General features: G+C 52.9%; 42 protein-coding genes and 1 other RNA gene (1 of these 43 cut by a window edge). 6 read left to right on the plus strand and 37 right to left on the minus strand.

Annotation, left to right across the window (positions count from 1 at the left end):
• The 6 genes from KXG62_RS04260 to KXG62_RS04285 form a co-directional block, all read right to left on the minus strand.
• Positions 1-1,022, minus strand: the 5' portion of a protein-coding gene (locus KXG62_RS04260) for a cysteine desulfurase family protein (protein ID WP_218090666.1). It extends 151 nt beyond the left edge of the window; only the first 1,022 of its 1,173 coding nucleotides appear in the window; it begins with the start codon at positions 1,020-1,022; its stop codon lies beyond the left edge, outside the window.
• A gap of 81 nt (positions 1,023-1,103) precedes the next feature.
• The gene (locus KXG62_RS04265; RefSeq protein WP_218090667.1) at positions 1,104-1,808 is read right to left on the minus strand and encodes a lytic transglycosylase domain-containing protein; all 705 of its coding nucleotides are present in this window, start codon (positions 1,806-1,808) and stop codon (positions 1,104-1,106) included.
• 141 nt (positions 1,809-1,949) lie between these two features.
• Positions 1,950-2,375 carry a hypothetical protein gene (locus KXG62_RS04270; protein ID WP_218090668.1) on the minus strand — a complete coding sequence of 142 codons (426 nt, stop codon included), beginning with the start codon at positions 2,373-2,375 and terminating at the stop codon, positions 1,950-1,952.
• 36 nt (positions 2,376-2,411) lie between these two features.
• Positions 2,412-2,624: a DUF1540 domain-containing protein gene (locus KXG62_RS04275; protein WP_218090669.1), complete on the minus strand. Its 213-nt coding sequence runs from the start codon at positions 2,622-2,624 to the stop codon at positions 2,412-2,414.
• Positions 2,625-2,674: 50 nt separating this feature from the next.
• Positions 2,675-3,817 carry a glycoside hydrolase family 15 protein gene (locus KXG62_RS04280; protein WP_218090670.1) on the minus strand — a complete coding sequence of 381 codons (1,143 nt, stop codon included), beginning with the start codon at positions 3,815-3,817 and terminating at the stop codon, positions 2,675-2,677.
• 76 nt (positions 3,818-3,893) lie between these two features.
• Complete coding sequence (locus KXG62_RS04285) at positions 3,894-4,394, minus strand: YpuI family protein (RefSeq protein WP_218090671.1); 501 nt, start codon at positions 4,392-4,394, stop codon at positions 3,894-3,896.
• 232 nt (positions 4,395-4,626) lie between these two features.
• On the opposite strand from KXG62_RS04285, the gene KXG62_RS04290 reads away from it, so the two are divergent.
• Entirely contained in the window at positions 4,627-6,513 is a 1,887-nt protein-coding gene (locus tag KXG62_RS04290) for a S8 family peptidase (RefSeq protein ID WP_218090672.1), read from the plus strand.
• Between the two features lie 175 nt (positions 6,514-6,688).
• On the opposite strand, the gene rnpB is transcribed toward KXG62_RS04290, so the two are convergent.
• The 24 genes from rnpB to KXG62_RS04410 all read right to left on the minus strand — a co-directional run bounded on the left by rnpB (position 6,689) and on the right by KXG62_RS04410 (position 27,843).
• Positions 6,689-7,106: RNase P RNA component class A (gene rnpB / locus KXG62_RS04295), an RNA gene on the minus strand.
• A 61-nt stretch (positions 7,107-7,167) separates the two neighbouring features.
• Positions 7,168-8,283 carry a Nif3-like dinuclear metal center hexameric protein gene (locus tag KXG62_RS04300; protein ID WP_218090673.1) on the minus strand — a complete coding sequence of 372 codons (1,116 nt, stop codon included), beginning with the start codon at positions 8,281-8,283 and terminating at the stop codon, positions 7,168-7,170.
• Complete coding sequence (locus tag KXG62_RS04305) at positions 8,250-9,020, minus strand: tRNA (adenine(22)-N(1))-methyltransferase (RefSeq protein ID WP_218090674.1); 771 nt, start codon at positions 9,018-9,020, stop codon at positions 8,250-8,252. Before KXG62_RS04305 ends, KXG62_RS04300 begins: the two co-directional genes overlap by 34 nt.
• Positions 9,020-9,547 (minus strand): hypothetical protein, encoded by a 528-nt coding sequence (locus tag KXG62_RS33995; RefSeq protein ID WP_246627281.1) that lies wholly within the window; start codon positions 9,545-9,547, stop codon positions 9,020-9,022. The genes KXG62_RS04305 and KXG62_RS33995 overlap by 1 nt, the downstream gene beginning before the upstream one ends.
• Positions 9,548-9,967: 420 nt before the next feature.
• Entirely contained in the window at positions 9,968-11,086 is a 1,119-nt protein-coding gene (gene rpoD, locus KXG62_RS04315) for an RNA polymerase sigma factor RpoD (protein WP_218090676.1), read from the minus strand.
• A gap of 55 nt (positions 11,087-11,141) precedes the next feature.
• Positions 11,142-12,980: a DNA primase gene (gene dnaG, locus KXG62_RS04320; RefSeq protein WP_218090677.1), complete on the minus strand. Its 1,839-nt coding sequence runs from the start codon at positions 12,978-12,980 to the stop codon at positions 11,142-11,144.
• A gap of 40 nt (positions 12,981-13,020) precedes the next feature.
• Positions 13,021-13,482, minus strand: coding sequence for a YaiI/YqxD family protein (locus KXG62_RS04325; protein ID WP_218090678.1), 462 nt, complete (start codon positions 13,480-13,482; stop codon positions 13,021-13,023).
• Positions 13,483-13,583: 101 nt separating this feature from the next.
• Positions 13,584-14,393, minus strand: a complete 810-nt coding sequence (locus KXG62_RS04330; RefSeq protein WP_218090679.1) for a pyruvate, water dikinase regulatory protein — start codon at positions 14,391-14,393, stop codon at positions 13,584-13,586.
• A gap of 296 nt (positions 14,394-14,689) precedes the next feature.
• The gene (gene recO / locus KXG62_RS04335) at positions 14,690-15,436 is read right to left on the minus strand and encodes a DNA repair protein RecO (RefSeq protein ID WP_218090680.1); all 747 of its coding nucleotides are present in this window, start codon (positions 15,434-15,436) and stop codon (positions 14,690-14,692) included.
• Positions 15,437-15,496: 60 nt separating this feature from the next.
• Complete coding sequence (locus KXG62_RS04340; RefSeq protein WP_218090681.1) at positions 15,497-15,640, minus strand: YqzL family protein; 144 nt, start codon at positions 15,638-15,640, stop codon at positions 15,497-15,499.
• Between the two features lie 377 nt (positions 15,641-16,017).
• The gene (gene era / locus KXG62_RS04345) at positions 16,018-16,935 is read right to left on the minus strand and encodes a GTPase Era (protein ID WP_218090730.1); all 918 of its coding nucleotides are present in this window, start codon (positions 16,933-16,935) and stop codon (positions 16,018-16,020) included.
• Positions 16,936-16,940: 5 nt separating this feature from the next.
• A complete protein-coding gene (locus KXG62_RS04350) occupies positions 16,941-17,351 on the minus strand; it encodes a cytidine deaminase (protein ID WP_218090682.1) in 411 nt (136 codons plus the stop codon).
• Between the two features lie 25 nt (positions 17,352-17,376).
• On the minus strand, positions 17,377-18,084 hold the full coding sequence (locus KXG62_RS04355) for a diacylglycerol kinase (protein WP_218090683.1): 708 nt from the start codon (positions 18,082-18,084) through the stop codon (positions 17,377-17,379).
• Positions 18,081-18,602 carry an rRNA maturation RNase YbeY gene (gene ybeY, locus KXG62_RS04360; RefSeq protein WP_218090684.1) on the minus strand — a complete coding sequence of 174 codons (522 nt, stop codon included), beginning with the start codon at positions 18,600-18,602 and terminating at the stop codon, positions 18,081-18,083. The genes KXG62_RS04355 and ybeY overlap by 4 nt, the downstream gene beginning before the upstream one ends.
• Positions 18,599-20,842, minus strand: a complete 2,244-nt coding sequence (locus KXG62_RS04365; RefSeq protein ID WP_218090685.1) for an HD family phosphohydrolase — start codon at positions 20,840-20,842, stop codon at positions 18,599-18,601. Before KXG62_RS04365 ends, ybeY begins: the two co-directional genes overlap by 4 nt.
• 96 nt (positions 20,843-20,938) lie before the next feature.
• Entirely contained in the window at positions 20,939-21,907 is a 969-nt protein-coding gene (locus KXG62_RS04370) for a PhoH family protein (RefSeq protein WP_218090731.1), read from the minus strand.
• A 72-nt stretch (positions 21,908-21,979) separates the two neighbouring features.
• Positions 21,980-23,161, minus strand: a complete 1,182-nt coding sequence (yqfD, locus tag KXG62_RS04375; RefSeq protein WP_218090686.1) for a sporulation protein YqfD — start codon at positions 23,159-23,161, stop codon at positions 21,980-21,982.
• 19 nt (positions 23,162-23,180) lie between these two features.
• On the minus strand, positions 23,181-23,459 hold the full coding sequence (yqfC, locus tag KXG62_RS04380; protein ID WP_218090687.1) for a sporulation protein YqfC: 279 nt from the start codon (positions 23,457-23,459) through the stop codon (positions 23,181-23,183).
• A gap of 192 nt (positions 23,460-23,651) precedes the next feature.
• Entirely contained in the window at positions 23,652-24,134 is a 483-nt protein-coding gene (locus tag KXG62_RS04385; RefSeq protein ID WP_218090688.1) for a hypothetical protein, read from the minus strand.
• A 33-nt stretch (positions 24,135-24,167) separates the two neighbouring features.
• Complete coding sequence (floA, locus tag KXG62_RS04390) at positions 24,168-25,157, minus strand: flotillin-like protein FloA (protein ID WP_218090689.1); 990 nt, start codon at positions 25,155-25,157, stop codon at positions 24,168-24,170.
• Between the two features lie 45 nt (positions 25,158-25,202).
• Positions 25,203-26,600: an NfeD family protein gene (locus tag KXG62_RS04395; RefSeq protein ID WP_218090732.1), complete on the minus strand. Its 1,398-nt coding sequence runs from the start codon at positions 26,598-26,600 to the stop codon at positions 25,203-25,205.
• A gap of 138 nt (positions 26,601-26,738) precedes the next feature.
• Positions 26,739-27,182, minus strand: coding sequence for a GatB/YqeY domain-containing protein (locus KXG62_RS04400; RefSeq protein WP_218090690.1), 444 nt, complete (start codon positions 27,180-27,182; stop codon positions 26,739-26,741).
• A 12-nt stretch (positions 27,183-27,194) separates the two neighbouring features.
• Positions 27,195-27,368, minus strand: coding sequence for a 30S ribosomal protein S21 (gene rpsU / locus KXG62_RS04405; RefSeq protein WP_010491812.1), 174 nt, complete (start codon positions 27,366-27,368; stop codon positions 27,195-27,197).
• Positions 27,369-27,498: 130 nt separating this feature from the next.
• Positions 27,499-27,843: a histidine triad nucleotide-binding protein gene (locus KXG62_RS04410; protein ID WP_218090691.1), complete on the minus strand. Its 345-nt coding sequence runs from the start codon at positions 27,841-27,843 to the stop codon at positions 27,499-27,501.
• 176 nt (positions 27,844-28,019) lie between these two features.
• Between KXG62_RS04410 and KXG62_RS04415 the strand changes: the two genes are divergently transcribed.
• Positions 28,020-29,939: an FAD-dependent oxidoreductase gene (locus tag KXG62_RS04415; RefSeq protein ID WP_218090692.1), complete on the plus strand. Its 1,920-nt coding sequence runs from the start codon at positions 28,020-28,022 to the stop codon at positions 29,937-29,939.
• 162 nt (positions 29,940-30,101) lie between these two features.
• Here the strand turns inward: KXG62_RS04415 and KXG62_RS04420 are convergent, their stop codons facing one another.
• From KXG62_RS04420 to KXG62_RS04430, 3 genes are all read right to left on the minus strand, one after another.
• A complete protein-coding gene (locus tag KXG62_RS04420) occupies positions 30,102-32,282 on the minus strand; it encodes a stalk domain-containing protein (protein ID WP_246627284.1) in 2,181 nt (726 codons plus the stop codon).
• A gap of 118 nt (positions 32,283-32,400) precedes the next feature.
• Positions 32,401-33,036 (minus strand): pyridoxamine 5'-phosphate oxidase family protein, encoded by a 636-nt coding sequence (locus tag KXG62_RS04425; protein ID WP_218090693.1) that lies wholly within the window; start codon positions 33,034-33,036, stop codon positions 32,401-32,403.
• 81 nt (positions 33,037-33,117) lie between these two features.
• Positions 33,118-33,597, minus strand: a complete 480-nt coding sequence (locus KXG62_RS04430; protein ID WP_218090694.1) for an NUDIX hydrolase — start codon at positions 33,595-33,597, stop codon at positions 33,118-33,120.
• Between the two features lie 143 nt (positions 33,598-33,740).
• Here KXG62_RS04430 and KXG62_RS04435 point away from each other — a divergent pair, with 143 nt between their 5' ends.
• Positions 33,741-34,217: an N-acetyltransferase gene (locus KXG62_RS04435; RefSeq protein WP_281426634.1), complete on the plus strand. Its 477-nt coding sequence runs from the start codon at positions 33,741-33,743 to the stop codon at positions 34,215-34,217.
• Position 34,218: 1 nt separating this feature from the next.
• Here KXG62_RS04435 and KXG62_RS04440 read toward each other — a convergent pair whose 3' ends face one another.
• The 4 genes from KXG62_RS04440 to KXG62_RS04455 form a co-directional block, all read right to left on the minus strand.
• Positions 34,219-34,647 carry an NUDIX domain-containing protein gene (locus tag KXG62_RS04440; protein ID WP_218090696.1) on the minus strand — a complete coding sequence of 143 codons (429 nt, stop codon included), beginning with the start codon at positions 34,645-34,647 and terminating at the stop codon, positions 34,219-34,221.
• Between the two features lie 109 nt (positions 34,648-34,756).
• Complete coding sequence (locus tag KXG62_RS04445) at positions 34,757-35,233, minus strand: VanZ family protein (RefSeq protein WP_218090697.1); 477 nt, start codon at positions 35,231-35,233, stop codon at positions 34,757-34,759.
• Between the two features lie 359 nt (positions 35,234-35,592).
• Positions 35,593-35,979, minus strand: a complete 387-nt coding sequence (locus KXG62_RS04450) for a DUF6933 domain-containing protein (protein ID WP_425517330.1) — start codon at positions 35,977-35,979, stop codon at positions 35,593-35,595.
• 181 nt (positions 35,980-36,160) lie between these two features.
• A complete protein-coding gene (locus KXG62_RS04455) occupies positions 36,161-37,048 on the minus strand; it encodes an AraC family transcriptional regulator (RefSeq protein WP_218090698.1) in 888 nt (295 codons plus the stop codon).
• A gap of 232 nt (positions 37,049-37,280) precedes the next feature.
• Here KXG62_RS04455 and KXG62_RS04460 point away from each other — a divergent pair, with 232 nt between their 5' ends.
• Genes KXG62_RS04460 through KXG62_RS04470 form a run of 3 tightly spaced genes read left to right on the plus strand, consistent with a single transcriptional unit; the run spans position 37,281 to position 42,034 of the window.
• Entirely contained in the window at positions 37,281-38,648 is a 1,368-nt protein-coding gene (locus tag KXG62_RS04460; RefSeq protein WP_218090699.1) for a sulfatase-like hydrolase/transferase, read from the plus strand.
• A gap of 49 nt (positions 38,649-38,697) precedes the next feature.
• Complete coding sequence (locus tag KXG62_RS04465) at positions 38,698-40,707, plus strand: glycosyl hydrolase 115 family protein (RefSeq protein WP_218090700.1); 2,010 nt, start codon at positions 38,698-38,700, stop codon at positions 40,705-40,707.
• Positions 40,708-40,726: 19 nt separating this feature from the next.
• Entirely contained in the window at positions 40,727-42,034 is a 1,308-nt protein-coding gene (locus KXG62_RS04470) for an ABC transporter substrate-binding protein (protein ID WP_218090701.1), read from the plus strand.
• The last annotated feature ends 286 nt before the right edge of the window (positions 42,035-42,320 follow it).

Below are 42,320 nucleotides of genomic sequence, written 5' to 3' on the forward strand. Positions count from 1 at the left end.
GCCGTCAATACCCGGCTGGGCTTCTCGGCGCCGGAAGAACAGGCGGATCGCGTAGACACATAAATGCCATGCTGTTCTAAAGCATGCACGAGAACCTCAGACTTCATACCCGGGAACGAAAAATGGACAATGTGCGGCGCCATCGCTGCCGGATCGGAGGAACCGTTCAATACCAGCTCCGGTATTTGCCCGATGCAATCGGTCAGTTTGCCGCGCAGCGCCGCCGTATGCTCGGCAAAGGCCGGCTGCTCTTCCAGCGCAAGGCGAACCGCCTTGGCCATCCCTACAATCGCGGGCACGTTCTCCGTTCCCGAGCGCAAGCCGCTCTCCTGTCCTCCGCCGAGCAGCAGCGGCGACAATTCGACGCCGGCGCGGCAGTACAGGAAACCGATCCCTTTCGGACCGCGAAGCTTGTGCGCCGCGCAGGTCAACAGATCGATCCCGAGCGTTCCGGGCGTCACCGGAAGCTTGCCGATGGCCTGTACCGCATCGACATGTAGCAATGCTGCCGGACTGTGCTCCCGCAGCATGCGAGCGATGTCGGCGATCGGCTGAATTCGCCCGGTTTCGTTGTTCACTTGCATAATGCTGACCAGCGTCGTATCGTCGGTCAATGCTTCCTTGAGCGCGCCGAGCACAATCTGTCCGGTCGCATCAACAGGAAGATACGTGACCTGAAATCCTTCCTTCTCGAGCTGCCGGAACGTTTCATACACGGAGGCATGCTCAATGGAAGACGTAATCAGACGCATGCCTCTGCTGCGGTAGCGGTAAGCGGCGCCGCGAATGGCCAGATTGTTGCTCTCGGTGCCCCCGGAAGTAAACCTGATTTCTTCCGGTTTGCAGCGCAACCCGGAAGCGATCGTCTCTCTGGCGCGGCGAACCAGCCGCTCGGCCTGTACGCCCAGCTTATGCAAAGACGATGGATTGCCGAAATACGTTCTCATCACTTCGGCCATCGTATCGATCACTTCTTCATACATCGGCGTTGTCGCCGCGTTATCCATATAATGTACTTGCATGCTGCCTCCGTCCCCGACAAAAACAAGACCAATCCCTCTGATGCTCCGCGGAGCGTTCAAGGGTTGGTCTCGCGTTCGTCATCATGCCTCATAGTGATGCTTAAGCTGCATTACTTTACGAACATATTGCTGCGTCTCTTCCGGAAGCAGGTGCAGCTTCGCTTCCAGATCGCGGTCGTCCTTAATCCCAAGCTTGTCCAAGCGGCCCGGTCCGGCATTGTATGCCGCGAGGGCAGCGCCAGGATTCCCGTTGTACTTTCTCAGCAGGCCGGACAAATATTTTGTCCCGCCTTCGATATTTTGCAGCGGATCGAACGGATCGGCAACGCCCATCGCCTGCCCGGTCCCATCCATCAGCTGCATCAGTCCCTTGGCCCCGGCACGCGATACGGCGTTCGGGTTAAAGGAGGATTCCGCGTTGATTACCGCCTTGACAAGGGCTGAGTCAACGCCGAACTTGCGGCTGGCCGCCTGAATGGTGCTATCGTAAGCCGGCGGCTGGTCTGCGTTATCGCCGCTTTGGAAGTAATGACTCCAGGAAGAAGTCGCTGCGCGGCCTGCCAGCATCGCAGCCGCAAGCATACTTTTGCCTGTACGCTGTTCGTTCCGGACGTTTCCTTCCTCCGTCTGTCCGTCCTGCTGGCGTGCAAGCAAGCTGTTCAGCAGCCCGGAAAACTCGCTATCATCATCCGATTTCGCCGCTGCTCCGCCGGAAGCAAGCAAGCTCGACCGATTCCATATTTGCAGTTGCAGCAGCTCTTTGATCGTGTGCGGATCCATTCCCATCTTGAAGCCGGCTCTCCTTCAAATGTGCACAAATTTTTCTTATCTGCTTATTGTACACTGTTTTCCTTCGATCAGCTAGACCAAAATAGCAAATATCGACAAAAAAAAGCAGACCGCAAAAGGCCTGCTCAATCAAGACAGCTACGCATACAGCGGAACAAGAAACAAATACCCTGCCAGCGAGATGAGCCCAATGGCCATCGACCAGGCGCCCAGCGCGCGGAAACCGAGCATATAGGCAAAGAAACCAAACAGCGCCGAAGTCGTGCCCAGCAGCGCCGGGTATACGAACAGCGATGCGATGGAGAGCAGCAGCGCGGTATAACCGAGCCAGCGAAACGATTGCGCGCCCTCCACATGTCCGGTATCGCCGTCTGTTTCCTGCAAGTGATCCGCAGCTTGTCTTATATCCGGACGGTAAGCTGCAGGAGGCGCGATTTCCGCCGCGTACTCCTCCTTGTATCCCGACCCGCCGGATTCTTTCTCTATCTGATCTTTCTTGAACCGTTCTTCTGCCATGGCGTCCAATGAATGCGTCTCGCGATGCTTCTTCGGGTTGTCGTTCATTTGGCCACCTTCTCTCCTGAAATTCGCGAGCTGTCGTCAGCTTTGCGATTTTCTAGGCTCGAAGGTGTGACAACAGGTACTTCTGATGTCGGCCGCCTTATCTTGATGCGCATCAAAATCTTGAGCAAATTCGGTCTTGTAATCCACATCGGCATGCTTGTCGACATCGATCCTAATCGTGTCGGCATTGCAGTTGTTGCCCTGCGCCCAATATTCACAGTTGGCTACGCTGCATTTAACTAATGGCATCCTCATCACCCCCATCTCAGCTTGCCCGTTCTGAAATAGGGATATACCCGTTAGCGGTCTTCTTTGAGCATGCTATATAACACCAGATACATGGCATGCGACCATAGAAGCGGCAGCGCCGGCGTGCCCCATCGGCTGACCCATGCATCGTATCCTTCACGGGAAGCCAGCGCATCCGGGACTTGCTCGGGCAGCCTGAGCAGCGCATCCGCTTTGGAGACGATCCACGATAACGATCGTTCCGCTTTCTCTCTGCTGCCGAGGCGCAGCTGAATCCAGCCGTACCATGCGGTCAGCAGCAGCCACTCGCCTCCGCCATAATATGTATCCTCCGCATAGCGGCGTACCCCGCCTTGATCTGTGCGCAGCTCCTGCTCGATTCGGCCGAGCGTCGCCCGGAACGCCGGATGATCCGCAGATACGATGCCAAACGGCTCGCACAGCCAGAGCAAGCTTGCATCGACACCCGGATGACCGATGTCGAATGTCACGGCCTCATCCCGGTAAACCGGCGTGATATATTTCACGAAATGGCCTTCCGGATGAACCATGCGCTCCATTATAAAAGCCATTATTTCGCGGCAGCACGCTTCGAGCGCATCGCTATGGTCGAGCTTTGCGATCCGTTTCAGCCCACCGTAAACGCACGCCAGCGTAGAGGTGTGGACCTGGTCGGGATGCTCTTCCCAGCAATCGAAATTCGGCATGAGCCAAAATGTTCGCAAATAATCGCATGTCGCCTCTACGCTCATTCGATACTTCGCCGGCAAGCTGTTGTGACCCGTCCATTCCAGATGCTCCGCCAGTCCCCAGAGCCAAGCCCCGTATCCGTCCAGCTGAAAATGGCCCCATTCCGAGTTTGTATCGTCTCTTCCATCCACATAATATCGGGTATGCAGCATTTCATGCCGCTGCGGCGCCTCGCCGCGCTTCTTCTTTTCAACCAGTTCGCGAATGTAACCGGTCTTCCCTTCGATGATGCGGCGCACCCAATCGTAAAACAGCTCCGCGCTGCCTGTCTCACCCGCACAGTCCATTGCATAAGCAATGAAGCTGCCGTCACGCAGCCAGCTAAACCCGTACTGTGAAAATAACGGGGAGGCGATGTATCCCCCGCTTGGATGCTGGTTCCAAGCGATCAATCGTTTGCTTGCGACCGCCAAGTCATCGGCGGCGCTCGAAAGATGATTCATCCGATTCCCCCTTAAACAAAAAGAGATGCTTGTCAGCAGCACCTCTTTCCTACATATTATTTCAAACGGGCTGACGTTATACTCGTTCGCCCTGCATTCTTTTTTGCGTAATATAATCGGTTTCGTAGTAAGCCAAATCTTCGCGCAGCGTTTCAAACACTTTCGACAGCTCGATCGTCAGATCGCGCACGACCCGAACCGGCTTTTTGCGGAAACGGATAGCATCTTGTCCTGTGTAAGCGTAGCGCCCGTCTTCGGAATAGCACTCGTTTTTCGGATAAAAGAAGCTGTTAACGCAGTTGTGATACACCTCGTAAAGTACTTTTTCGGAATAATCGACATTGAAATTCGGGCGGCGAAGCGCCACACCCAGCTTTTCGTAAGCCACTTCGCAAAAAACTAGCAAATGTCTGGTATCGGTCAAGAAGCCCTTATAAAATTCTTCCATTGCTTCGTCATTATCCGTGTTAAGCTGCTGCAAAGCATGACCGTTCAGGAACGTTTCCATTTTCTCGATGGCTTCGCTCAACTTTGTTCTTGTCGTTTCGCAAACATTTTTCACATTAAATACTGCCATTTGGGCTAGACCTCCTTAAACTTTGAAACCAAAACGTAGTTATAATCATTGAATACAGTGCCTATCAACATCGTACCACAAATCCAACATAAAAGTAATATACAAAAACCTATCGCTTCCAGTTTCCCGATTGTCATCCGTATGCAAATCGTGTAATTATTCCCCTGCCGCTAAAAAATGCGGATACGTGGGAAATCTAACGATACATTGATGATCTTAGGAGGCAGCAGTCATGTGGAAATACGTGCTTTCGTTTGTATTCCTGATCGTCGGCGCAGCATTGCTCTTCCCTCATGGCGAAGAGCGCATGAAACCGGAATCGATCAGCCCCGCCGCCGAGCTGCAATTGAAACAATCGGCGCTGGAGCAGGATGTCGCAAGAACCGATGAATTGTGCCGAACGCAATGCAGCTACGAGATTGGCCGCGCCGCCAATGATATGAAGTCGAAGCCCGCCGATAAAATCAGCCAGCGGCTGCAGACGCTGCAGAGCGAGCATCCGCACATGGAACGGCTTACCTGGACCAAGCCCGGCGAACCGCTCGACAGAGGTGTCTCGGCAGGCACACTGAAGCCGGCGGTGCAAAGCGCGTTATCCGCTTCATTGGACGAAGCCAAACGTTCGGCGGATCAAGGAAAACCGTATCAATCCCAGCCGCTGCAAACCGGCGAGGGAACCTACTTCGTCATTGGCGTTCCTTCCGACGATGGGTCGACCGCCATTATCGGGGCGGTACGTCAGCAAATTTTGCAGCAGGTGACCGATCATCAGCGAAAAAATTTGCGCATCGTCACTTACCCGAGCGAAGGCCGGTACAAGATCGAATCGGTCGATTCGCGGACGCTGAAGGACGTGCACGTCGACCATCCGGAAGACAACGAAGGCACAAGCCATTATCATATGAACCAAGTCGTCGTCAAATTCAAAAACGAACCGTCGGCGAGCGACCTGGCCCGTATCCAAAAGGAAATCGGCGGCGCTCATATGCAAAAGCTCGGCTATACGTATGTTTTCGAATCCAGCGGCATGGAAGCGAAGCAGTTGATGGACTACTTCAAGAAATGGAACATCGAGTATGCCGAGCCCCATTTCTTGTATTTGACCAACCAAACGGACGAAGCCGCACCTTCCAATCCGCCGAATTCCCAATCGGTGTTCACTCCAAACGATTCGCTCTACCGGCGATATCAATGGAACCTGCCGCTCATCGAGACGGAAGCCGGCTGGAACGTGACGAAAGGATCGGAAGATGTGATCGTCGCCGTCGTCGATACGGGCGTAGATTTGAATCATGTCGATCTGAAGGATCAGCTCGTCAGCGGCTATAACGTCGTCAACCCTGGATCGGAACCGCTGGACGATGTCGGTCACGGCACGCATGTAGCCGGCGTCATCGGCGCGCTGGTCAACAATAACCTCGGGGTCGCGGGCATGAGCTGGTACAATCGCGTCATGCCGATCAAGGTGCTCGACCAGAGCGGCGCGGGAAGCACATACGCCGTCGCACAGGGCATCATCTGGGCGACGGACCACGGGGCCAAAGTGATTAACATGAGCCTCGGCAACTACGCGGACGCACAATTTTTGCATGATGCGATCAAATATGCTTACGATCACGACGTTGTGCTCATTGCGGCAAGCGGCAACGACAATACGGAAAGACCGGGATACCCGGCCGCTTATCCGGAAGTATTCGCTGTCGCTGCGACGGACTCGAACAAGTCGAAGGCGTCCTTTTCCAATTACGGCGACTACATCGATGTTGCAGCGCCAGGCGTAAGCATCGCGAGCACGTATCCGCACAACCAATTCGCTGCGCTATCCGGCACTTCGATGGCCAGCCCGCATGTAACGGCGCTCGCGGCGCTGATCCGTTCGGCGAATCCGAGCCTGAAAAATACCGAAGTGATGCAGCTCATGCGCGATACCGCCATGGACATCGGTCCGGCCGGCAAAGACAAATATTTCGGCTACGGCCTGATCGATGTTGTGGCCGCGCTGAAAGCGGCGGGCGGCAAAGCCGGGACTGCCACGCAGGAAGGCCACACTTCGCGCGACCAACCGCTTGATGAATGGTCCGGCTGGAGCCGCTTCTGGAATCAGCTGTTCGGACGATAAAGCCAATATCAGCGCACAGCAAAAAACCGCCCACTGAGGCGGTTTTTCACATGTTCATCGAGTGCAGCTATTGCGGATACTGTAGTTAACGTCGGCATAGCCTGACGTAACCGTTGCGATTTGATTGACAACTTCCATTGGCTGAAACGCTCAATGTAAGTTGCAGTATGGCTCAAAAGAAAGTTTGCCGTAAGCCGGGTTCTGTGCTTCCAGTGGTCGTAACGGGTGCCACCCTCCCACCGTTGAAGCGACAATCATCTATCTAGGCCAGACATTGCTGCCTGGCTCAAGCGACCAACCCGAACGCCCCTCGGGCAAAGGGTGTCTCCTCTCGAAAGAAAAGACGTGCGTTCCTCTAGGTCTTGCTCCAAATGGGGTTTACCAGGAACAATGTCACCATTGCTCCTCGTGGTCTCTTACACCACGGTTCCACCCTTACCTGATCCGCGCAATTGCTTGCGCGGCCATCGGCGGTCCATTTCTGTGGCACTAGCCTTCAGCTCGCGCTGACTGGACGTTATCCAGCATCCTGCCCTGTGGAGCCCGGACTTTCCTCTCGTGGACAAGCCACCAGCGATTGTCTGTCAAACTTTCTTTTGCAATAGATGCATTTGCTAGTATACAAGGTATGCGGCAAAAAAACAACTGGTGCTTTTACACAAACCGGAACGGTTCCGTATTCAGCTCCGAAGGCACGACGGCCGTCGCCCATTTCCGCTCGGCGAGCTTGCGCTGCAAATACTCGGCGACGCCCTGTTTCATGATTTTCTCCACGTTATGCCCCGGGTCAATCAGAGCGATACCTGCGGCTAACGCGTCATGCGCCGTATGATAGTCGATGTCGCCCGTAATCAGCACATCGGCTCCTTTGAACATCGCATGCTTCATATAGCGACTGCCTGAACCTCCCAATACCGCGGCTTTGCGCATCATTTGGTCGGGATCGCCCACCACCCGCAGCATTGGCACATCGAACGCCTGCTTCACCTGCTCGCACAGCTCAGCCAGCGTAAGCGGCTTCGGCAGCTTGCCGGCACGCCCAAGCCCGAACGTTCTTGTCTTCAGATCGAGCAGATACAGATCATATGCGACCTCTTCGTAAGGATGTGCCTTGAGCATCGCTTGCACGACACGCCGTTCCACACTTTGCGGCACGATCGTTTCAATCCGGATTTCCTTCGCCGTCTCCAGCTTGCCCTGTTTGCCGATAAAAGGCTCCGTGCCTTCCCGCGGCATAAACGTTCCGCTGCCCTCGATGTTGAAGCTGCAATGGCTGTAGTCGCCGATCCAGCCGGCGCCCGCATCGAACATCGCCTGCCTTACTTTATCCGCATAATCAACAGGAACAAAGACGACCAGCTTCTTCAATTTATCCGTATGTACTTCATCGAGCGGCTCGGTGTCGGTCAAGCCGATCGCCTCGGCCATCATATCGTTGATGCCGCCGTCGGCCGTATCCAAATTCGTATGCGCAATGTATACGGCAATGTCATGCTTGATCAGCTTTTCATAAAGGCGTCCTGCCGGCGTATCCGTCTGAATATGCGGCAAAGGACGGTAGATGACGGCATGATGCGCAATAATCAAATCGGCCTGCTCGCGGATTGCCTCCGCTACCACCTCTTCCGTAACGTCCAGCGCAACCAGCACTTTGCGGATATCTTTTTGCAGCGTCCCGATTTGCAGACCGATTTTATCGTCCGGTACGGCATACGCTTTCGGAGCGAGCTCCTCCATCAATTGAATGACGGCCTGGCCTTTTGCGTACATGCAAGCACCTCCTCAATCCTGTTCATCTCGCGGCGAAACTCGCGTTCCTTTTGCTTGGACGCTTCCAAGTCCGACTGAGACAAAGCGGCGCATATTTTCTCCAGCTTCTCCAGCTCGCTGCGCCACTTTTTCACCCAAACCGGAGAAGCTTCTCTCGTCAAATAAGGTCCCATCTTGAGCAGCACATCCCGATCGGCTGTCGTTTCCTCCGAAAAAAGCAGCGGCTCATAGACTCGGGTATACGCCGTATCGCCCGGCTCCGGGGCAACGGCGGTTAATATTTCGTATATTTTATCGTCTTCCTCGACGATGCGCTCTCCAATGAGCGTCCAGCCATGCTCCAGCAGCCATGCACGCACCAGCGATTCGCCGACGTTCGGCTGCAGCACGAGCCTGGATACGCCGTCCAGCTTGGCTTGACCCGCTTCCAGAATCGATGCGATCAGCGCGCCTCCCATCCCGGCAATCGTAATGACGTCGACTTCCCCCGGAGCAATCACTTCCAGACCGTCCCCGCGTCTTACGTCGATGATATGATCAAGACCGGAGGAGCGAACTTGTTTGCCAGCCGCCTCGAACGGTCCGGGATTCACTTCGCCCGCAACTGCGCGAACGATCGTCCCCCGCTCCGCCAAATAGGAAGGAAGCAGTGCATGATCCGAGCCGATATCGGCCAGCCGGCTGCCTGCAGGCACTTGCTCCGCAATCATTTCCAAACGCTTCGATAATCGCAACATTAAAAAACAACCCATTCCGTCCATTTTTTTCGAAAAAAGAAGAGCAGCGCCGCTTCGACCATGATTTTGCCTAACAGCAACCACTGCACAGTCATCTCGCCATATTGCTCCGAATAAAGCATACCATACAATTCCGGCATATACCAAACGATCAGCCCGACGATAAAAAAGACAAAACCGCTCTGGCGGCTTTTCTCATGAACCATCCAGGACATCCAGCAAAATACGATGGCGAGCGGCACCCAGCTCAGTTCCAGCGTTATCCATTGAATCGAAGCAAGCTGATGATGCAGCAGCCATCCATAGCAAAACACCAGACCAACCCACCCGCACAGATGATACAGGGCAAATCGTGAGATCAATCCCGTTATAATCCATATCATGCTGACAAGCACGACATAAGCAACGATCAGGACAGGATCCTCGACGCCATGGATCTTCATCAAATAAACGCCGATAAACAGCCAAAACAATGAAGCCAATCCAAGCAGCACAAGCGCCGCAGGCGGCTCCTTCTCTCGCTTCACCGCACTCCATCCATACAAGCATGCCAAAAAAAGGATCGAAGCTCCGATTTGCATTGGTAAATCAAAAGCGTTAAAATTAAGAGCAATCATACATAAAAGGCATAGCGCGCCGAATACAAGCAACCAAATTTTCCAATTACTGTTACGAACATTCGTGTGATTTAAGCCGAACAACGCCGCTTCCCCCGGCTTTTCTCGGCTGTCTTCCAAATACAGATTGAGCAAAAAATCGCAGTACTGTTCCGGCAGAAGCTTGCTTCTGCGCCAGTGCTCGATTTCACGGATTAACGTTTTTTTCTTTTCGTCCATGACCGGCGTTCCCCCGACTGATCGTATCGTCACTCTTCATTGTTTATCGGCGGATGCCGCATAAAAAATTAGACCTCGCTGCGAAAGGGCAGCAAGGTCTGGAAACAAAGCTTATTCAAGAAAATCTTTAAGCCGTTTGCTTCGGCTCGGATGGCGCAGTTTCCGCAGTGCTTTCGCTTCAATCTGACGAATCCGTTCGCGGGTAACGCCGAATACTTTACCGACTTCTTCCAACGTTCTCGTACGACCGTCATCCAGACCGAAGCGCAAGCGAAGCACGTTCTCTTCGCGTTCGGTCAATGTATCGAGCACGTCCTCCAGCTGTTCTTTCAGCAATTCGTACGCCGCCGCATCGGCCGGCGCAAGCGCCTCCTGATCCTCGATGAAGTCGCCCAGATGAGAGTCGTCCTCTTCCCCGATCGGCGTTTCCAGAGAAACCGGCTCCTGCGCGATCTTCATGATTTCCCTTACCTTGTCGGTGCTGAGATCCATCTCTTTCGCGATTTCTTCCGGTGTCGGTTCGCGCCCCAATTCTTGCAGCAGCTGGCGGGATACCCGAATCAATTTATTGATCGTTTCGACCATATGTACCGGAATCCGGATCGTCCGCGCCTGATCGGCAATAGCCCGCGTAATCGCCTGACGAATCCACCATGTCGCATAGGTACTGAACTTGAAGCCTTTGTCATGGTCAAACTTCTCGACCGCTTTAATCAGGCCCATATTGCCTTCCTGAATCAAATCGAGAAACAGCATGCCGCGGCCAACATAGCGCTTCGCGATGCTGACGACAAGCCGCAAGTTCGCTTCCGCCAGACGGCGCTTCGCTTCTTCGTCGCCCTGCTCGATACGTTTGGCAAGCTGAATCTCGTCCTCTGCCGACAGCAACGGCACGCGTCCGATTTCTTTCAAATACATGCGCACCGGATCGTTGATTTTAATGCCTGGCGGGAGCGACAGATCGTCGTCAAAATGAAATTCGTCATGTTCATGCTCCATCGGGCTCATGCCATGTTCTTCATCCGTTTCGTTGCCAACGTCGATCCCCATTTCCTGCAGCTGCTCGAAAAACTCGTCGATCTGCTCCGGGTCTTGATCGAAGGGGGCCAACTTTTCCATAATATCTTTGTACGTTAAGGAAGAGCGCTTTTTCCCTTGTTCAATCAATTGATCTTTCACTTGTTCCAACGTAAGTTCTGTCTCTATCTCTGTACGTTGATCGTTCGCCATAGTCGGGCTCCCTCCTCCCTAGAATTTCATCCTGACGCGTGGCGCTGACGAAAGATCAGGATGATTTCAACTTCTTTTCTAGGGCTATAATCTCACTGCCTAATTGCAGAGCCGTTGATAGATCCCCTGAACGCTCTGCCTGTTTGATTTCTTTTCTTTTTTGTTCAAGCATCTGCAGCAAAGGAAATTTTCGGATTTCCCGGATGTAATCGTCGATGACGGCATCGTTGATCCCATTCCGGTTATCTATTAACGTCAGCGAGCTCGCTAGGCTCTCCAACTTGTCATCCTGCAATGTACCGATGAACGTGCTGGCATTCGGCTCGCTTCCTTGCGCGTAATACGCATACAAGTACGCAGCCAGCGCCGCATGAGCTTCCACATTGAAATGTTCGCCGAGCTGCTTCTGAACATAACCGGAAATATCCCGGTCCGCCATCATGACGGATAGCAGCTGACGCTCCGCAAATTGATAAGCGGGATAAATCGCCGGGGCTTGTTCACGGGGTTTCCCGTCATTCATAACATTATTCCACGGTTTATCTTTATTATCCCCAAATCTTTCGTTTTTTTCCGACTGGAGCCTGATTTCGTTCAGCTCCTGCATTGCGGTTTCAAACTTGAGTTGAAACTCATTCGTCAGCTCTTTGACGTAATGCTCCCGTTCGATCGGCGATGCGATGGTTGCAATCAGCTTGAAAGCTTGCCTTATATAACGGAGCTTCTCTCCATCCTCCTGCAGCCTGAAATTTTTGCGGTAATACAAAAGCTTATATTTGATCGACGGTACGGCGGATGTAATCACCTCGCGTACGTATCGTTCAGAACCATGCTTTCGAATATACTCGTCTGGATCAAGATTGCCCGGCAGCAGCGCGACGCGAACCGCCAAGCCCGCATTTTCCAGAATCGGGATGCTCTTGTACGCCGCAGTTTGTCCTGCACCATCACCGTCATAAGCAACGACGACGCGATCGGCAAGCCTTCGAATCGCTTCGGCATGCTCCGCCGTCAAGGCCGTGCCCATCGTAGCGACGCCGTTCGTCACGCCGGATTCCCACGACTTGATCACATCCATGTAGCCCTCGAACAACACGAGCTCCTGTGACTTGCGTATATGCGGTCTTGCCAGATGCAGATTGTATAAGGTACGGCTCTTGTGAAACAGCATCGATTCCGGACTGTTCAAATATTTGGGCTGCGCATCGCCCATGGCCCGTGCGGCGAAGGCGATCGTCTGTCCCTTCCAGTCCAGAATAGGGAACATGACGCGATCGCGGAATTTATCGAAATAACCGCTCCCGTCCTGTCTTGCCGAAATTAAACCGCCTTGCTCGAGCAAGGGAAGCGGAAATTGCCTGCCCTCCAAAAACTTGGATAGCGTCTCCCAACCTGCTGGAGCATAGCCAATACCGAAAAGCTCGATCAACGCGTCGGTCATCCCTCTGGAACGCAAATAGTCAAGTGCAGGCTTGCCTTCCGCGGTATTCATCAGCAAATACCGGTACAGTTTCCCAGCCAGTTCGTACGCTTCCAGCAGCTTCGCCCGGTCGGCATTCTCTTTCGTTTCCGCGGCGGTATGCTGCTGCGGCTGCAGTCCGAGATCCAAATGCGCTTCGGCCGCCAGTTTGCGCAGTGCTTGACCGAAAGTAAGCCCCTCGACTTCCGAAATGAACCGGACGGCGTTCCCTCCCGCTCCGCAACCGAAGCAGTGGTATATTTGCTTTTCCGGCGTGACGGTGAAGGAAGGTGTTTTCTCCGAATGAAAAGGACAGAGCCCCTTCAGGTAATGTCCTTGCTTCGTCAGATGAACATGCCGGCCGACGACTTCCACGATGTCATGAGCTTTCAGGACCGCTTCAATCACTTGTTCAGGAATGCGTCCGTTACTCATATTCTCCACCTTCATTCAAATTAACACGTAATACTATTCGCTATTTGGTTTCATTCTCCTGCAAACTTCGCAAAAGTTTTGTCAAACATTGTAGAAAAAAAACACGATCTTCATCCGTCATCGCCCGCGGGCCTTTCGAATGCTTGCCGCCGCGCCGCTGTTTGGCCTGCTCGTGCCGCCGTTCAAGCAAAAAATCGATGGTCCGGTCGCTGTACAACTGTCCGCGATTCGACACGGCCCATGCCTTCTTGCCGAGCGCCAGCGCCGCGAGTCCGAAATCTTGCGTCACCAGCACGTCTCCCGCCTTGATATGGTTGGCGATATACAAATCGACCGACTGGTCCGAACGGTCGACCTGAACGATTTGTATGCCCTCGGCCGGCTGCAGCCGGTGATCGAACGACGCCACCATCAGCACCTGTACGCCAAACTGTGCCGCCGCGCGTATGATCTCCGATTTGACCGGACAAGCGTCGGCATCCACGATAATCTTCATTGTCATGATTTTGTACCGCCGCAAAAAATGTGACTTCAGCCCTACTTATAAATATTATATACGGCAAAATTGCAAAAAATCCTTCTTCACTTCAGGGAAAAAACCGATTAACGCGACCGGTACATGTCAATGATGATGCTTGCCGTTTCTTCAACGGCTTTATTGGATACGTCGATGACCGTGCAGCCGATGCGTTTCATAATCGAATCGGCGTATGCCAGTTCCGTGTCGATGCGTTCCACGTTGGCGTAAGATGCGGTTCCGGGGAGCCCCAGCGTCTTGAGCCGCTCCGTGCGAATGACGTTCAGTTTCACCGGATCGATGCGCAAGCCGACGATTTTTTTGCTCGAAACGGTAAACAGCTGATCCGGCGGAGCAATTTCGGGAACGAGCGGAACGTTCGCCACCTTGAACATTTTATGGGCCAAATACATCGAAAGCGGCGTCTTCGACGTTCTCGATACGCCCACCAGCACGATGTCCGCCTGCAAGACCCCATTAAAATCCCTTCCGTCATCGTACTTCACCGCAAATTCGACCGCTTCAACCTTCTTGAAGTAATCTTCGTCCAGCTTATGGATCATGCCCGGCTGATGGCGCGCTTCCTGATGAAGCGATGCTTCAAGCTTCTCGATAATCGGTCCGAGCAAATCGATGTGGTGAATTCGGTATCTTATGGACTGCTCGATCAAATAATCCCTCAATTCCGGTATGACCAGCGTAAAGACGATAATGCCGTTACGCTCGAGCACCGTACGGATCATCCGGTCGATATCGGAGTTATCCTGCAAAAAAGGAATGCGGCGAATTTCGACCTGTTGCGGATAAAATTGTACGGCTGCGGCGCGAACGACGGCTTCTCCCGTTTCGCCCGCCGAATCGGATGCGACGAATATGACTGGCTTCGTTTGCTGCATGATGCCCCGCCTTTCCGCTATTCTTGCTCTAATCGTCGCGATTAGAGCCGCTGAATCACTCCTTGAAGCGTTCTTATCTAGCTATTACGGCAGGTCTGATCAAATGTTTCACATCTCGTTTTCACAGGCTGAAACAAAAAAACCTCGCCACTATAGCCTGTAGGCAGACCTAGAACGAGAGTTCCTCAAAGGATGTATCATTTCATAATATCATTATGCCCAAATCATGTCAAATATTCTAGTTCACCATCAATTCTGTAACCTGGGCGCCGCAGGCGTTACCTTCTCATACGCCCTCATACGCCGTATTTCTCCATTTGATCCAGAAAATCTCGCGATTTCAACCGAAGCGCCACATGCGTATCCATGTACGACCGCATCAAATGCTTAAGCAGCTGCTTCGTCTGCGGTTTGACATCGATTTGACCGATTCGCCGAACATCCGCTTGAATGAAAAGCTTCAGCATTTTCCCTATTCCCGCTGATATTCGGATCGCCTGAGGATCGCGCAATATGCAGCGTTCGCACAGCATGCCGCCCAGTCCGATGCTGAAGGCCGCCGCTTCTCTGCTCTCCCGGCAAACGACGCACTGCGACAGCTCCGGGGTATACCCTGCAAACATCAGCATTTTCATTTCGTACAAGTGATCGACAATCTCATAATCCTTATCTTCCTGAATCGCCGTCAAACTGCCCTTGAGCTGGTCAAACAGTATAGGCTGCCCCTCCTGATCCCCCAGCATGCGGTCCGTGAGCTCGGCCAAATAGGAGGCGTGCGCAGCCCGGTGCAAATCTTCCCTGATTTTATGGTACGGTTCGATTATTTCCGCATGATTCAGCGTTCCGAGCTGACCGGATTTAAAAAATAAATAATCGCCGAAGGTAAAGAGCTGTGCAGAGGAGCCGAAGCGGCTTTTTACTTTTTTGGCGCCGCGCGCCACAACGCTGAGCTTCCCGTGTTCTCTTGTAAGCAATGTAATGATTTTGTTGCCTTCCCCGTAATCCATACTGCGAATGACAATCCCCTGCACTCTGTACTGCACGCTCAGCCTCTCCCGGTCCCCGTACTATACTTGATTCGTTTGTTTCCCCGAGGGACGAAGCTACTGAACCCAGTCGCCCGGTTCCGCTTCCGGCTCCTCGTCCTCGTCCAACTGATCCACGTCCTTAATCATCATTTCCTTATAAAGCAGGTAGGCATCCACATCTCCGGTCATCGAAAAATACTTCCATGAAAAATCTCTCATGCTTCATCCTCCCTTTGACCAACAACCGATAGGTTCCGTATTCGCTGTCAAAGCGCCGCCGCACTTCGCTGCTTGCCAGATCCCGGCGCTGCCGCCGGATCGGCTGTGAAGCTTCGGCAACGGCTATGTCCCGTTCGCCCGGCACAGCGGCCGACGACGAATCGACGGCTGCCGCTTCGACAGGTGCAACCTTGCTAGCATGACTACAATACCTGCTGCAAGCTTAGGATGATACGATTCGATTAGAAGTATGCTGCGTAAAAACTGGCATGTATGGAGTGATTAAACGCAAAGTCCGGATTTGAATCAGCGAATGCACTTTTTGCTTGCATGATGCGAGCACATTCGGACGAGCCTGCTAATCACAGAAGCCCAGCTTAATCGTGACGAAAGCCGAGATCGCGCAATACCCGATCTTGATTGCGCCAGTCTTTCTTCACTTTCACCCACAGCTCGAGGAACGTTTTCGAGCCGAGCAGCGCTTCGATATCAGCCCGCGCCTTCTGGCCGACTTCTTTGAGCAGCGCCCCTTTTTTGCCGATGATGATACCCTTTTGCGAGTCCCGCTCGACGTAAATGACGGCAGAGATGTGAACGACACCGTTGTCCTCCACCTTCATATCTTCAATCGATACGGCGATGGAATGCGGAATTTCCTCGCGGGTCAAATGCAAAATTTTCTCGCGGATCAGCTCGGCGCAGACAAACTGCTCCGGGTGGTCGGTCACCTGATCGGCAGGATAATACTGCGGGCCTTCCTGCAAGTACTTCATCACTTGCTCCAGCAGCGTATTGACATTGCTGCCGTGCATCGCCGAGATCGGCACGATTTCCGCAAACGGGTACAAATCCTTGTATGTCGTAATGATCGACAGCAGCGCTTCCGGATGCACCTGATCGATCTTGTTCATAACGAGGACCACAGGCGTGTTGACCTTCTTCAAGTTTTCGATAATATAACGGTCCCCGCCGCCGAGCCCTTCGACGACGTCGATCAGCAGCAGAATCGCATCCACTTCGCTCAGCGCGTTTTGCGCCGTCTTCATCATATAATCGCCGAGCTTCGATTGCGGCTTGTGGATGCCGGGCGTATCCAGGAATACGATCTGCCCTTCCTCCGTCGTATAGACGCCATGAATTTTGTTTCTTGTTGTTTGCGGCTTATCGGACATGATAGCGATTTTTTGTCCTATAATTTGGTTCATCAAGGTTGATTTGCCCACGTTCGGACGGCCAATAATGGCGACGAACCCCGATTTGAATTTTTTTCCATCCGCTTGCGTTTTCGATGACATCAAGTCTAGTTTCCTCCGTTTAAATCATGTGATGTGAATGCGCCAGGCAGCAGTGCGCCAACGTTCGTGACAGCAACTTCCCCGCGCAAATTGGATAAGTAAACCGGCATTTCCGGGGTGCACAGCTCGATCAGCACCTGCCGGCATACGCCGCACGGCGAAATCGGCTGATCGGTGTCGCCGACGACCGCGATCGCCTGGAATGACCTCGCCGGCTCTCCGTCCGCAATCGCCCGGAACAGCGCGGTACGCTCGGCGCAATTCGTCGGACCGTAGGCGGCGTTCTCCACGTTGCAGCCCAAGTGGACATGGCCCCCGCCGTCGAGGAGCGCGGCGCCCACCTTGAAGTTGGAATAAGGCGTATATGCTTTATCGCGCGCTTCCAGTGCCTTGGCAATCAGTTCTTCTTTGGTCATCGGGAACCATCGCCCCTTTCCCCGGCTATACATAGATATGGTACAAATAATACGCGAGCGCCGTAATAAAACTGCCGAGCAAAGCGCCCAGCCAAAGCGAACCGAACGTTCGCGTCCTTCTGTCGTACAGTACGATCAGCAGCATGCATGCCAGAAAAAATCCGAGCATGGACGGCAGCGTCTGCTGCGTCTGGCATGTCAGCAAAGTGGCGACGGCAAAAGCGACCGCAGTGAGCAGGCTCGGCTTGATCCAATTGCCTTTGCTTGCAAAGCGCGTTTCCACCACGATGACCGTCAGGATGATCAGCGAAAGCAGCACCCATACGGTACCTGCGCTGAACGACTGTCCTTGGCTGCTGCGAGCGAGGCGGAACAAGTTGTCGACCGGCTCGTAGAACACGATCATGCCCGTAACAGCGGCAAAAGCTGCAGACACCAGAACGGAGGCTGCAGCGGTATCTTTGGCGATCTTGGCGAGCGGGTGAATGTCCGGCATCGCCAGATCGACCGCTTTTTCAACGGCTGTATTGATCAGCTCCGTAACAATCATGAGCGTAACGGCAAGCAAAATGAACAATACATCGAACTTCGATAAGTTAAAAAAGAAAGCCATTGCCAAAACGACCAGCGCCGCAAAAAAGTGAAACTTCATATTCCGCTGGGTCGCCAGAGCATATTTGACTCCTTCATACGCGTAACGGAAGCTGCGCTGCCATTTGGTCGGCTGAATCAACGGGTAAGACCCGCTTTCTGAAGAATTTGTTCCTGCTTGCCGAACATCGCTTTCTCTTCTTCCTCGGTCTGATGATCGTAACCGATCAAGTGAAGGAAGCCGTGGACGAACAGGAACCCGAGCTCGCGGTCGACGGAATGCCCGTATTCTTCCGCTTGCGCGATGGCCCGCGGGACCGAAATGACGATATCTCCGAGCGGCTCTTCGAAACCGTCCTCCTCTTCGCCATCCGCGTCGTCCGAATCTTCGAAATCGTCTTCGCCGTAAATGATCTCAAGCTCCTCGTCGCCTATTTCCTGCATGGCGAACGACAGTACGTCCGTCGGTTTGTCCAACCCCCGGTACTGCTTGTTCAGCTCCCGGATCGCCTCATCATCGACGAACGTCAGCGCCACTTCCCCGTCGCTGACATTCTCCTGCTCGCCGCAAAGCCGCAGCAGCTGCTCCAACCGATCGATCAATTCGGGAGAAATATCAAACTGTTCTTGTTCCGTATTCCATGAAAGCTGCAAACTCATGGCTGCACCTCTTTCGTTTGTTCTGGCTTGTGCGATATCGTATCGGCCGGATATTCGATTCGCGAATGGAATATGCCGAGCAGCGTCTCATTGAGCGCTTTGGCGATCCGGTCCAGCTCTTTGATCGTCAAGTCGCATTCGTTGAACTGCCCGTCGTCCAGCCGTCCCTTGATGATTTTGCGCACCATGGAATCGATTTGCTCCACGGTCGGGTTGCGCAGCGACCTGACCGCCGCTTCCACGCAATCGGCAATGCCGACGATCGCCGCTTCTTTCGTCTGAGCGTTCGGCCCCGGGTACCGGTATTCGCTCTCCTCCGGCGGCTTCTCGCCCTTCTCCTCGGCCTGCTTCTTCGCTTTGTGGTAAAAATATTGCAGCAGCGTCGTGCCGTGATGCTGCTCCGCAATGTCGCGAATCGGCTTCGGAATGTTGTATTCCTTCAGCATTTCCACCCCGTCGCGGGCGTGGGCGATAATGATCGATTTGCTGAGCGCCGGATCGATTTTGTCATGCGGGTTTTCCATATTCGATTGATTTTCGATAAAATAACTCGGCCGCTTCGTCTTCCCGATATCATGGTAGTACGCGCCGACCCGGCACAACAGTCCGTCCGCGCCGATCGCTTCCGCCGCGGTGTCCGCGAGATTGCCGACCATCACGCTGTGATGGTATGTGCCCGGCGTTTCCGTGAGCAGCTTCCGAAGCAGCGGATGGTTCATGTTGGACAGCTCGACTAGCTTGAGCGGCGACAAGATGCCGAAGGCGACTTCAAGGAACGGCAGCAGGCCGATGACGAAGACCGCGGTCAGCAATCCGCCGCCAAGCGCGAACGAAGCGGCGAAGAGCGCCTCCTTGTTCGTCCCGTGGTCTTCAAACAGCAGCAGCGAAGCGACCAGTACGACGCCGAAGATCGAACCCATCAGTCCCGCCTTCAAGATCGAGGCACGCTGACTGGCACGCTGGATCGAGAACGTTGCCGCAAACGAGCTGGTCAGCGTCAGCAGACCGTACTTGTAATCGAACGTCTGCACATGGTCGGCATTGAACACGATGCTGGCCATGACGGCGAAAACGACAGCGGCCACGAAGGCAAGCTGCGCATCGAGCAATATGGCCAGCAGCATCGCGCCCATCGCCGTCGGCGCCAGAAAGGCGATGTAAGGATAATCCAAGTTCTGCAGCATGGAAAATACTTTCATGCCGGCAATCGTCATAATAACAATAAGAACGAACATCAGCAGCGGAATGTTATAATAGCTGATCGAAAGCGCGCTTTGCCGGATATACATATAAAGCACAAGGCACAGCAGTAAAGTAAACAATAAAAGCCCCAGATGCGGCCAATAACTCGTATCGTCTCTCAGCAGATCCAGACTGCTCAAATGATCGTATATCTCTTTGGTAATTTCTTCGCCTTTGGCGACCAGCACGTCGTTCTTGTTGATCAGCACCGGCTTCACGCTGTCCCGCGCATGTCCCTTCGCCTCGTCGGTTCCCTTCTGGTCGAAAAACTTGTTGGGCGTCAGCGCCGCGCGGACGAGCTCCTGCACGAGCTCTCTCGTGATGCTCTTGCTGAGCGTCGATGCGTTGACCAGCTCGGGCACTTTGACGCGCACGGTTTGCGCATCGAGAATCTGATCGTTCATCAGCTTCAGTACGATTTCTTTGGCTACCGGCTCCATCGCCGCCAAGTCGTCCTTGGTCAACCGCGGAATTTTGTAGAACGATTCCTCGGGAATGCGGTACTGCTGCTCGCGAAAATTTTTGCGCATTTCGACGAGCAGCAGCTCGCTTGTTTGTCCGCTGTCGGCGTACGTTTTGAGTACCCGGTCCAAATGATCCTCGATTAGCGTCGGGATCACCGTTTTGTAAATATTGACTTTATCGGCCAGCGATACGTCCTGATCGCTGTTGATTTGCAGCAGCTTCTCGAAAATCGTCTCGACGGCAATTTCATTTTTAAGCGAAACGATTTTGTACACAGATTGAACCCGCCCGGCGGCTTCTTCCTTTGCCTTTTCCGTAGCGACTTCATTCGGGATTGATCGAGGCGCCAAAATATCCTTTTCGGCAATGGAGCCTAGCTGAATGTCATAGGTTTGGGGAACAACCCGGTGATAGAGGGCAAAGTAAATCACGACCGCCAGTACAAAAAATAGAAGAAAGCGCACAAGGGCGCTATATCTCCAACCGGCCAGCCGGTATTGAAATTTGCCTTGAATCGAACCCTTGGGTTTCATCGGAAAGGTTCACCCTTTCTCTGGTTCTCAGGAAGTATGTGCCACGGCGATGCCGGATTTCCGATCATACGACGCATGCGGGCGCCGCAGGGGCGATCATCCCTGGCTATCCTTCTCCTCGTTGTAGGCCATAATGATTTTTTGCACGAGCGAGTGCCGGACGACATCCGCTTCCGCAAACATAATGAAACCGATCTCTTCGATCTGGCTCAATATGCGCCGTGCTTCGACAAGCCCGGAAGACTTCCCGCGCGGCAGGTCGATCTGCGTCACGTCGCCGGTAATGACCATCTTGGAACCGAAGCCAAGGCGCGTTAAAAACATCTTCATCTGCTCGGGCGTCGTATTTTGCGCTTCGTCCAGTATGATAAAGGAATCGTCAAGCGTACGGCCGCGCATATAAGCGAGCGGCGCGATCTCGATCAGCCCGCGCTCCAGCGATTTGAGCACCTGCTCCGGTCCGAGCACGTCGTTAAGTGCATCATACAATGGCCGCAAATAAGGGTCAACCTTTTCCTGTAAATCGCCCGGCAGAAATCCGAGGCTTTCGCCCGCTTCGACCGCCGGCCGCGTCAGCACGATCCGCTTGACCTTGCCTTCCTTGAGCGCGGTGACGGCGAGAACGACGGCAATGTACGTTTTGCCCGTACCGGCCGGTCCGATGCCGAAGACAATGTCCTTCTTCTTGATCTCGCTCACGTACTGCTTCTGTCCGATCGTCTTAATGCGAATCGGCTTCCCCTTGTGCGTAACGGCGATCTCGCCTTTAAACAAGTCAAGGAGCTGATCCGCCATCATCTGCCTGGACAAGTCCAGCGCATACAGCACATCGCGCTCCGTTAGCACATACTGATTGCGGATCAGCTGAAGCAGGACGGAAAACAACTGCTCCAGACGCGCCGCATCCTGCGCCGACCCTTGAATGACGATTTCTTCTTCGCGCGTGAAGATGGTCGCGTCCGTCTCCTGCTCGATCAAGCGAAGGAACTTGTCCTGCGGGCCGAATAAAGCTAATCCTTCATTGGTGTTTTTTAATGCTACCTTGGCAGTTGTCGCTTGTTCAATCAACAGGCTGTCTCTCCTCCGGCGTTTTGGGCGAAGCGCGGGTCCCTGCCCAAAATCATGCGTGATAAAGTTTTATGGTACGATCGGCTGTTCGACCGCAATCTGTTCCTCGACTTCCAAAAGCACTTCCATATAAACTTTACCATTCTCCGCCTTCTCATGCAAAATTTTTTGGGAAACGACGCGCGAATCTTTGCCGGCTGCTGTCAAAATTTCAGAGGCGGCCTGTTCCATTCCGATGGCCGACGCTTCCTTCGGATCGACCGGCTGGTCGACGATGCTCACTTCCATCACCTTTTCGTTAATCCAGCCGAAAGGCAGCACGAAGTTCCGCCATTGCAGCGTCTTGCGCTCCGGTATCGTCTCGTAATGCTCGTATGTAATGCCGCCGTATCCCGTAAGCTGAACCGCCCGGGTACCGAACACCAAGTAAAACCGTTTGCGCGACTCGCCGGTATACGTTTTATATTGAAGCGACAACGGCACCTCGACCGTCGGCTTGTACCATACAAGACCTTTCACGCGCCCCGAAGCGACGACCGTCTGCTTATTCACCTCATCACCCAAAATGCCGGAGATCAAGATGTCGCCCTTACGCACGTAAGCATTCGTCTTGACCAGCGGGCGGCCTTTTTCCGCGAAAATCTCGGTGACCAAGGCGCTTTTGGACGCGACCAGGTGACGCGGATTCATCAGCGGCGGCTTATCGGGCACCGTCGCCTCGACGACTTTGATGATTACGTTCGTGCCGCGTACCTGTACGCCGACCCAGGCAGTTGTCGGCAGGCGGCTCTGCAGCTGCCTGGACAGCTCGTCCGGATCTTTCAGACGAAACTTCCACTGCAGCTTGTATACCCCCTCCTGCTTCGCCGCCTGCAAGATTTGTTCGGTCGCGAGCAGCTCGTTCCCTTCGACCCGCACCTGCCAGACGACGGAGGACAACAAATACATGCCGACGATGAAACCGACGATGCCGACGGCAAAAAATTTGCGCTTGCCCATTTGACCAAGCCAGAACGGAAGTCCGTGGCGGGCTTTGATCCGCGTTCGGGAGCCTGTCTGCTTCAAGAGCGGACGAAGCGCGAAAAAATCGCGAATCGAAATGCACAGCTCCGCCTTCTGCTCGCCGCTGTACCGAATGTCCCATACGGACATTCGTTTCTCCGTCATCAGATTGAGCAGCGTTTCCAGCCGAGCTCCTTTCACTTCAATAGCTACAAAGCCGCGCAAGCGATCCAGGTAGGATGATTTCACGGATAATTCCCCTTTCCGGCTACGGGATATATTTGATATCTTGGATGACGCCCTCGATGAATACTTCCTCAGTCATGATGGCGCGGATCACAAGCTCCTGTCCGTATACTTCCAATTTTCCTTTGCTCAGGGCCAGCTTCAGCGCCTCGCTCGAAAAATGCAGCACTCCCCGATGGTTCTCGATATATAGCTGCCGATTGCCGATCATCGTTACACGCGGCAAGTCCATCACGACATCTTGAGGCAGGTCAAGCAGTTTGGCGGTGAACTGGTTGAATCGACGGGTCAGGCTGCGCATACTTAACCTCCTTCGGTAAATGGCTGCGCCTCAGGCTTGAATAAGCGGAACACAGGCTATTTACACCTTATGCCGGACGTATGGAAAATATGATGAAAGCGCCGCGCTCCGCTGCGCAATTAGCGCAGAAGACAAAAAAATACCTTTTCCAGACGGAATCCGTCCGGAAAAGGTATTGTATATATCCCGCTATTACTTGTAGCGGTATGGCCGTTTCGCGCGCGGCGGGCCCAAAATCTCGGCCCACACGACGCCGCGCAGCGCATCCTGCGGAGAAACGGCAAGCGGCGTGGGCGTCGCTTCTCCTCGCGCGGCGGCAGGCTCCTGCTGGGGCAGCAGCCGTGCCTGGCGCGCATCGATGCGGGCGTAAGCGGGTGCCGCGGCCGGTTTCGCCGTCGCAGCAGGCTGCGGCTTGACGGCAGGAGCCGCCTTCGCCGGGGCGGGCGCCGCTTGCGTCATAGACGGCGAGCGATCGCCGCCCTGCTGCGGCTGTCCGGGCCAACCCGAAGGACCGCCGCCTCCGCCGAAGGGAGGCATGCCTCCCTTACTCGGGACGCGGCCGGGACGCTGCGGGCTGGCTCCGCTGCCCTTGGCACGCTTCAGGACCGTAGTCGCCACCACGTATAAAATGACCACGATAAACCAGTTGTTCAAAATGAATTCGATGATGTTCACCCGTTAACCACCGCCTTTCCGCGGACCGGCTCGTTAAGCATTGTCGCCGTCTTTACCCGGTCCGTTCATTTTGCCCAAAGACGAACGCATCTGCGTATCGGCGTCGATATTTTTCAAGTTCATGTAATCCATCACACCCATTTTGCCTGCGCGCAGCGCTTCGGCCATCGCTTGCGGAACTTCCGATTCGGCTTCGACGACCTTCGCCTTCATCTCCACGACGCGCGCGAGCATCTCTTGCTCCTGCGCAACGGCCATTGCCCGGCGCTCTTCCGCTTTCGCCTGCGCAATTCGTTTGTCCGCTTCCGCCTGCTCCGTTTGCAGATGGGCGCCGATGTTTTTGCCTACGTCCACGTCCGCGATGTCGATGGACAAAATTTCAAATGCGGTGCCGGCGTCAAGTCCCTTGCCCAGAACGGTGCGCGAGATCATATCCGGATTTTCCAATACGTCCTTATGCGAGCCGCTCGAACCGACCGTCGTGACAATCCCTTCGCCAACCCGCGCGATGATCGTCTCTTCCCCAGCGCCGCCAACGAGGCGTTCAATGTTGGCGCGAACCGTCACTCTCGCGATAACTTTCACTTCGATGCCGTCTTTCGCAACCGCCGATACCGTCGGCGTCTCGATTACTCTCGGATTAACACTCATTTGTACGGCTTGCAGTACGTCGCGTCCAGCCAAGTCAATCGCCGCCGCGCGCTCGAACTCCAAGTGGATATTTGCACGATGCGCCGCGATCAGCGCATTGACGACGCGGTCCACGTTACCGCCGGCCAGAAAATGGCTTTCGAGCTGATTGATCGTCAGCTCCAGACCCGCCTTCGTCGCCTTGATCATCGGATTGACGATCCGGCTTGGAATGACGCGGCGGAGGCGCATCGCGACCAGCGTAATAATACGAACGCGCACGCCCGAAGCCAGCGCGGAAACCCACAGCATGACCGGCACGAAGCTAAAAAATACCGACAAGGCGATAATGACGATCGCCGCCAGCAAAAAAATATAAACCATCGAATCCATATACACACTTCCTCTCAACGTTATAAAGTAAATTGTACCGCGAAGTTAGTTCCGATGCTTCTCCTTCACGACGACGCGGCTGCCTTCCGATTGAATAACGATGACCTGGCGTCCTGCGGGGATGAAATCGCCCGACGTCACGACGTCGATGCGCTCCTCACCGAACAACGCGGTGCCCGACGGACGCAGCGGCGTCAGCGCCTGACCCGTCGCACCGATCAGATCGGTTCTCGACTTCGCCGACGTATACCCTTGGTCGGAAGTCAACTGTTCGCTAAGAATAAACCGATTCCAGACGCCGCGATGCTTGAAGTACTTGATGACGATCGCGACCACGACGATGGCCAGGACGAAAGCGATTCCCAGATTGAGCATCGCTTTCTGGGTGTTGTAGGCAGCCATCACGACGCCGCTGATTAAGCTGATCGCACCCAAGATTCCGAGAATTCCGAAGCTTGACACGAATACCTCGATCATCAGCAGGACAATCCCCAGCGCGAACAACACCAGATCCTCAATGCCCGCAAACCCGGCAATATAGTGACCGAAGAAATAAAACCCGAAGCCAAGTAACCCCAGGATACCCGGGACGCCGAAGCCCGGAACGAAGATTTCGATCGCAACGCCCGCAATCCCGATGAACAGGAGCAGCATCGAAACCCAAGGCTGGGTAATGAATCTTGCGAATCGTTCCGCTGCGCTCAACTCGATGTTCACGACCGGATGGTCTTCCGCCTTGATGAAGCGAATGACATCCTGAACGCTGCTCGCCAGCGTCTCGGCATAGCCGACCTTGACCGCTTCCTCGGCGGTCAGGGACAGGATCTGTCCTTTCTCCACCGTCCGGCCGATCTCCGGCATCGTTACGCCGACGTTCTTGTCTGCCATCGCTTCGGCGATCCGGGCATTTCGGCCGCGAAGCTCAGCTGCCGATTTCATCTGGCTCGACCAATGTGAGATGACCTTGACATTGTCGACTTCTTTGCCCGAAGCGTCCACTACCGCTGCGGCGCCGATCGAGCTCCCCGGCTCCATCGCGATCTTGCCGGCGTTCATGGCGATGTAGCTGCCGGCTGATACCGCTTTCCCGTGAACATATGCAATCGTCGGGATCGGGCTCTCCCGGATCATTTCGCCGATTTGTTCGGCGGAATCGATCCTGCCGCCAAGCGTGTTGATGTCGAGAACGATATACATCGCCCGCATCTCCTGCGTTTCCCGGAACGCCCGTTTGAGAAATTGCTCCAAACCCGTCTCAATCGTCTGATGGACCGGAATGACGACAACAGGTGCCGCTGCAGGCGGCGCTCCCGGTTCGGCTTCCGCCTTCCGCTCCAAGCCGGGAAATAACGAAAGGACCAGCAGCAGCACCATCGCCGCCAGCAGCCATCTCACCGAAGCCGCTTGCAAGGCCAGAAACTGCCGGCCGGATCGAAAACGCATCCGCATATCGATACCCTCCTTCTGTACCATGTATTATGGCCTTATAACGGTAATACGCAATTGCCTGGCGTTCGATTCATTCCTGTGTGTAAAAAAGAAAAACACTCCGGTAGAAGGAGTGTTTTCCGTTGTTTGTTGTTAAGGCAATAGCTGCTGTACGAACTGGTTGACGATCTTGCCGTCAGCCCGTCCTTTGACTTTAGGCATCAATGCGCCCATGACTTTCCCCATGTCCGCTTTGGAAGAAGCTCCCACTTCCTGGATGGTCTGCTGTACAATGGCTTTTACTTCTTCTTCCGAAAACTGTTGCGGCATGTATTCCATCAGGATCGCAAGTTCCGCCCTCAATCCTTCGGCCAAGTCTTCGCGACCGGCCTTTTCAAATTCTTGGAGGGAATCTTTACGCTGTTTGATCTCGCGATTCAGAACGTCAAGCACTTCTTGGTCATCTAAGGTTTTTCGCTGATCTATCTCGATATTCTTGATAGCGGCGCGAACCATACGGATTACGGAGAGTTTAAACTTGTCTTGGCTCTTCATCGCGAGCTTCATATCATCGTTTAATTTCTCGCTTAAGCTCATCGATTAAGCCTCCTAGAACTTTCTCTTACGAGCAGCCTCTGACTTCTTCTTGCGCTTTACGCTAGGCTTCTCATAATGCTTGCGTTTCTTAACCTCCGCCAAAACGCCATCCTTAGCGATAGAGCGCTTAAAGCGGCGAAGTGCAGCATCTATAGTTTCGTTCTTGCGAACTCGAGTTTCTGACACCAGTTTTCCCTCCCTCCGAACAGACCGTCCAAGACGAAAAAAAAGACATTCATCAAACTTCATTATAGGCTATAAGGAAACAGGGTGTCAACCTAAACGCGAAAAGATTTGCAGTCATCGACGCGAAAGGCTATTTTGCGTTCAGCGCACCCAGCTTTTCGCCGCCAAGCAGATGATAATGCAGATGGAATACGATTTGTCCGCTATCCCTGCCGCAGTTATTCACGAGCCGGTAGCCGGATTCCGCGACGTCCAGCTCGCGGGCCATTTGCAGCGCAGCCCGGTGAATTTCCGCGATTAACGGCAAATCCTCCTCCGCCACGTCGTTCATCGCCGCGATATGTTTTTTCGGGATGATGAGCACATGTACCGGCGCGGCCGGCTGAATATCGTGAAAAGCGACCACGTGCTCGTTTTCGAACACTTTTTTGGAAGGGATCGTTCCTTCAACGATTTTGCAAAAAATGCAATCCATGCTTGTCCACCTCGCTCTCCGCTGGATAATGATTCCTATATCATACCGAATTGGCGCATAAAAATCCAATCCCCTTTTTTCACACCACGTCAAGCTCCGCGAATTTATATAGACTCCCAGTCTAATATTGCATATAATGATATTAAATCATTGAAACGGCAAGGCAGGGGGATGCTATGAGTAAGTTCATGCGCGCCGCAACCCGCAAAAAAAAGGAATATATGATGGAGGTTGCGCTCAAGCTTTTTATCGAGAAAGGCTATGAGCAGGTTTCCGTCGACGACATCATCGCGGCTACCGGTACCTCGAAAGGCACGTTCTATCATTACTTTCAAGGAAAAGACGAAATATTGCGCGAAATTCCGCTGAAGCAAACCGCATTGATTCAGGCCTGGGCCAGCCGCACGCCGTCTCAGGTGCCTTCGCTTGAAAGCCATGTCAACCGACTGATGCTTGACCTGACGGATCTGGCGGACCGTTCCCCTCGCCTGATGCGAAGCTACCTTGCCTTGTCGCTGCAAAACGAAAGCCTGAAATCGGCAACGGATGAGCTGAACCGGACGCTGTTCGAAAGCTTGCTGCGCTGGCTGCCGGACCCGGACAAAGCCAGACTGCTTGTCGCGACGTATACGGGCACGTTGTTTCTATGGTGCATGAAGGATGAACACGATTTGAATGATCTGATGCGCAGGCAGCTTGCTTGGGCATGGTCTGGTCTTCGTGCGAGCCACAATGCAAAGCCGGTTCTTGCCGAGCCGGAGAAGAAAGGGGACCAGATGATGAAAGTAGCCATTATCGGCGGCGGTTTGGCGGGTTTGTCCGCAGCCGCTTATTTGTCGGAGAACGGAAATGTAGAGGGCACGCTGTTCGAGCGCAGCCCGCAGCTGGGCGGACGCGCGTTTACTTATGAAAAAGCCGGCTTCACACTCAATTACGGCGCTCATGCCATTTATGGGATCGACCGCCATACCATTTCGTCCATGGAGCGCGAGCTCGGCTTGTCGTTCAGCTCGAAGCAAGTCGACAAACGCAAGGTAATGTACGCCAAAAACGAGCAGCTCACGCCGGCGCCGCTCGATTTTGTCAATTTGATGCGGACCGAGCTGCTCAATCCGATGCAAAAAATGCGGTTCGTCGGAGAAATTACAGCCATTATCGCGAACATTCATAATGTCCGGAACTATGAGACGCTCGGGGATTATTTGGCCCAGTCCGACGCCGACGAAGACGTGAAAGAGCTGTGGGAGCATCTGGTATGCTCGAACTTCTTCATTACCCCGGAGGAAGCGCGGAAAGTCCCGGGACCGGTCATTAGCGAATATTACCATAATTTATTTTTGTCGGGTAAACCGGTGAACTACATTCTCGGCAGCTGGGCAGTCATTACGAATCAGCTTCGCCAGAAGATCGAAATTTCCGGCCGCTGGGACATTGCCCTTCAGGAAGGCGTCGAGAGCATCCGTTATGCCGACCGCAAGTATTATTTGAAGTCCAAAACTAGGGAGCTCGCCTTCGATCGCGTGATCTTCGCGATGCCGGTGCAGCAGGTATGCAAGCTGCTTAAGGGCACGCCGTGGGAGCCGTTCCTCGCTCCTTACGAAGAAAATACCGCGACGGAAGTCATGGTATACGATATCGGCTTGAAGCATGTCGTCGCACGGCCGTTCAGCTATATCAGCGACATGGACAACAAGCTGTTCATCAGCGATGTATCGGCCACCGATCACACCCTCGTGCCGGAAGGCGGGCAACTGCTGCAGGGCATCGCCTATTTGAGCGACCGGTTTGCCGACGAAGCGGAGCGCAAAGCGTATCTGGACGACAAGACGAAGCAGATGGAAGCTCTGTTCGACCAGTATTATCCGGGCTGGCGCGAGGCGACGGAAGTGAAGCGCGTATCGAAAAAAGCGATGGTCGCCAGCGTCAAAAACATCAAAGGCAACGAGCTGCTGCCGACCCGCATCGTCAACGTGCCGTTTTATTTTTGCGGCGACGGCTGCGAAGGCAAAGGAGAGCTTGCCGAACGGGCATTCTCCAGCGCTCGCCAAGCCGCAAAAGCGATTCTGGAGGAAATCAAGACGCCGGTTCGCGTGTAAATATCGATGAAATTGAAAGGCTCAGCCCTTGGCTGCCGCGAATGCGGCAAATCAAGAGGCTGAGCCTTTTTGGGCGCTGATGCAGCCTTTCGTTATGCTGCTCCAACACACTGGAATACAGCGCGGTTGTTTGGAATGCACTGTGTGCGGTTACGGTTACGGTTACGCGAAGGCTCCCCACCATTTGGCGACTTTGGTGAGCTGGAGCTTCACCCAAGCAACCAACCGAGAGCCCATCTGAGGCTCGCTGCCCTCCCCTATCGCTGTGACCGCGCCTGTCGACCATACCGCCGGCTCGCTCAACTGCGCGACCGCCTTGCCGTCGGTGCGGATTTGCACGGTGCGCGTCTCTCCGTCCCAGCCGACCGCGCCGCCGAACGCTTCCGCCGCGAATCTCGCGGGCACCATCGTCGACCCGCCGATCAGCTGCGCCGGCACCTCCAGCGGTACAGGGACGTTATTGCGCAGCGCCGTATTGCTGCCGATCTGCACCGCGACGGTCGTATTGCCCTTCTGCGCCGTAGCCGTACGCGTCGCCGCATCCCATTTCACCGTGGCGCCCACCGCTTCGAAAATCGCGCGGATCGGCGTGAGCGTATTGCCTTCACGCAAGACCGGCGGCTGTTCGAAGGCAAGCTCCTTGCCGTTCAGCATGACGGCAATATGCGACTCGATCGGAAACGATTGGGCCGCGACTTTGCTTCCCTGCTTATTATAGACTGCCAGTTCAATTTCAGAATGATCCGGCACGTCTCCTGCCTTCAGGTCGATCCCGAACGGAGGACTTGACTGGGTATCGATCAGCTTGCCGTTCAAATAATACTCCAGTTTGCCGATATAAATATCCGGTATTTTTACAAACGGCGTAAGCTCCGTATTTCTTGTAAAGGCGTATTTTCCATCGGCCGGGACATTTCCGCGCGCATCGGCGGGCTTTGCCCCATTCTCCACCTTGTTCAAGTAAAAAGGCGAAGCGATCATTTGTTTGTATAGCTTGTAAATCGTCTCGTTGTCACGCAGCGAGTAGTTGTTTTTCGACTCCGTCATCGCCAGATTGACATTGAAATAGGTGATCGACTTCAATCGCGGGTATTTGGCCGGCATGATCTCGTACAAGCGCTGCATATTGAGCAATCCGTAGTCGCCAAACGATTCATCCGGCAGGTTCGCATAATGGGAAACGCCCGATTCGCTGAGCATGATCGGCTTGCGCTCGGCAAATTTGTCGTACAAATAATCGAGCCGTTCAATCGGGCTAGTCGCCTGCATATTGGCCTGCTGCGGGTCGCCGTTCTCATAAGGCTCCGTGTACAAGCTGACGCCTACCCAGTCGACGTAATCGTCCCCGGGATAATAAGCATCCATCTTGTAAATCGGCACATCCGCCGGGCTCCACACCATCGCCACGTTAGGCGCTTCCTGTGCCATGACATCATGAACCATACGGAACTTCTCGATGTACAGCTGCGGGTCGCCGTGCCATACCACCCAATCTCCGTTCATTTCGCTGGCATAGCGCAGAAAGATCGGTATTCCCGCTTCTTTCGCTCCCTTCGCCCAGCTGCGAACGACCGATTCTGTGACAGCTTCCAAGCCGTCCGACGGTTCCCATGCGATTTGCAGCGCCGATCCCGCCTGCTTCGCCCGCGTGGCATAGGCCTTCGGAAACGTGGCGTTCACCGGCGAATACGCAAGGTACAGCGCGTGCTTTTTGCCGTAAAACTGCTCCGACCGGTCAAAATAATTTTGCATTTTCGGATCGCGCTCGCTGTACAGCCCGATATACGTGCCATATTCCGGCTCGTACTTGGATAGCGGCCCGCTCGCCGGCGCGGATCGCTTCCGCAGCGCCTCCGTATCGTTGACTGTCATATACAGCTCGACGGTCGTCCGAATTTGCTCTGCGCGCTGGAGGTCTTCAGCGCCCCAGTCTTTCCCGAATTTGAGCCAATATTCGTTCTCCAGCTCGTAATAGCGGATCGCCTGCTCGTAATCCTTCGTATGGTCAAAATATTCGTTCAATCTGCCGCTGAATAGCGCCGCGCTCTCCCAGTCGCCCTTGGACGCGTAATGCTCGACAAGAAATTTCCAGTGCGGGACGGCCGCGCCCGGATCGCCTTTCGCTACAGCGGCATCCGCTGCCTGCCAGCGGTCCCAGATCGCGTCCGCATGCGCTGTGCCGTTCCACCAGGGCGTGACGGCAAGCGCAAGGCCTACGCACAAAATCGGCGCAAGCAGCTTGCGGGAACGTAAACGGCGGCGACCTTCGCTTGCTGCTGCAGACGGCTTCGCTTGTCCGTATTCGCGGCGAGGCTGTTGATACTGTTTGTCTCGGGGTGGCACCGAGGACTCCCCCTTCTGTTCTATGTAATCGTATTTCCATTATACAACAGCATACGCTGCAGCAGGCAGGTCGGTCGCAGGAATCATATGGAACCCGCGACGCAAAGCCCGCCTCCGCTCAATACAACCGCTTCTCATAGCTTTCCTTCAACGACTTCGCCACCGTTTCGGCCGTTACGCCCTGCATGCGGACGTGATCCGCGATGATCCGGGCAGCGCTCGGCAACTGCTTCTGCTCCGGCCACGTATCCGGCTCCCACAGCTTCGAACGTTTGAACGCTTTGGCGCAGTGCATATAACACTCTTCCACCTCCACCCCGATGCCGAGCAGCGGCGCTTTGCCGTGAGCTTTCATCTGTTCCAACAGCTGCTCATCGCGAGTAATGCAAGCTTTCCCATTGATGCGCAGCGTTTCTTCCAAGCCCGGGATCAAGAATAGGATGGCGATATGCGGATTGCTTAAAATGTTTCTTATCGAGTCCAGCCGCCGATTGCCCGGCCGTTCCGGCAGCACGAGATGGTTCTCGTCGATCACGTGCACAAACCCGGCGCCATCCCCGCGCGGTGACACATCGCACGCCCCCGATTGATCCGCCGTTCCGATCCATACCATCGGCGATTGCGCAATGAATGCCCGGCAATGCTCGTCGATCTGTCCTATCGTTTTGCTCGCGACCAGCTCGCTCGGATAGCCAAGCAGTTCCCGAAGCTGCTGTTCCGAAGTGATTCGCTGCTGGAATGGATTTGTTTTCATGCGGGGTCATCCTCTCTTCAGTTATGATTAATCTCTTCTCCTCAAGCTGCGTTTAGCACCCCAACGCGCTTGCACTTTCCCTTAAAGACGCTTGGTCGTCCATTCCAAATACGTTTTCGTCTCCAGGCTCCACGTCCCGGACAACAGCCATTCTTTCGCCGCCCCTACGAGCGGAGAAGCATTATTTTCGTTAATTTGAGATACGGACAGCCATTCCGCCCCCAATGAATCGTCGATGTTGGGGGAATGCCTTACATCCCCCGACACGTATTTCGTATCATACAGCACCGCGATATGGTGGCAATGCGTATGGTCAAACCCTTCCCTTGTCCAGGGCAGGACGAAATCACGGGTTCCGATCTGGCTCACGATCCGTACCTGGATGCCCGTTTCCTCGAGAAATTCTCTGGCTACTGTGTTCAAAATCGTTTCATTCGGTTCAATGCTGCCTCCCGGCAAATCGTATCTCCCGGTATAAGGGCCTCCGTTTTTGTGAATGACCAGCAGCTTTTGATCTTTGACGCATACGCCGTACATGCCCAAGTGGCGATGAAACTTCATTGTGCAACCCTCCAGTGCCGGAGCTTGATAAACGAACGTTCGCCCTCGCATGCATTCAGACGGAATACCGTAGACGCATGACAAGCGGTCGTAAAAAAATAAAAGCGGATATAAACCCAGGGATTGTATTTTTATTCAATTTTATGTATATTAATTCCAATCAATGCCGAAAAGAGAGGGGATTTCAGGATACGGCCATGATGTACGATCTCATTCGCTCCTACGCCGAAGAAGGGAAGCTGCTCCATCGCACCCTCAGCTCGATCTATGAACATTTGCCATGTTTTTTCGTTGCGGAGCAGAAGGGGCATGTGATCGGGACCGTAAGTCTTCATATTTTAGATAAAGATCTTGCCGAAGTGCGGTCGCTCACCGTTTCTTCGCAGCATTTCGGATTGGGGATCGGTAAATCCCTTGTCTGCGCAGTGATTAACGAGACGAAAGCGCTTGGCGTGCAAACGCTGTTGTCGTTAACGTACCAAGTCGATTTTTTCAAGAAATGCGGCTTTCAGCTCGTTGACAAAGAGAAACTTCCGATGCCGAAAATTTGGAAAGACTGCCTCCACTGCTCAAAGTTCTCGAGCTGCGACGAGCATGCGATGACGGTCCATGTCTTGTGAGCTATTGTATTTCCCCAAGATACGTTGGTCCCGCATGACCGCTGCGGTGCGATGCAATGATCGTTCGAAGCTCGCGCGGATACAGTGGAGCATCAAGAATTTCGTCCAGTTCCACCCACTCCGTCCCTAACTGGTTCGCGTCCATGCCTGTCGCCTGCACGGGCCGAACGGCTTCACCTCTAAACATAAACTCTACCCGATGGATGTCTTTATCGGCAAAGCATTCCCTGACATAGAGCAGCTCCTTGACCTCGATGAGCCATCCGGTTTCTTCGATGCATTCCCGAATCAGGCATGACTGCAGCTTTTCTCCCGCTTCCTGTCCACCTCCCGGCAGCAAGTAATATATCCCGCTGTCATCCTGCATTTTGGCAACAAGCAGTTTATCGTCCCGGATGATGATCGCCTTGGCCGAATTCCGTATCTTCAATGGCGGCTCCCCCTCTCTGATTATATTCTGCATCCATGTTTCCAATCCGGCCCGGCTGGAACGAAGGGTCCGTCTCTCCCCGCTTCTCGTTCCTATGTATACTTCAGCCTTACGCTGGTTTGCCGGGTCGGCGCATTCGGTTGGTTCGCCGTACATAAAGAACATCGTATAGAAAGTAACCTATCATTCCGCCTATGGTATTCAATATAACGTCATCTACATCACCTGTGCCCCTTCTTAGCAGCACCTGGCCTGTTTCCAAAACGATGATCGACCCTATAAAGCAAAGGCTGAACCAATAACGATTTCTCAGCTTGGTGAATAAATAAGGCAGCATGACGCCAAAAGGAACGAATACGCCGATATTTCCCGCTAAATTAATGATCGGAAAGACGGTATTCCCACGGCTCATCGTGCTCATAAAATGTATGATCGTTTTCATCGGCACGAGGTTGAACCGGATTTCCGCGAGGACCGTTCTGCCGAAGCCCCAAAGCATCCAATACAGCAAACAAGCGCTGTAACCGATAAAAATCAACCAGACTAGCCGCTTAACAGCTGAATGGTTCGGATCTTCGTGCTTCATCGAAGCGCCTCCCTTCGGTCTTGTGCAGCGCGCTGTCTGGCTTCACCCAATGAACGTCTCGCCGCTTTGCATCTTTCAGCGTATCGCAAAATCATTCTACTATAAATTTGGTCCCGCAGGCACGAAAAGCTCTGACGCTGTGCCGCCAGAGCAAATATGGATCCCCCTCACAACCGTTAGCTGTGAGACTCTTATGTTAGATACTTTAATTCAGCGATAGGACAGCATGGGAGCGGGTGCCCCTTAGGGATTATTCTTCACATTCGTTCTAACTTGCGGATTCTTGAACAATGCTTCCTTGAAGACATTGATCGGCTCCTTATAAGCGATTGGTTTGTAAATGATGGTATTCAGCCATTTCAACCGATCGATATCATCATCGTAATCATCCGAGGAGAAAGCATGATTTCTTTCATTGTTCCCAGCACGCTTCTATTGTTTGTTTTGGAAATCATCAGATCTGTTCCCGCAGTTACATAAGCATGGATTAAGCTCGAATTGACACCTTCGCTCTGGAGGTAGCTGATCAGCGTAGCTATAAACTTCTCCTTCAACGTTGTAAGCTGTGCGGATCTGACGCCATTCACCATAATGCACAGGCGAGTTAAATCATTAACAAATAAGATATGTTTTCGGTTGTTTAATCGATGTATATTCGCATGCCAGCTCCAGAACGGGTCAACTTCTTCATGTTCCGCCGGATTCACTTTCATGTCTTTTAATAGCGATTGAGTGCATCTTAACACGATCAAAGCGTCTCATCCTTCCTGAATCTTGCACAGGCTTCCAGGGAAAGTTCGTACAAGGCTAGCATCATTGTACCACATTCCGTAAATGGGCGCTGGCCGTAGGTAGACGCGGGCTGTGTTGTTGCAAAATAGCCCGATGACCTGATCGGTATGATGAAGTCCTCTCCGTTCTTGTCAATTAAGGAGTGGTCGCTTTGTTGGCGGCCCGATACTGCAGGGGAGTCATTCCGATTCTTCGCTTAAACACTTGGCAAAAGCGAGAGACATGGGGAATCCCGACATGCATAGCAATTTCCTGGATGGGGAGCTCGGTCGTGCAAATGAGCAGACATGCCTCTCTTAGTCTTCGGGACAATAAATATTCAGATATCGTACTTCCCGTCGTGTTGCGAAAGAGCCGGGAAATATGCTGCGGCGTCAAAAAAAGCGCGCTGGCCATTTGTCCCAAATCAAAAGGCTCCCGAAAATGAGTTTCGATCCATTGAAATGCTTTTTCCGCGTGACTCAAGGTTCGGGGCGCTTCCGATGTTGTATGCTTTACGGGCTTCCATGTGTTTTTAATCAGCTGCAAAAATTGTATCAGCAATAAAGAGAAACGTTCTTGTTGTTCCTCGGCAGGTAAATCGTGGTTGGGTTTGAACTCTTCAAATAAACGATCCAATGCGTCCCTTTGGTGACTATGGTCTATCACTTGCGTTGTAAGCTGTTCCTTCCACAGCATGACAAAAAATTTCTGAAGCACAGGGAAATGCTGAAATATCGGATAGAAGATTTCGGGCTCAAAGAGGATTTTGGAACGAATATAGTATCCGGTTTCAGATGAATGAATTTTGATGCGGTGCAATTGAAACGGCTGGAAAAACATGATAGTCCCCGGCTTGATCGGCATAATGTTGTGATCGATAATGACGATGCCTTCGCCCTGCTGCAAATAAACAAACTCCATGCCTTGGTGGGCGTGGTTCTTATCCCAAATCGCACCCTCACCGTAGGTCTTGTCATAAGAATGCAGCTTGTACGGCTTCCGATCGAGCCGAAAGTTCTGAAAGACCGGGCTTACTTTCATCAGTTCCACCTCCAGGCAACCGCAGTCGGACTTTGGAATGTGCCGGTATTTTAGTTATATCATAGTGTAACCGCTTTATAAAGTTAAGACAGCAACATTTTTTGCTAATCCGTGGATATCCGTTGCCCCGCTATTACGATATTGTTATTTTGTAAACGTCACTACGTTCATCTATATAAGTGGTTATAGCAAGATATCCTGGAGGACGATATCGAGCACAGGAGGTCATGCAATGAGTTCAAAAAGACCCAACATACTTTTTCTCATGAGCGATGAGCATCGGTACGATGTCATCGGATACGCAGGCAACGAAGTCGTCCGTACTCCCAATCTGGATCGATTGGCCGCCGGCGGTGCGATATTCACCTCTGCGTATACCCCCTCGCCGATCTGCATCCCTGCCCGGCAGTCGATGATGGCGGGACAACTTCCCCGAACATGTCAATGCGAACGGTTCGGCGACGATCTTACTCCCGGCTATATGACCTTTGCCCGTCAACTCGCGGAGTACGGCTACGAAGCTGTCGTCAGCGGCAAGCTGCACCACTTGGGTCCGGATCAAATGCAAGGCTGGACTACGCGAATCAGCGGCGATATGCATACTGATCCCCGTTATCTAAGCGAGAAGGCAAGGGAGGAGCGACGATCGTTCAGTTCCTTCAAATGGAATGATGCCAGAGAAATCATGCGAGCCGGCGTGGGCAGAGGCCCTTATATCGCTCAGGATGAATACGCGGTACAAGGTGCGGTCCAATTCATAGAAGATTATTTTACGAACCCCTACTACGATCGTGTGCAAACGCATCCGCTGCTACTGAAGGTAAGCTTGATGCAGCCCCATTATCCTTACTTAACAAGCGAGGACAAGTTCAAGTATTACTTGAATCGAGTTAAGCCTTATTTGCAGGAGCAAGTATTCAACCATCCCTTCCTCCGCCAACGTCAAGTCAAGCCGGGGGTAGATGTGACCGAACGCGATCTTCTTCGCGCTACAGCCGCATATTACGGCATGATTGAAACGATGGACGACATGTTGGGTCAGGTGATGGAGGCGCTTGTACAGGCGGGACAACATCTTGATGACTGGGTTATCGTCTATACGAGCGATCATGGAGAAATGCTGGGTCAGCATGGCATTTGGGAGAAGCAAAAATTTTTTGAGGCCAGCGTACGTGTCCCTTTGCTCATTCGGTACCCGGGGAAATTGACCGGAGGACGGTCGATTGGACATAATGTCAGTCTTTGCGATGTATTCGCAACATTATGCGATTTGACGGGGATCCCCATTCCTCCGGGGCTGGACAGCCGAAGCCTGGTGCCGCTGATGGAGGAGCCTGCCCCCAATTGGCTGAATGAAGCTGTTTCTCAATTTCGCGGGACAAACCTGATGATCAAGAAAGACCATCTAAAGTACCAGTATTACGGCGAAGAAATGCCTGAGGTCTTGTTCGATTTGCAGCGCAACCCGGAAGAAACCATCAATTTCATGGAGGATTTGAATTATCAAGAGCACGTGCGCGAATTTAGACAACGCAGGGCGGAGCTTGGTTTCGGCCCCGATGCGGTGCCTGACTATAAGAACGCAGGTTATTCCCTATAAAGTCATGAAAGCGATATTTTATCCCTTACGATCAAACCGGAGGTAATCAATGCCATTCTATTTGGAACCCGGAATTCCTATCCTGCTATCGAGGGATGAGCCGGAACCGGTTCAGCGAGCTGCTAGAGACCTGCAGAGAGATTTGCGGAAGGTTTTCGGAACAGAGTCCCCTATTGTTCATTCGACTGATGCCGGTCGGCGTGCAGCCATCGCAATCCTAAGCCCTCATTCCAAACTGACGATCGGAAAGGAGCGGTGGATACACGGGAGGGAAGCGCACCAAGTCATTGTAGCTCAATGTGACGGAACGACCTATCTCTTAGCCCAAGGCGCTGATATTCGAGGAGCCATCTATGCGATTTATTCATTGTCTGAGCACTTGCTCGGAATCCCTCCTTTATGGTTTTGGGCCTCATGGGAACCGACGCGGCAGCAAAACATAGAAGTTCCCGTTAACACGAATTTGCGGTTCCCTACTCCCTATGTGAAGTATCGCGCCTGGTTCCCGAACGATACTTCGCGCCTTTCACCCTGGAGTAAACGAAGCCCGGACAATGCGTCGGTATGGGCTGAAACCATGCTCCGTTTAAAACTGAATACGATTGTGCTGGATAATATTTTATCGGGTTCAACCCATCTCAGCTCTACTGCAAGTACGGCTCGTTCCTATGGTCTTATCGTTTCCTCCACCCATATATCGCCTTTTGGACAGCGGCTGCTGGAAAACTGGAACGATTATTGGTTACAAGTTAAAGGAACCCCTCCGCCGAAGCTAAGCCTTGCTTTAACGGACGAGCTGTTCGAGATGTGGGCTCACAATATGGAATGCATTCTGAAGGAAAATATTGAAATCGTGTGGACGCTCGCTTTCCGGGGAGCTCGGGATCATCCGTTCTGGGAAGTGTTTGACGACGCCCCGGCGACGGAGAAAGAACGTGCGGCCATCCTTGAAGCCATGCTGGAGGGGCAGTTGAAGCTGCTGAGGGAAAAAACAAGAACGAGATATGCCCCTGTTCGCACGACGCTCTATAACGAAGTTTCCGATTTTTTTGCCAAAGGCATGCTCAAGCTGCCCGATGATCCATCTCTAATCTATAACTTCGTTTCCGCGCGCCGCGATCATTTTCCACCCGACCGTATTCGAGACACCGATTTCGGCCATCAGCCTCTCGGATATTACATGAACTTTCAGTTTACTTCTACAGGTTCCCACTTTGCACAAGCGGAAGGCCCCTGGAAGACGGAGCACAGCTTTAAGATCATGAATGCGCTAAGCAAAGGCCCGTTGGAATTTATTGAGGTGAACATCGGGAATATTCGCGAACATGTGGTTGAAGGCGCTGCCGCCGCTCGAATGATGTGGTCGTGGGATGAATATCAGTCGGATTCATTTATGAATGAATTTTTCAAGCAATATTTTGGCGACAAAGCTTCCCCGCAGATTGCACAGCTTTACAAAGATTTCCTGATGTCCTACTGGCAGCAGCGCAAGCCTACGATTCCCGGATTTGCGCGGCAGTATCTTTTTCAGGATCTGCGCTATTTGCGAACCCTCTTGCTCATACTCCAAAATAAGCCCGGGTTGGAAACAGGCATGACGCATGATGAATTTCTGCGAATATCCCCAGAGGATAACGGCGCCAATGATGTTTTCGAGGCAATCCGCATAGGCTACAGTCAATCCATAGAGAAGCTCTGTGTGATCGAGGAAAAAGCGAACCTGATCATGCATGATCTTCCCGAGCAAGGGAAACGGTTTTATCAGGATATCATCCAATCGCCCGTCCAATACATGCTGCTCCTCAACAACTCTCTTCACGCAGTGGTTACGGCGCACCAAGTCAAACCATCCGATCCAACTAAAGCCTACTTACTGCTGTTGGAAGGTCAGCACCATTTTACGAGCTCACAAACAGTGCTGAGCCGTCAGGACCATGGCATGTTTAGTTCTTGGATGAAAGGAATGAATCCGGAATCTTATCATTACAGGACAATAATGGAAATACGTAGAGCTTTCCAAACTAACCTGACTGAACTTGCACCGAAATGCCATACATAAAATTAAAAGGGGGATCTATATGAAAGCAAAATGGAGCGGTTTATTGTCGATGGCCTTGCTTGCCGGCTCACTTACAGGTTGCAGCGGGGGAAAAGAAATGGGGCAAAAGACAGGAGATGCCCAGAAACCAACGAACTCAGAGCCGGCGGAGCTCGTATTCTACTCTAGAAATAAGATGCCGGAAGACGATTTCAACAGAACTTACGGGGACCCTCTACGGAAAAAATTTCCTCATTATACCATAAAGTATATTATAAACGACGGCAAGGGCACGGAACTGCAGGAACTCATTACTGCCGGGCAGCCGATCGACATTTATTTCGAATCGATTGGACAGTTTATGGGTGGTATCGTCAAATATGATATGTCGATGGATATGACCGACCTTATGAAGAAACACAATGTGGATTTGAACCGATTCGAGCCTTCAACCATTGATAGTATGAAGCAGATGTTTGACGGGAAAATCATAGGCCTTCCTGCCAGCAATACTACGCTGGTGCTATTCTATAACAAAGAAATATTCGATAAATTTGGCGTTCCCTATCCCAAGGATGGAATGACGTGGGATGAAACGCTGCAGCTTTCCAGAAATCTAACAAGAGTTGAGGACGGCAAATCTTATGTAGGTTTCAGCCTATCGCTTCTTCATATGGCTAGATTGAACAACTACTCGCTTCCTTTCGTGGATCCGAAAACCAATAGAGCCGCCGTCAATAGCGATAGCTGGAAGGCATTATTTCAACAAGCCTTTGTCGATACCGCAGCAAATTCCGTCTTCCGCCAAAGACTGGAGCAGGAAAAAGATAAGCTGCTGCATCTCGACGCTTTTGTTAAAAAGCAAGATGTCGCCATGTTCCTCTATTTGGCCAACTTCCATCAGGTGAGTCCGGTACCGCAGTGGGACATGGTATCGGCGCCAACATTGAAAAATGCGCCTGGAATTGGAGCGCAATCGTATCCTACTTACCTGAGTATTACCTCAACGAGTAAATTCAAAGAGCAATCCATGGAGGTCATCAAATACTTAACCTCCGACGAATATCAACTGGGAAGAGCAAAAGAAGGTTCCATATCGTCCCTCAAAAGCGATGCGGTTCGCAAAGCGTTAAGCGAAAGCGAAGTGCTTAAGGGGAAAAACGTTAACGCTTTATTTGTGAATAAGCTGGCTCCGATCGCCCCAAAGACGGACTTCGATGCCCAAGCGGATACGATTACGCGTAGAGACCCGGTCAATATCGGTCTGGAGAAAATCGATGTGAACAGTGCCTTGAGAAAAGCGGAGGAAGAGATTAACAAATATATTGATGAGAATATGAAGAAGTAGTGCGAAGGATCGTGTTATACTTGCTAGAGTGAAGGGCTGAAACTTTCAGCCCCTCCTCATCAAACCGTACGTGAGGTTTTCCCTCATACGGCTTTCCGATGTTCGTCTTTCATGTGCATGCAGATTACAAGAGCGTCTTTAATCCATGCAGCTTTATCCGTTGCCTTACTTCTTGCAGAGATCCCATCCATCTCGCTCGTTGTCGTTTCTTCGCATACCATCTTGTGATACGCTGAATAATGTACCAATCCAACTTAGCCAACTTTCCTTGGCTGTAGGCAGTGTA

This window comes from Paenibacillus solanacearum (assembly GCF_910593845.1).
In the GTDB taxonomy this organism is placed as follows: domain Bacteria; phylum Bacillota; class Bacilli; order Paenibacillales; family NBRC-103111; genus Paenibacillus_G; species Paenibacillus_G solanacearum.

What these genes read in the sequence shown, in the direction of transcription:
- KXG62_RS04265 (WP_218090667.1), bottom strand. Translation starts at nt 1,808, where the DNA reads ATGGGAATGGATCCGCACACGATCAAAGAGCTGCTGCAACTGCAAATA.
- KXG62_RS04270 (WP_218090668.1), bottom strand. Translation starts at nt 2,375, where the DNA reads ATGAACGACAACCCGAAGAAGCATCGCGAGACGCATTCATTGGACGCC.
- KXG62_RS04275 (WP_218090669.1), bottom strand. Translation starts at nt 2,624, where the DNA reads ATGCCATTAGTTAAATGCAGCGTAGCCAACTGTGAATATTGGGCGCAG.
- KXG62_RS04280 (WP_218090670.1), bottom strand. Translation starts at nt 3,817, where the DNA reads ATGAATCATCTTTCGAGCGCCGCCGATGACTTGGCGGTCGCAAGCAAA.
- KXG62_RS04285 (WP_218090671.1), bottom strand. Translation starts at nt 4,394, where the DNA reads ATGGCAGTATTTAATGTGAAAAATGTTTGCGAAACGACAAGAACAAAG.
- KXG62_RS04290 (WP_218090672.1), top strand. Translation starts at nt 4,627, where the DNA reads ATGTGGAAATACGTGCTTTCGTTTGTATTCCTGATCGTCGGCGCAGCA.
- KXG62_RS04300 (WP_218090673.1), bottom strand. Translation starts at nt 8,283, where the DNA reads ATGTACGCAAAAGGCCAGGCCGTCATTCAATTGATGGAGGAGCTCGCT.
- KXG62_RS04305 (WP_218090674.1), bottom strand. Translation starts at nt 9,020, where the DNA reads ATGTTGCGATTATCGAAGCGTTTGGAAATGATTGCGGAGCAAGTGCCT.
- rpoD (WP_218090676.1), bottom strand. Translation starts at nt 11,086, where the DNA reads ATGGCGAACGATCAACGTACAGAGATAGAGACAGAACTTACGTTGGAA.
- dnaG (WP_218090677.1), bottom strand. Translation starts at nt 12,980, where the DNA reads ATGAGTAACGGACGCATTCCTGAACAAGTGATTGAAGCGGTCCTGAAA.
- KXG62_RS04325 (WP_218090678.1), bottom strand. Translation starts at nt 13,482, where the DNA reads ATGACAATGAAGATTATCGTGGATGCCGACGCTTGTCCGGTCAAATCG.
- KXG62_RS04330 (WP_218090679.1), bottom strand. Translation starts at nt 14,393, where the DNA reads ATGCAGCAAACGAAGCCAGTCATATTCGTCGCATCCGATTCGGCGGGC.
- KXG62_RS04340 (WP_218090681.1), bottom strand. Translation starts at nt 15,640, where the DNA reads ATGAGAGATTTTTCATGGAAGTATTTTTCGATGACCGGAGATGTGGAT.
- era (WP_218090730.1), bottom strand. Translation starts at nt 16,935, where the DNA reads ATGTCATCGAAAACGCAAGCGGATGGAAAAAAATTCAAATCGGGGTTC.
- KXG62_RS04350 (WP_218090682.1), bottom strand. Translation starts at nt 17,351, where the DNA reads ATGACCAAAGAAGAACTGATTGCCAAGGCACTGGAAGCGCGCGATAAA.
- ybeY (WP_218090684.1), bottom strand. Translation starts at nt 18,602, where the DNA reads ATGAGTTTGCAGCTTTCATGGAATACGGAACAAGAACAGTTTGATATT.
- KXG62_RS04365 (WP_218090685.1), bottom strand. Translation starts at nt 20,842, where the DNA reads ATGAAACCCAAGGGTTCGATTCAAGGCAAATTTCAATACCGGCTGGCC.
- yqfC (WP_218090687.1), bottom strand. Translation starts at nt 23,459, where the DNA reads ATGCGCAGCCTGACCCGTCGATTCAACCAGTTCACCGCCAAACTGCTT.
- floA (WP_218090689.1), bottom strand. Translation starts at nt 25,157, where the DNA reads ATGGATTCGATGGTTTATATTTTTTTGCTGGCGGCGATCGTCATTATC.
- KXG62_RS04395 (WP_218090732.1), bottom strand. Translation starts at nt 26,600, where the DNA reads ATGCGTTTTCGATCCGGCCGGCAGTTTCTGGCCTTGCAAGCGGCTTCG.
- KXG62_RS04400 (WP_218090690.1), bottom strand. Translation starts at nt 27,182, where the DNA reads ATGAGCTTAAGCGAGAAATTAAACGATGATATGAAGCTCGCGATGAAG.
- KXG62_RS04410 (WP_218090691.1), bottom strand. Translation starts at nt 27,843, where the DNA reads ATGGATTGCATTTTTTGCAAAATCGTTGAAGGAACGATCCCTTCCAAA.
- KXG62_RS04415 (WP_218090692.1), top strand. Translation starts at nt 28,020, where the DNA reads ATGAGTAAGTTCATGCGCGCCGCAACCCGCAAAAAAAAGGAATATATG.
- KXG62_RS04425 (WP_218090693.1), bottom strand. Translation starts at nt 33,036, where the DNA reads ATGAAAACAAATCCATTCCAGCAGCGAATCACTTCGGAACAGCAGCTT.
- KXG62_RS04430 (WP_218090694.1), bottom strand. Translation starts at nt 33,597, where the DNA reads ATGAAGTTTCATCGCCACTTGGGCATGTACGGCGTATGCGTCAAAGAT.
- KXG62_RS04435 (WP_281426634.1), top strand. Translation starts at nt 33,741, where the DNA reads ATGTATATTAATTCCAATCAATGCCGAAAAGAGAGGGGATTTCAGGAT.
- KXG62_RS04445 (WP_218090697.1), bottom strand. Translation starts at nt 35,233, where the DNA reads ATGAAGCACGAAGATCCGAACCATTCAGCTGTTAAGCGGCTAGTCTGG.
- KXG62_RS04455 (WP_218090698.1), bottom strand. Translation starts at nt 37,048, where the DNA reads ATGAAAGTAAGCCCGGTCTTTCAGAACTTTCGGCTCGATCGGAAGCCG.
- KXG62_RS04460 (WP_218090699.1), top strand. Translation starts at nt 37,281, where the DNA reads ATGAGTTCAAAAAGACCCAACATACTTTTTCTCATGAGCGATGAGCAT.
- KXG62_RS04465 (WP_218090700.1), top strand. Translation starts at nt 38,698, where the DNA reads ATGCCATTCTATTTGGAACCCGGAATTCCTATCCTGCTATCGAGGGAT.
- KXG62_RS04470 (WP_218090701.1), top strand. Translation starts at nt 40,727, where the DNA reads ATGAAAGCAAAATGGAGCGGTTTATTGTCGATGGCCTTGCTTGCCGGC.